Source organism: Mycobacterium sp. OAE908 (assembly GCF_017872775.1).
Lineage (GTDB): Bacteria > Actinomycetota > Actinomycetes > Mycobacteriales > Mycobacteriaceae > Mycobacterium.
Genome location: NZ_JAGGJL010000001.1, coordinates 2,042,263 through 2,099,301, shown reverse-complemented (window position 1 = coordinate 2,099,301; position 57,039 = coordinate 2,042,263). Strand labels below are relative to the sequence as shown.

Here is a 57,039-nt window from a genome sequence, read left to right as displayed (position 1 = left end):
GACATCGGTGACCCACCTGTCCAGCACCGCCCTGTCCTGCAGTAGACCCCGGATGCCCACCACCCACACCGTCAGCAACAGACCCACCAGCCCGCCTGCCACCAGTCCAGCGACCGTCAGCCCGGGCGCCAGCCCCGCGAACAGCCGAGTGACCGCGAGCGCCACCCCGAATCCGAAACCGGCGCCGACGACCATCGTCAGCTGGGTCTCCAACCGCCGTGACTTCAGCAGCGGCGACGTGACCTCAGGCCGAGGCGCAGGTCCGGGCCGCTCCGGGGCCGACAGACCGAGCTCGGTCGCGACGTCGCTCAGGTGTGTGGTGATGCCCTCGTCGACTTCATCGACGACTTCTTCCGCGCGGGTCCGCACATAGGCCTCGAATTCGCCGAGCTTGCGTCGGCTGGTGTTCGAGGCGTCCTCTTGCAGTTCGGCACGCACCGACGTGCACCGGTTGCGCGCGAAATAGGTCAGCTGCACGCGCGCCTGCTGAATGTGGCTGCGCAGCGCGATGCTTCGTTCGGACTTCGACAGCCGCCTGCCCCGCAGGATGTCCTCGCGGTTCTTGCGCAGCGCGGCCACGCGGGCCTGCCGATCCGATCCGGCGGCCTCCGCCTGATAGCGCTCGATCACGTTCTGCAGCCGGACTTCCCACGCCCGCAGCCGGTTTCGCCGCTGCACATCCGGGTCGGCCAGCCGCTGCCTGAGCACACCGACAAGTTCGTCGACCCGCGGCTCTCCGAGATCGGGCGCGGCCGCCGCACCCACCCACTGCACATGCTCATACCGCGGCGCGCGGAGCGCCAACCGAGCCCGGTCGGCGGCCAGCACCTCGCGCCAGTTGCGATGAGCGTCGATCTTGGCCACCACGCCGATGATCAGGTCGGTGTAGTTGGCAGCGAGATCGACCAGCGCGCAATCGGATTCGGTCAGCGGCGTGATCGCAGACACCACGAATACCACCGCCGTGGGCGCGTTGGCGGCAGACAGTTCGTCGGCCTCCACGAAGGTGCGCTCGGGCATCCGTTCCCGCAACACCGCAATGAGGCTGCTGGTGCCTGCCAGCCATGGGCCCGTCACCAAGACCACGTCGCGTCGCTCGACGCCCGGTGAACTCAGACCCGTATCGATGGCCGCCACCAGGGCGTCGGCGGCGACTTCCGGTTCGGTCATCGAGCCTGCCCGAGCAGGCGCAGCGAACCCCTTGCGATGTCACCGGCGCAGTTGCGGTGCAGTGGGCTGAGCGGGCCCCGGCTGTAACGACGCCAACGGACGGCTCGGCGTAGATGCGCCGCAGCGTCGTCGCCCCGGTCCACCTGCACTCCTAGCGCCTCGACCACGTCGACCGCCGCCGACATCACCGCGAGCACGGTCTCGTCGGTCGACAGGAAATCAGCGAGCTGACTGTCACTGGATAGTACTGCGATGCAACGCAATTCGGTGATCGCGGTCTGCAGCCGGCGGTAGCGCACCGGGGCGGCCGCCGCGACGATGTGCTCAACGACCCTGTCGAGCCGGCTCGCGCGACGCAACACGGACGACACCGCTGCGCCCTCACCAAGTGCGAGCAGCGCACTGGCGATGCCAAAGCGATCCAGGGTCGCAAGCAGTCGGCGCCGAAGCTCGGGCGGCACCGTGTGGGTGGCATCGACGAAGGCGTCCGTCGACGTCAGGTCCGCGGGCTCGGTGACCAGCAGTCGCAGCGCCCACATCAGCTCGTCGTCGAGTTCGGCGGTGGCCAGCAGCGCGATCATCGGCACCGCAGGCACCCCTGTCAGGGCCCGAAACTCGGCGGCACGCCGGTGCGCCCTTGCCAGCGGACCGCCGTCGCCGAGGCCCGTCAGGTCGGCCTTGTTCAGCACCGTCACGCTGGGCTTGTCGGCGGCAAGGAGTGCACGGTCCTCCGGCTTGACCGCCTCGGCGATCACGACGACCTGAACATCCGCGGCCGTGGCATCGGTGGTGACAGCCACTCCCGACGCGGCCAACGCCGCAGCGACCGTGCCGCGCCCGACGCCGCCGCGGCCCAGCACAGCAACGCGGATGGGAGCAGCAAGGCGCGCGATGACCGGCTGCAATCGCGGATCCTTGCTGTGTTCAGCGAATCGCCTCAGCGCATCGACGAAAATCTGGCGGCCTTCCCGAGTGTTGCCGTAATCGTGGCACCTTCGCGCGCAGGTCGCGAACGGTTGTCCCCAGTACCAGCCGAAGGCAACTGTTGGGTATCAATCTGTACCACGATGCGGGTACTCAGCTGTCTATGAGCGACCATGGACGAATGCAAACGCCCGGGCCTGATGTCGTCGGCCGTCCCGGGCCCGAAGCCGCGCATTTGCATCGCCGGGTCACCAGCTTTCGGACCAGGCGCTCGACGCTGTCCGGAGGACAACAGGCGACGTGGGAGCGGCTGTGGCCCGAGATGGGCGCACTTGCCCGTGACGCCGACGGCCCCGCATCGTTGCTCGACACCGAGGCGTGGTTCGGCCGGTCGGCGCCCGTGGTGCTCGAGATCGGCAGCGGAACCGGTGTCTCGACGCTGGCGATGGCAAAGGCCGAACCGCACCTGGACGTGGTCGCGGTCGAGGTCTACAAGCGTGGGCTGGCCCAACTGCTGTCCGCGATCGATCGCGAGGGCGTCACCAACATCCGCCTGATCCGCGGCGACGGCGTCGACGTGCTCCAACACATGTTCGCCCCGGACTCACTGACCGGTGTGCGGGTCTTCTTCCCCGATCCATGGCCCAAGGCGCGACATCACAAGCGCCGGCTGCTGCAACCGGACACGGTCGCACTGATCGCCGACCGGCTGCGGACCGGCGGTGTGCTGCATGCCGCCACCGACCACGCCGGCTACGCCGAACAGATCGCCGAAGTCGGCGACGCCGAGCCGCGGCTGCGCAGAATCAGCGCCTCGGACACGCTGCCTATCTCCGTGCAGCGGCCCGTTACGAAGTACGAAGGCAAGGCCCAGCACGCGGGCAGTGCCGTTGCCGAGTTGCTCTGGGAGAAAAGGGCATGAGCGTCACTGAAGACATCCAGCGCGTAGAACCACACATAGAAGAAGTAGCCCCGCCGCCGGTGATGCCTGTCGAAGCGACGGCGCGAGTGCTGCTGGTGTGGGACGCACCCAACCTCGACATGGGTCTCGGCTCGATCCTCGGCGGCAGGCCCACCGCCGCACATCGGCCTCGATTCGACGCCCTCGGCCGGTGGCTGCTGACCCGCACGGCAGAGATCTCCGCCTCCCGCGCGGAGGTGACGCTGGAGCCCGAGGCGACCGTCTTCACGAACATCGCCCCAGGTAGCGCCGATGTGGTTCGACCTTGGGTGGAGGCATTGCGTAACGTTGGCTTCGCGGTCTTCGCGAAACCGAAGATCGACGAGGACAGCGACGTCGACAGCGACATGCTCGCCCACATCGCGCTTCGGCGCAGCGAAGGGCTGGCCGGTGTGCTGGTGGCCTCCGCCGATGGGCAGGCCTTCAAGCAGCCACTGGAGGAGATTGCCCGCGACGGCGTGCCCGTGGCGGTGCTGGGATTTCGCGAACATGCCAGTTGGGCGTTAGCGTCGGATACCTTGGAGTTCGTCGACCTGGAAGACATTCCTGGTGTTTTCCGGGAACCGCTACCGCGAATCGGCCTTGATTCGCTGCCCGAGCAAGGGGCTTGGCTGCAGCCATTCCGGCCGCTGTCCTCGCTACTTACCTCGCGCGTGTAGACAACTGGAAATGCGCGGGTAGCCACAGACTTAGAAGGAGCTTACGTGTTCGCCTGGTGGGGTCGAACGGTGTACCGATATCGATACATAGTGATCGGTGTCATGGTCGCACTGTGCCTTGGTGGCGGCGTGTTCGGCATCAGTCTCGGCAGCCATGTCACCCAGAGCGGTTTCTACGACGAGGGCAGCCAGTCGGTGCACGCGTCGGTCGTCGCCGACAAGGCCTACGGCCGCGACACGTCCGGCCACATCGTCGGTATCTACACGGCGCCTGAGGGCAAGACCGTCGACGATCCGGACTTCAAGAAGAAGATTCTCGACAACCTCGACAAGGTCGAGAAGGACCACCCCGACGAGATCCTGCGGTCGATCGGCTACTTCAAGAGCCCAGACGTGCTCAAGAACATGTCCGATGCCGACAAGCAGCACGCGTTCATGTCGATCCAGCTCAAGGGCGACAACGACGACGCGATCCTGAACAACTACAAGAAGGTCAAGGACGACCTGCTCAGCGTCAAAGACGACGGCGTCGACTTCAAGATGGCAGGTCTGCAGCCGCTGGCCGCCGAACTGACCGGCACCATCGGTGACGACCAGCGACGCGCCGAGGTCGCCGCCATCCCGTTGGTGTGCGTGGTGTTGTTCTTCGTGTTCGGTGGCGTCGTCGCTGCCGCGCTACCCGGCATCATCGGCGGCCTGACCATCGCGGGTGCGCTGGGCATCATGCGCCTGATCGCCGAGTTCATACCCGTGCACTTCTTCGCCCAGCCGGTGGTGACGCTGATGGGCCTCGGCATCGCGGTCGACTACGGCCTGTTCATGGTCAGCCGGTTCCGAGAAGAAATCGCCGAAGGCTACGACACCGAGGCCGCCGTGCGCCGCACAGTGATGACGTCGGGCCGCACCATCATGTTCTCCGCGGTGATTCTGGTCGCCTCGTCGGTGCCGCTGCTGCTGTTCCCGCAGGGCTTCCTCAAGTCGATCACCTACGCGATCATCGCCTCGGTCATGCTCGCGGCGATCCTGTCGATCACCGTGCTGGCCGCAGCGCTGGCCATCCTTGGCCCGAACGTCGACGCGCTCGGCGTGCGCACCTTGTTGCGCGTTCCGTTCTTCCGCAACTGGAAGCCGATGCGCGTCTATCTGGAGTGGCTGTCGGAGAAGACACAGAAGACCAAGACTCGCGAAGAGGTCGAGAAGGGCTTCTGGGGCAAGCTCGTCAACCGCGTGATGAAGCGGCCCGCCGCCTTCGCCGTGCCCATCATCATCGTTTTGATCGCGCTGATCATCCCGCTGGGACAGCTCGCGCTCGGCGGCATCAGCGAGAAATATCTGCCGCCTGACAATTCGGTACGCCAGGCGCAGCAGGAGTTCGACAAGATCTTCCCCGGGTTCCGCACCGAACCGCTGACGATCGTCATGGAGAGCGACAACGGTCAGCCGATCACCGACCAGCAGATCGCCGAAATGCGCAACAAGGCGATGCAGATTCCTGGCTTCATCGACCCGGACAACGATCCGTCCAAGATGTGGAAGGAACGGCCCTACCTCGACGGCGCGTCGAAGGAGCCGTCGGTGCGGGTGATCCAGAACGGTTTGGTGAACCGCAACGACGCGGCCAAGCAGATCAACGAGTTGCGGGCGATCACACCGCCGCGCGGCATCACTGTATCCATCGGCGGCACACCGGCTTTGGAGCAGGACAGTATTCACAGCCTGTTCGACAAGCTGCCGTTGATGGTGGTCCTGCTGATCACCACGACGACGATCCTGATGTTCCTGGCGTTCGGCTCGGTGGTGTTGCCGATCAAGGCCGCGGTGATGAGCGCGCTCACGTTGGGCTCGACGATGGGCGTGCTCACGTGGATGTTCGTCGACGGCCACGGTTCAGGGCTGATGAACTACACACCACAGCCGTTGATGGCGCCGATGATCGGCTTGATCATCGCGGTGATCTGGGGCCTGTCGACCGACTACGAAGTGTTCCTGGTGTCCCGCATGGTGGAAGCGCGTGAGCGCGGCATGTCCACCGCCGAGGCGATCAGGATCGGCACCGCCACGACCGGTCGCCTGATCACCGGCGCCGCACTGGTTTTGGCCGTCGTGGCGGGCGCGTTCGTCTTCTCCGACCTGGTGATGATGAAGTACCTGGCGTTCGGTCTGCTGATCGCGCTGCTGCTGGACGCCACCGTGGTCCGGATGTTCCTGGTGCCCGCCGTGATGAAGCTGCTCGGCGACGACTGCTGGTGGGCGCCGCGCTGGATGAAGCGACTTCAAGAGCGGCTCGGCCTCGGCGAGACCGAGCTGCCCGACGAACGCAAACGCCCCGCGGTGCGTGAGCCGTCGGACAGCCCGGAGGCGCTCGTCGGTGCGGGTGCGCCGGTAGCGCGGCCCAGGCCGCCGCATGACCCGACACACCCCGCGGTCGAGGGTTCGTCGCGGCCGAACGCGGCGTCACGGATCGCGGCCCCACCGCGCAGCAATGGTCCGTCCGGCGCAGGCACGACGCGCATCCCCACCCGTTCGCAGGCCGACGAACCACAGACCACGCGGCTGTCGGTCGCCAAGAATGCGGTCCGCAATGTCGTGAACAACGCGACCGGAGCCACACCCCGCGCGCAACGGCCCGCACCGCCACCTGCCGGACCACGCGAAGAGCGCGAAATCGAGTCATGGCTCGGCGAATTGCGCGGTACCAGCGCGGGCGCTCCGCCTGCGGCGCCGCCCGCTGCGCCACCAGCGCGGCCGTCGACGGACGCCACGCGCGCGATGCCCGAACAACGCCCGCGCCCGGCGAGACCGCAGCCGGGCAACGAGCCGACGACTGCGATTCCCGCGCTGGGGACCCCGCCGGAAGGCAGGGGACGTCCGCGACCGCAGAACACCGATGCACCCGCGACGACGGCCATCCCGACGCCGCGGAAGTCCGACGCCGACGCGGCCACCGAAAAGCTGAACACTCCCAAGGACGAAGAGCCCAAGCGCCGCGGCGGCGGGGTCAGCGCGCAGGATCTGCTGCGGCGCGAGGGCCGGATCTAGTCGGCCGCTCGGCTGGCGCTGGCGAGATCAGAGTTTCGGCACGCTTTCCGGCGAGAAACGTACCGGAACCTTATTTCGCGGGCCTTGGTGTTAGGGCGCGTCGGCCGCTCGGCTTTCTATGTCGTCGGCTTCGCCCTTGACGACCGGCCCGCTTTGGGATTCCTGCGCGGCTTCTTCGGCTGCTGGGTCGCTGGCCACGAGCACGCGAACCGCGCTGTTGAGGAACGCCACGGTCGGCACCGCCAGTAGCGCGCCGACGATGCCCGCCAGCACGCCGCCTCCCGCGATCGCCAACACCACGGCCAGCGGATGGATCGACACCGCACGACCCATCACAAGCGGTTGCAGCACATGGCCTTCCAGCTGTTGGACGGCGATGATCAAGCCGAGCGTGATCAACGCGTAGACGAAGCCCTTCGCGATCAGCGCGACCACGACCGCGACGAATCCGGCGATCACCGCACCGACGAGCGGGATGAATGCGCCGAGGAACACCAGCGACGCCAACGGCAACGCCAGTGGCACGCCCATGATCGCCAGGCCGGTGCCGATGCCGACCGCGTCGACGAGGGCCACCAGGAACGTCGCGCGCACGTAGCCGATCAACGAATGGAAGCCGGCCCGGCCCGCGTCACGCACCCGGTCCCGCACGTCCTGCGGGAAGATCTTGGTGACGAACCCGTAGATGTGACGCCCGCCGTGTAAGACGAAGATCAGAGTGAAGAGCACCAGCAGCGCACCGGTGACGATCTCGGTCAGCGTGCTCGCGGTCGACAGCGCGCCGCTGGTCAACTTCTCCTGATTGTTCTGCAGCGCTTCGATCGCCGATTTGCGGGCACTGTCGATCTGATCCTGGTTGACCTTCAGCGGCCCGTTCGTCAGCCAGTCACCGACGCCCTTGATGCTCGCGCTCACCTGGTCGACGAGTGCCGGTGCGCCCTGGATGAACTGGGTCACGACGAACGCCATGATTCCGCCGACGACGGCTATTCCGCCGAGCAGGACCAGCGCCACCGCGCCACCGCGAGGCGCGCCGTGGCGGTCGAGGAAATCGACGACCGGCAACAGCAGCGCAGCCAGCAGCGTCGCCAGCGCAACGGGCACCACCAGCACTTCCAGCTTTTTGACCACCCACAACAGCGCCACGATCGCACCGCCGATGACCAGCAGGCGCCACGCCCATGCGGCCGTCTTGCGCACGAAGGGAGTCACTGACGCATCGGCGACGGAATCGAAGGAAGGGCCCGCTGGCATGCCGGTAGCGTAACGGCAGGCACACACCTGGCCGGGCATCTCGCGAATCGACCTCGGCGCGCCTGCGATTGCGCCATTATCTGCGCGAACTGCACCGTTACCCTATTGGCGTGTCCCACGACGCGCCTGCGAGCGACTCGCAGACGGGAAACTCCAGCCAGGAGCGCCCTACCAGGGGCAAATACTGGTGGCTGCGCTGGGCGATCATCGGTGTCGCAGCCGTCGTGCTGGCGGCCGAGCTCACGCTGGTGTGGGACCAGTTGGCCAAGGCGTGGAAGAGCGTCTACTCCGCGAACTGGTGGTGGGTGCTGGCCGCGATCGTCGCAGCGATGTCGTCGATGCACAGCTTCGCGCAGATTCAGCGCACCCTGCTGAGGTCGGCGGGCGTCAAGGTCAAGCAATGGCGTTCGGAGGCGGCCTTCTACGGGGGCAACGCGTTGTCCACCACGCTGCCGGGCGGCCCGGTGCTGTCGGCCACCTTCATCTACCGCCAACAGCGCATCTGGGGCGCGTCGCCGGTGGTGGCGTCGTGGCAGCTGGTGATGTCGGGCGCGCTGCAGGTGGTTGGGCTTGCGCTCGTCGGCCTCGGCGGCGCCTTCATGCTCGGTGCGAGCAAAAACCCACTGTCGCTTATCTTTTCGCTAGGTGGCTTCCTCGTGCTGATCGTGCTGGCGCAGGCCGTCGCGACCCGCCCCGAACTCATCGACGGTATTGGGGTGCGGCTGCTGTCGTGGTTCAACTCGGTACGCGGCAAGCCCTCCGACACGGGCTTGACCAAGTGGCGCGAGACGCTGTCCCAGCTGGAGTCGGTCAGCCTGTCGCGCCGCGAGCTCGGCGAGGCGTTCGGCTGGTCGCTGTTCAACTGGATCGCCGATGTCGGGTGTCTGCTTTTCGCCTGTTACGCCACCGGTGCGCACCCGTCCCTGGCGGGTGTGACGGTGGCGTACGCCGCGGCACGTGCGGTCGGATCGATCCCGTTGATGCCGGGCGGCCTGCTCGTCGTCGAGGCGGTGCTGGTGCCGGGCCTGGTGACGTCGGGCATGACGCTGGCCTCCGCGATCTCCGCGATGCTCATCTATCGGCTGGTCAGTTGGATCTTCATCTCCGCGATCGGCTGGGTGGTGTTCTTCTTCATGTTCCGCACCGAGAAGGACATCGACCCTGACGCAACGGTCGACTCCGCACAGCCGCCGCAGTTCAGCCCCGACCCTGAGGCCCCCCATGATCCCGAACCCGAATCTTCTTGAGCCCCAGCCGTTTTAGATATGAGGAACGTTGCCAATCAATGACACGCGCAGGCGGGTGCGACGCGCGCTGATCGCCCTGCTGGCCGACATCGTCTGCGTGATCGTGTTCGCCACGATCGGACGGCGAAGCCACGCCGAGGGATTGACCGTCGCAGGCATCGCGCAGACCGCGTGGCCGTTTCTGGCCGGCACCGCTCTCGGTTGGCTCCTGATCCGGGGATGGCGCAGGCCGTTCACGGTCATCTCGACCGGCATCGCGGTATGGGTCTGCACCGTGGTGGGCGGAATGCTGCTGCGCAAGGCCACCTCCGCGGGTGTGCAGACCAGTTTCGTAGTGGTGGCCTCGATAGCGACCGCAGTCCTGCTGCTGGGATGGCGCGCCGTGGCGGCGATGCTGCGCCGGGGCTAGTCCGAATCGGTAGGCGGCTCAGGCGAAGTCGAGACCGTCAACGTCGCGCGCAAACCACCGAGTGGACCGTCGGACAGCTCGATACGCCCGCCGTGCAGCGCAGCCTGCTGGGCCACCAGCGCCAGGCCCAGCCCCGATCCGCCTGGCGCCGCGTTGCTGCCGCGGGAGAACCGGCCAAGCACGGCCTGATGCTCTTCCTCGGGCAGACCGCGGCCGTTGTCGTCGACGATGATCGTCAGGCTATGAGCAAGCCGCCGTGCCATCAACACAATTCGAGTCGCCTGACCATGTGTCACCGCGTTGCGGACCAGATTGTCGACGGCGAGGCGAAGGCCGCCGGGCCAACCCCAGATCGGTCCGAGATCGTCGGCGGCCTCGACCTCGATCTCGACGCCGGCGGCGGTGCGCATGTTCTCTCGCGCGACCCGGTCGAGCATGTCGGTGATGTCGATGAGCTCGCGGTCTTCGACCTGCGCCAGCTGGCCGGACGCGAGCTGCCCAAGCGCGGTGATGATCGCCTCCACGCGACGCTGCGCGCGCGAAAGATCTTGCACCACTTCGGCTCTCTCGTCATCCGGGAGGTCGTGGATTCGCAGCGTGTCGAGGTCGGCGCGCATCGCCGTCAGCGGTGTGCGCAGTTCGTGTGCGGCGTTGGCGGCGAAGTCCTGCGCTGCCTGCAGCGAGTTGGTGGTGGCTCGCTGGGCGGCGGCCAGCCTGCTCAGCATCGCGGACATCGCCTCGGAAAGATCCTCGGCCTCGCGCACGCCGCGCACCTCGGGCATCTCCTCTGCGTCTTCGCCAAGTGCTTTGGTGTGCTCGGTCAGTCGGCGCAGCGGCCGGATCGCTGGGCCGGCCAGTAGCCAGCCCAGTCCGGCGGCGATCAACACCGTCACCACACCGACGGCGGTGTAGGCCGGAATCCTGGCGCGGTTCAACAAGATACTGTCGGCGCGGATGCCGACCGACATCAGCACACCACCCTGCTGGTCCACGGCGACGGTACGCACCCGATACTCGACATCGTTGACTTCGACGTTGGCACTGCCCAACGGCAACGGCGGCAGTTGCAGGCCGCGCTGAAACATCACCTGCCCGGTCGACTTGGACCGCCCGGTGGTGAGCACACCCCGTCGCGGATCCTGCACTTCGTTGGGATTGATGCTGGCGTCGACGATCGAGTCGAGTCGCCGATCTAGTTGCGCCGCATCGTTATTCGCGAGCACCACGGAGGTGAGGATGGTGAAAACGGCCACCACCGCAGCGGCGGCGGCAGCCGACGCGATCGCCACCCGGGTGCGCAACGAAGCTGACCGCAGGAACCGCGGCAGCCTCACTACGGCTCGTCCCGCAACACGTACCCGATCCCGCGAACCGTGTGAATCACCCTTGGCAGTCCGTCGCGTTCGAGCTTGCGCCGCAGGTAGGAGATGAACACGTCGGCAACGTTGGTGTCGACGTCGAAGTCGTAACCCCACACCAATTCGAGCAGCCGTTGCCGCGACAGCACCACACCTGCGTTCTCGGCGAGCACTGCCAGCAGGTCGAACTCTCGCTTGGTCAACTCGACCCGCTCGCCGTCGACGAACACCAACCGTCGCGCGGTGTCGATGGTCAACGGCCCCACGGTCATCGTGTCGGAGGACTGCTCCGAGTTGCTCGCGCGCCGAAGCAGCGCGTGCAGCCGAGCCACCAACTCACCCAGATCGAACGGCTTCGTCAGGTAATCATCGGCGCCGGCCTCCAGGCCCGCGATCCGGTCGTTGACCGTGTCACGCGCGGACAGCACACAGATCGGGATGTCATTGCCCAACGCCCGCAGCGCGGTGACCACCGCGACGCCGTCGAGCTCGGGCATCTGCACATCAAGAACCAACGCGTCGTGGGATTCGTTGGAGAGCAGCCGCAGCGCCTCTTTACCGGTCGCCGCGACCCGCACGTCGAAACCAGAATGCCGCAGCCCGCGGGCCACGGAGGTCCTGACGTCAGGGTCGTCGTCGACCATCAGCACCGTACGGCTCGCGCTCTCCTGCGCGGGCGATTCACCCACCCGCACGGGCGCTACGAAATCGCAGGTGCAGGTGCTGAACCGCAGCGGTTCTTGAGGTCGACCAGTGGCTGGCGGATCCCCGTGAGATCCGCTTTGGTCTGCGGATTCTGGTCCAGGTAGTTCTTCACCTCGGTACGGACCTGATCACGCGGCAGCCCTTCGAGACTGGTGAAGAACCAGTTCACATCCGGATGCGTGAAGAGGTAAGCCGACGTCGAAGCCGAGACCCCCGAAGCCACCCCGGCCAGGTCGGCAGCGGTGCAGTTCGGCGGGTTGTTGGCCGGATCGTCGGCCATCGCCGAGGGCAGTGCGCCAAACAACATCGCACCGGCAATCGCGCCGGTGCCGACCACGCCAGCTACCGCACGCCGCGCGGTACGGGCCGAGAGCAACATGGACAGGCTCCTTCGGACGAAGTTCAGAAGCGAGAACCATTGGCGGTTCCGACAATTTAAAAGCTAAGCAGAAAGGGTGCAGACTTTCTTGCCTTGCGGATAACCGATCGCGACAAAGTCCGAAACCGCAGGTCAGCTACGGTCGGTGCGTGTCGTGCCGCGCTAACGCGGGGTGAGCGTCGACGGCCCCGGCAGCGGTCCGCTGCCCTGCGTGGCAGCCGATGCGGGCGCCGGTGACGTAGGCGCCACAGCACCGCCTGCGCCCATCGTCTGCGCGGTCTGCAGGGCTCCTGGCAAACCTCCGGGCACGGCGCCGCCCTGCTGCTGCGTGGCCTGCATGAGGCCCATCAGCTGCGGCAAGCTGATCGGCAACTGGCAGCGGGCCGACAGGCTCACCAGCGGCTGCTGCAACTGTTGCATGTCCTTGGCGGCCTGCGGGTTGGCGTCGAAATAGCCCTTGACCGAGCCCAGCGACTGCGGCCCGGCCTGCTGCTGGGAGATCGTCGTCAACGCCTGGTTGGTCTGCGGGTGGCTGTCGAGGTAGTAGCCCATGGACGTGGCCACCGACCCGATGGTCTTGGCCAGTTCACTGGCCGCGCACGGATCGGTCGCGGCCGTTGCCGACGGGGCTGGGTTACCCAACAGGGCAGCGACGCTGGCGCCACCGGCCGCCGACGCAGCGAACGCCGCATAAAGGCCGCGACGCAACGTCTCAGCAGTCGAAATCATGGACAACTCCTTACGATTTGCAAACGTTTTGGCACGTCGCAAGCACTCCGCAATCGGACAGTTGGGTTCGGTGACCCCAAAACGGCCTGTCGCACATAGTGCCATCGACGTCGCTGCCGCTGCCAATCCAGCGAAGAAACGTGCAGGTGAATAGCAGGAAGTCCGCAGGCTGGAGTAACGGTTGGTGAGGCAATTGCGAGAGTGGAGTTAGAGCTGCTTAAGGCGTTGCTCAGGGCCGGTCACCCTACACGACGCTGATATAGGCTCAGCTTCGCAACGCCGGGCAGAAAGTGGGAGTTCGCTATCCAGCAGTTCATGATGCGCTTGAGCAGCAACCTGCGCAGATATCGCTGGGCGGTCTTCGCGGTTTGGCTGCTGTTATTGGCTCCCGCCATTTATCTGGCGGCCAACCAATCCGGCAACCTCACCGGCGGCGGCTTCGAAGTCGAAGGCTCCCAGTCGCTGCATGTGCAGCGTGAGCTCGAGCAGCACTTCCCAGACCAGGGCGCCTCCCCGTTGGCCCTGGTCGCAGCCCCGCGCGCGGATGCCTCGTTCCAGGACATGACTGCGGCGGTGGCCCAACTCGAGCGCATCGCCGCCGAGGTGCCCAGCGTCAAGGTGGCGCCGAACCCGCAGCAGCCGCCGCCTCAGCCCGACCGCCCGTATGTCGTCACCCTGCAGTTGGACTTCAACAACACCGGCGCCGTCGACGTCGCCAAACAGCTGCGGCAGAAGGTCGGCATCACCGGCGATCAGCCGGGCGAGATCGAGAACGGCAAGGTCAAGCTCTACGTCATCGGGCAGGGGGCACTCGGTGCGGCCGCGACACTGGCCACCAAACACGACATCGCCCAGGCCGAGCAGTGGAACCTTCCGATCGTCCTGATTGTTTTGCTCGCGGTCTTCGGCTCGCTGGCGGCCGCGGCGATGCCACTGGTCCTTGGCATCTGCACGGTCGTGGTGACCATGGGGCTGGTCTATCTGCTGTCGATGTACACCACGATGTCGGTGTTCGTCACGTCGACGGTGTCGATGTTCGGCATCGCACTGGCCATCGACTATTCACTGTTCATTCTCATGCGGTTCCGGGAGGAACTGCGTGCGGGCCGCGATTCCCAGCAAGCGGCCGACGCCGCGATGGCGACCTCCGGTCTGGCGGTCGTGCTTTCCGGGCTGACCGTGATCGCGTCCGTCACGGGCATCTACCTGATCAACACCCCGGTGCTGAGGTCGATGGCCACCGGCGCGATCCTCGCCGTCGCCGTTGCGGTGCTGACGTCGACCACGCTGACTCCCGCGGTGCTGGCGACGTTCGGCCGGGCGGCGGCCAAACGGTCGTCGTATCTGCACTGGTCGCGCCGCGTCGAAAGCACGCAGTCGCGGTTTTGGAGCCGCTGGACCGGATGGGTGATGCGACGGCCGTGGGCCTCGGCGCTGCTGGCCGCGGCGTTCCTGTTGACCCTTGCGGCGCCGGCGTTCTCGATGGTCCTCGGCAACAGCATGCAGCGCCAGTTCGAGCCGACGCATGAGATCCGTGGCGGCGTCAACGCGGCGGCGCAGGCACTGGGGCCCGGCGCGCTGGGGCCGGTCCGTGTGCTCGTGACGTTCCCTGACGGCAATGCGGCCTCCGCGGCGGCCAAACAGCCCGCGCTCGACGCGGTGCGCCAGAAGATGGCGCAGGGACCCAACGTGGTGACCGTGTCGCCGCCCGTCTTCGGCGACGACTACCGGCGCGCGATGCTGTCGGCGGTGCTGTCGGTGGACCCCGAGGACATGGGTGCGCGCGAGACGGTCGACTGGATGCGCGCACAGTTGCCGAAGACCGACACAGGAGCACGCATCGACGTCGGCGGGCCGACGGCGCTGATCAAGGACTTCGACGACCGGGTGTCGTCAACCCAGCCGTTGGTGTTCGGGTTCGTCGCGCTGATCGCGTTCGTGATGCTGCTCATCTCGATTCGGTCGGTGTTCCTGGCGTTCAAGGGCGTGCTGATGACGGTGCTGTCGGTGGCCGCCGCCTACGGCAGCCTCGTCGTCGTCTTCCAGTGGGGCTGGCTCGAAGACCTGGGCTTCAAACCGATCTCGTCGCTGGACAGCACGATCCCGCCGCTGGTGCTGGCGATGACGTTCGGCCTGTCGATGGACTACGAGATCTTCTTGCTGACCCGCATCCGCGAGCGGTTCCTGCAGACCAAGAACACCCGCGACGCCGTCGCGTACGGGGTGAGCACCAGCGCCCGCACCATCACGAGCGCCGCGCTGATCATGATCGCGGTGTTCATCGGGTTCGCGTTCGCGGGCATGCCGTTGGTCGCTCAGCTCGGCGTTGCGTGCGCGGTCGCGATCGCGGTTGACGCCACCGTGGTGCGGCTGGTGCTGGTGCCCGCGCTGATGGCGATGTTCGACGAATGGAACTGGTGGCTGCCACGCTGGCTGGCCCGCATTCTGCCGTCGGTGGACTTCGAAAAGCCGATCCCCAAGGTCGACCTGCCGGACCTGGTCATCATCCCTGACAACATTTCGTCGCTGGGGCCGACAGGCTCCGACCTCCGGATGGTGGTCAAGTCCGCGGCCAGGCTGAAAAGCCTTGCCCCCGATACGATTACCGTCGCCGACCCGCTCGCGCTGGGCGTCGCTCCCCCCACCCAGCCGATGCCCGCGATCGTGAACGGGGCCGGACATCGCAACGGCGGCACAACTGCAAACGGCGTGAAGAACGGCAAGTCCAAGCCGCCCAGCCTGCCCGAGGTGCATCCGGTGACCATCTGGCGGGGCAGGCTGTCGGTGGCATTGGATGCGCTGGAGACCGAGGCCGACGCCGAACGCGCACCGGTCGCGCGCAGCAGCCCGGTGGAGACCACCAACGTGCAGCTGCCGACCGGCGACCGGCTGCAGGTTCCGACCGGGGCTGAGACGCTGCGGCTGAAGAGCTACCTGGTCATGTGCCGAAACACGACAAAGGATTTTGCCGAGTTTGCCGAACTGGTCGACTCCATGGAGACTCACACTGCCGCTGTGGTGCTGGCGTCCATGGACCGGTACTACTGTGGAGACCGCTCACGAAAACAATGGGTCGCCACCCAGTTGGTACGCCGCCTGGCCGATCCACAACCGTCAGACGAGCACGACACCAGGATGTCGGGCCCTGAGGCGGAGGCTGATTGGGCCAAGGTGAGGGAGCGCTGCCTGTCGGTGGCGGTAGCGATGCTTGAGGAGGCGAGGTGACGTTGGCACCCGACATTCGGGATGCGCGACGCGATGCAGTCGCCGGCCCGACGCGAGCGCCGGCGCCGAGAAGTGCCCGCAAACCGACGACCGATGACCGGCCCGTCGAGTTCTGGCCGACCTCTGCGATTCGCGCGGCGCTGGAGACCGATGACCTCACCGTCTGGCAGCGCATCGTCGTCGCGATCAAGCGTGATCCGTACGGCAGGACCGCACGCCAAGTCGAGGAAGTGCTGGAAACCGCACGGCCATACGGCGTTTCGAAGGCCCTCTCAGAGGTGCTGATCCGGACCCGCGAGCATCTCGAGGCCAACGAGCGCGCCGAGGTCGGTCGCCATGTGCAGGCGCTGCTGGAGCGCTCGGGTCTCGGCCCTGACGAGTTCGCTTCGCGCATCGGTGTGCCCGGCAAGGAGTTTGCGGCGTATGTCGCCGGGACGACGAGTCCGCCTGCCTCGCTGATGATCCGGATGCGCCGGTTGTCCGACCGGTTCGCAAAGATGCGCGATCAACGCCACTAGGCATGGCCAACGCGCCGGACATCGAACACATTTTGCGGGAGACGCGCACTGTCGCGATTGTCGGCGCGTCGGCCAACCCCATGCGAGCCAGCCATGACGTGTGGAGCTATCTGAAGTCGGCGAGCGACTACGAGCTGTATTTGGTCAACCCGACGATCGACGAGATCGAAGGCACGCGGGTGTACCCGTCGTTGGCGGATCTTCCGGTGGTGCCCGATCTCGTCGACGTGTTCCGGCGCCGCGAGTATCTCCCTGGCGTGCTGACCGACACCGTCAATGTCGGCGCAAAGGTGTTGTGGTTACAACTCGGGCTGTGGCATGACCAGGTCGCCCGGGATGGCGAAGCAGCGGGACTGCAAGTCGTGATGGACCGCTGCCTGAAGGTCGACCACGCGCGTCTGCTGCGTTAGCGCGAGTGGATCGGCGACACGTCGTCGACCATCCAGCGTCCGTCGGACTTCGACAGCTGAACGCGAAGTGCGAGCACCGCGGTGTCCGTCGGCTTGCCCGGTGAGCTCTGCGTCGCACGCATGATCACCGCGACGCTGGCGGCGTCCGGCCCGATCGCCTCGATGCCCGCCGACACCGTGCTGGCCTGGGCTGAGATGTTCCGGCTTGTCAAATCCTTTGCCACATCAGCGAATTCACGTTTGAACGCCTCGGCGCTCTTCGCCGACATCATGGCAGTGACCCGGTCGATCGATGCGTTCGGGCTTTGCGGGGTGAACGTGGCCGAAGCCTCCGAGACGCTGCTGGCGATGCCTGCCACCTCGGTGGTGTCACTGTTGAGCGTGTGGTCGGGCACCGTCCACTTGACGTAGCCGATGATCACGCCGGCCGCCAACGCGGCGGTTGCGACGGCGACGACGGCCAGTCGCAGTCCGGGGCCGTCGTCGTCGGTGCCCATAGTGACCGAATCACGGCGCGCGAGAACGACGTTGACGACGACGCCCTCGACGATGAGTAAGCACAACACCGAGCAGACCGACACCCACCACAGCGGCCAGGCCAGCACGATGCCGATGTACACCAGGGCCAGCACTGCAAAAAGGGGCGCCAGTACGTCAAAGGCCAAGACGCGCAACAGGTTTCTCATCGGATGGGCTCCAGCCGCGAGATCAGCAGCTTGCCGTCGACGTCGGAGACGTCGATGCGCAGATTCCAGCGCACGGTCTGCGGTTTGTCGGCGCCGGCGTTCTGGCTGATCGACGTCGCCACCACCATCACGGTGTCGGTCCGAGATGCGGCCCCCAACAGTTCGGGCTGCTGCGGGGGCGGCGGCGCACCGTTGGGGCCGGGCTGGGCGTGGTGGATCGACTCAACGGCCACCGAGTCGACCTGACCGGTGGTCTTGGCTTGCAGCTTCTGCACAAGCGCGCGATAAGGCTGCACAGTCGAATCGAAGTCGGCGTTGAGCTGACCGACGGTGCCCTCGTGCAGCTTGTTGAGGTCCACTTCGACGCTGTCCTTGTTCATGTTGATCAGCACGCTGGTCCAGTCGGCGGCGGCCTGCATGACACGGGCGCGGTAATGAAGCTCGTCGACGTCGCTGCGATGCTGGGTCCAGATCAGACCTGCCAGGACGACAGCTGCCACCGCGAGGATGCCAAGGACCGCCGAGCCGATGCCGAAGCCGGTGAAGACGGGGCCGTCGTCGGTGCGGTCCTGGCTCTGCTCGTCGGGCACAGGCGAGAGGCTACCTGGCGGCCGAAGTCAGCCCGGGCTGCCCGCGCTGCCGGTTCCCCCGGTGGCGCCCTCATGGCCGTCGGCGCCACTGCTCCCGCTACCCGACTGGCCGCTGCCGGCACCACCGCCGGTGCCCTTGGTGCCGCCCGTGCCGCCCGCACCGCCTGCGCCCCCGGCCCCACCGCCACCGGACTGGCCGCTGGTTCCGATCAAGCCGCCGGTGCCGCCTGTCCCGCCAGTGCCGCCGGTCCCTCCAGTTCCTCCGGTTCCGCCCTTGCCGCCGTCGCCGCCGACGCCGCCGTCCCCACCGACGGTCGACGCGCCGCCGCCGAAACCTCCGTCGCCACCGCCGCCGCCCGGCCCTCCGGTCGCGCCTGTCCCTCCGGTGCCGCCTTGTCCGCCCACGCCGCCGACGCCACCGCTGCCAACGATCACGCCGCCGTGGCCCCCTGACCCACCGGCGCCACCCGTTCCCCCGGTGCCGCCAGTCGCACCGACACCTCCGGTGCCGCCTGCGCCGCCAGTGCCTGCGACCGGGAGCCCGCCATTGGCGCCGCCGCCAGTACCGCCTTGACCACCCGCAGCGCCGGTGCCACCGGTCCCGCCGGCTCCCCCGGTGCCTGCAACGCCGGTTTTGCCTCCCGTCGCACCGCCGACACCGCCGGCGCCTCCAGGCGCTCCGGATCCGCCATCGCCGCCGGCCCCTCCGTCGCCGCCGAAGCTGGTGCCGGCTCCCTGCGCGTCGCCGCCGTGGCCGCCGGCGCCTCCCGGTGCGCCGGGTCCGCCCGCACCTCCAGCACCGCCGATCCCCCCGGTGGAGGTGGCATTTGCAAGCGAGTCCCCGCCTTTGCCGCCGTTTCCTCCTGCCTGTCCGGTCGCCGTTCCCGGTTGGCCGGGTTGGCCGGGGCCGCCGGTGGCGTCTCCGTCGGGACCGCCAGTGGCCTTGGAGCCGTTGTCGCCATTGGCCGCGGGGTCGACCGGCGTCGCGAGTCCGGGATTGACGCCGGGGATGCCCGTCGCACCCTTTCCTCCAGCGCCGCCTGCGCCACCATTGCCGATCCAGCCGGCGTCACCGCCGTTGCCGCCTGCGCCCGCGACGCCGCCGTTCGCGTCGGCCGCAACTCCTGCACCGCCTGCGCCGCCGTTGCCGATGAGGCCACCCGCACCGCCGTTGCCGCCCTTACCGCCGTTGACGCCTGCTACCCCGGCGCCGCCCTGGCCGCCGCTGCCGAACAGCAGTCCGCCGGCCTGACCGTCCTCGCCGGGTGCGCCGTCGGCGCCATTGCAGACCAGCCCGCACCGGTCGCCGATCAGTGCGGTGAACAAACTGTTGGCGCCCCCGGCCTGCGCCGCCAACGCCGGACCCGCGCCGCCGCCGCCGATGACCGCCGTGGATCTCGCCACCACCGACGGCGTTGCGCGGAGATTCTGCTCACCCTGCGGTCGAATCGTCGTCGACGACACGAACACCCCAGGAACGCCGGTGGTCGGCGCGGGGCCAGAGCCGTGTCGGATCAGCACATCGAAGAGCCACGGGGCCACCGCCGGCGAGCCCGCAGGACCGGTCGTGACCCCGGGTCCCGCCTCGGGCACCGCATCTGGCGCAGCTTGTGCGACAAGCGGATTGACCACCCGCTGCACGCTGGACGGCTCCGCAGGGCCCGGCGGATTGGCCAGCAGCACGCCGGCTCCGGCCAACACGACTCCGGCGGTCAGATAGGGGCGAATGGGCATAACTGAAAATCTCCTGAAGAAGGAATTTGCCAAGTCAACGTACAGCCGTCGGTGAAGGGACGTGCTTGCTTTGACAAAGAGTTCGCGCGCAGGAGGTAGCAGTGCACTCGCGAGCTTCTGGAAGGATGTTGGGGTGACGGTAGAAGCCATTCGCTCCGGTATCGACCTCAGCCATGTCGACCCCGATGCGCGCCCCCAAGACGATCTGTTCGGCCACGTCAACGGTCGCTGGTTGGCCGAGTACAAGATCCCGGCCGACCGCGCGACCGACGGTGCATTCCGCTCGCTCTACGACCGCGCCGAAGAGCAGGTCCGCGATCTCATCACCGAGGCGGCCGCGTCGGGCGCGCAGAAGGGCACCGACCAGCAGCGCATCGGCGATCTGTACGCCAGCTTCATGGACGAGCAGACGGTGGCCGAGCGCGGTGTGCAACCGCTGCTCGAGGAACTGGCAGCGATCGACGCCGCCGAAACGCCCGAGGCCCTCGCGGCCGTCGTGGGTGCGCTGCAGCGCAGCGGGGTCGGCGGCGGCACCGGCGTCTACGTCGACACCGACTCCAAGGACTCGACCCGTTATCTGGTGCACCTCACCCAGTCGGGGCTCGGCCTGCCCGACGAGTCGTATTACCGCGACGAGCAGCACGCCGAGATCCTTGCCGCTTATCCGCAGCACATCGCGGCGATGTTCGCGTTGGTGTACGGCGGCGACCACACCGAGACGGCCGCGCGCATCGTCACGCTGGAGACCAAATTGGCCGCCGCGCATTGGGATGTGGTCAAGCGCCGCGACGCGGACCTGACCTACAACCTGCGTACCTTCTCGGACCTGACGGCCGAGGCCCCCGGCTTCGACTGGGCAGGCTGGGTTCAGGCATTGGGCACGACGCCGGATACCGTCGCGGAAGTCGTTGTGCGCCAACCTGATTACCTCACCGCGTTCGCTTCGGCGTGGTCAGGCGAGGACCTGAAGGACTGGAAGAACTGGGCGCGCTGGCGGTTGATTCGTGCCCGCGCCTCGCTGCTCACCGACGATCTGGTCGCCGAGGATTTCTCGTTCTACGGCCGCCGGTTGAGCGGCACCGAGGAGATCCGCGACCGCTGGAAGCGAGCCGTTTCGGTGGTCGAGGGCCTGATGGGCGACGCCGTCGGCAAGCTGTACGTCGAGCGTCACTTCCCGCCGGATGCCAAGGCGCGCATGGACGAACTCGTGGCCAACCTGCGCGAGGCCTACCGCGTCAGCATCAACGACCTCGAGTGGATGACACCGGAGACCCGGCAGAAAGCCCTGGCCAAACTCGACAAGTTCACCCCGAAGATCGGCTACCCCGCCAAATGGCGGGACTACTCGACGCTTGTCATCGAGCGCGACGACCTCTACGGCAACTACCGGCGCGGCCACGAGACCGAGACCGACCGCGAACTGGCCAAGCTCGGCGGACCGGTTGACCGCGACGAGTGGTTCATGACGCCGCAGACCGTCAATGCCTACTACAACCCAGGCATGAACGAGATCGTCTTCCCCGCAGCCATTCTGCAGCCGCCGTTCTTCGATGCCGACGCCGACGACGCCGCCAACTACGGCGGTATCGGCGCGGTGATCGGACACGAGATCGGACACGGTTTCGACGACCAGGGCGCCAAGTACGACGGCGACGGCAACCTCGTCGATTGGTGGACCGACCAGGATCGAACCGAATTCGGCGCGCGGACAAAGGCGTTGATCGAGCAGTACGAGGAGTACACACCTCGTCAGCTGAGCAACGGCCATCACGTCAATGGTGCATTCACCGTCGGTGAGAACATCGGCGATCTCGGCGGTCTGTCGATCGCGCTGTTGGCCTACCGGCTGTCGCTGAAGGGCAAGGAGGCACCGGTGATCGACGGGCTGACCGGCGAGCAGCGGGTCTTCTATGGCTGGGCACAGGTCTGGCGCACCAAATCCCGTGACGCCGAGGCGATTCGGCGACTGGCCATCGACCCGCATTCGCCACCGGAGTTCCGGTGCAACGGCGTCATCCGCAACATCGATGCGTTCTATGACGCGTTCGAGGTCAGCGAATCTGACGAGCTGTACCTGGAACCACAACGGCGCGTTCGCATCTGGAGCTGATCCAGCACACGCAAAAGCCCCTGACACGCGACGTGTTCAGGGGCTTTTGCGTTTATGGCGTTTGGGTCAGAACATCTGCCAGTCGGATGCGCCGTCGGGCTGGTTGTACAGGCCCTTCGAATTCTTGATCACGATCGGATCGCCACTGCCGAAGTTGTCGTAGAACCACTTCGCATTTTCCGGGCTGATGTTGATGCAGCCGTGGCTGACGTTGCGCTTGCCCTGATCGGCCACCGACCACGGCGCGCTGTGCACGAAGTTGCCGCTGTTGTCGATCCGAACGGCGAGATCCACGTCGACCTTGTAGCCGTTGGGGGAATTCACGGGCACGCCATACGTCGAGGAGTCCATCACGATGTGGGGGAACTTCTCGAGCACGTAGTACGTGCCGTTGGGGGTCGTGTGCCCGCCGGCCGACATACCCATCGACACCGGGATCGTCTTCTCCAGCTTCCCGTTTCGCATGACGGTCATCTGATGCGTCGCGTCATCCACGGTCGCCACCAGTTGCTCAGGAACAGTGAAGCTCGACTTGGTGCCGCTGGCGTCGATGTTGACGACTGTCCCCGCGGGCCAGAAGTCCTGCGGCCGCCAGCGCACCTGGGTGTCACTGGTCCAGTAGAACCGGCCGGGCACGGGCGGCACCGACGAGATGTGGATTGCCTGTTCGGCCAGCGCCCGGTCGGCGATCGGTCGGGCGAAGTTGATGTAGATCGGCTTGGCGGCACCGGCCTTGGACCCGTTTGTCGGGTTGAACGTCGGCGGCGCGAACACCGGAGGGCCGGTATACGGCGTCGGGTTTTGTCCCGCGGGCGTGCCCTCGGGGATCACCGCGGGTGCGGCCAGCGGATCGGCAGGCGCGAACGGGTTCGGCAACGCGAACGGCGGCGGAGCAGGCGGTGCGGCCGGATCGGCGGGCGGCGGGACCGCCAGCGGATCAGCGGGCGGCGGCGCGAACGGATCCGGCGGCGGCGCGGGTGCGGCAGCCGGATCGATCGGCGCCGGCGGCGGCGCAACGTCAGGGTCAGCGAGCGCAGATGGGTTACCCAACGCCAGTCCACCGACCAGTCCAGCCGCGAATATCGCGGTGGCCAGTCTGCCCCTCATCCGCGAACGCATACGTCACCTCCAGTCACACACAAACTCCGTCCAGTCTCGCACAGCGAAAGCACCGGCTACTTCGTCGAGGAAGCTGCCCGGGCCTGTGCGACCGCCCAGCTCAGGTCGCTGACCTGCAGTGTCAATCGCAGCCCGGCCGGGAACGTTACTTCCTACTGATTGCCTGAGGAACTACGAACAGGGCCTACGTACGTTGTGAGCTGGTAGTTGACGCACCGCCGAGAGGTTCGAGAAAGGAAAGTGATGGTCGATATCCCAGAGGGGTACGAAACGCTGCTGGAGCGCCCGCTGTACGGACACCTGGCGACGACGAGGCCCGACGGCAATCCGCAGGTCAATCCGATGTGGTTCGACTGGGACGGCGAGTTGCTGCGCTTCACCCACACGACCAAACGGCAGAAGTACCGCAACATCACCGCCAATCCGAATGTGGCGATGTCCATCAGCGACCCGGACAACCCGTATCGGTACCTGGAGGTGCGGGGCGTTGTCGAGGAGATCGTGCCCGACCCGACCGGCGCCTTCTACCTACAGCTCAACGACCGCTACAGCGGCCCGCTGACGGAGCCGCCTCCGGACAAGGCCGACCGCGTCATCCTCGTCGTGCGCCCGACCGGGTACACCAAGCAGTGATCGTCGCCTTCAGCGTCAGCCCAACAGGCGGGGACGAGAGCGTCGGATCGGCGGTGGCAGAGGCGATACGCGTAGTGCGCGCATCGGGATTGCCCAATGAGACGAACGCGATGTTCACCAACATCGAGGGTGAATGGGACGAGGTGATGGCGGTGGTGAAGCAGGCCGTAGAGGCCGTAGCGGCGGCCTCTGGCCGGGTCAGCTTGGTCCTCAAAGCCGACATCCGGCCGGGTTACACCGGTCAGCTCAGCGCGAAGGTGGAACGCATCGAGCGCGAACTCGGCGCCTAGTCGGCGGCTCGCCTCCGCGAGATTGCAGTTATTGCGGGGCCCACGCGCACTTCTGCCCAACAAGTGCGATCTCGCGAACCGACGCTGATTCAGGACCGCACTAAGCGCGCGATGGCAGCCGACGCCTCGGCCAGTTTGGCGTCGGCCTCATCGCCGCCCTCCGCGACGGCTTGTGTGACGCAATGGCCGAGGTGCTCGTCGAGCAACCCCAGCGCCACCGACTGCAGCGCGCTGTTGACCGCGCTGATCTGAGTCAGCACGTCGATGCAGTACTTGTCCTCGTCGATCATCTTCGCGATGCCGCGGACCTGGCCCTCGATTCGGCGCAGCCGTTTGGCGTAGTTCTCTTTCTGCTGCGAATAACCGTGTGCGGCAGTCATTTCAGCCTCCCAGCATCTGCTTCATCTGGCCGATCTCGGCTTCCTGCGCGGTGACGATGCTCTTGGCCAGGGCCTTGGCATCCACATTGTCGCCGTTGGCGATCTCGGCTTTGGCCATTTCGATCGCGCCCTGATGGTGGCTGATCATCGACTCCAGCCACAGTTTGTCGAATTCCGCGCCACTGCTCGACTTCAGTTTCGTCATCGTCGCCTCGTCGACCATGCCCTGCATCGTGTTGCCGTGCCCCGCATGCCCCGAGTTGTTCTCCGGGTTCTCGTTCCACTGCACCAGGAAGACCTTCATCACTTCGATCTCCGGTTGCTGTACCGCCGAGATCTGCTTAGCCAACGCGATCAGATCGGCATTGCTCGAACGGTCGGGAACCAGGGCCGCGAGCTCGATGGCCTGCTGGTGATGCGGAATCATGTTGGTGGCAAAGGCCACATCGTCGGGGTTGAAGCCGGCCGGCTGGCCGGTGATGACCGGTTCGTCGGACTTCGGGTGATCGTTGTGCGCATCCGTCTTGGCGCTACCGCAGGACGCCAAGAACAGCGCGGCGGCGACCCCGGCCAGCACCGCGAGCAGACGAGTCAACGACGTCACGTGTCCAGGGTACCCCGTGGGGGTATTCATAACGGTTTGGCCTGTCGAAACGCCGACGGCATACTGAGACGCATGCCCTCCCCAGACATGAAGCCCCGCAGCCGCGACGTCACCGACGGACTGGAAAAGGCCGCCGCCCGCGGAATGCTGCGGGCCATCGGGATGGGTGACGAGGACTTCGCCAAGCCGCAGATCGGGGTCGGGTCCTCGTGGAACGAGATCACGCCGTGCAATCTATCGCTGGACCGCCTGGCCAAGGCCGTCAAGGACGGTGTGTTCGCCGCGGGCGGCTATCCGATGGAGTTCGGCACGATCTCGGTCTCCGACGGCATCTCGATGGGCCACGAAGGCATGCACTTCTCGCTGGTCTCCCGTGAGGTGATCGCCGACAGTGTCGAGACGGTCATGCAGGCCGAACGCCTCGACGGGTCGGTGCTGCTGGCGGGATGCGACAAGTCGCTGCCGGGCATGCTGATGGCCGCCGCCCGGTTGGACCTGGCTTCGGTGTTTCTGTACGCGGGTTCGATCCTTCCCGGCATCGCCAAGATGTCGGACGGCACCGAGAAGGAAGTGACGATCATCGACGCGTTCGAGGCCGTCGGCGCGTGCTCGCGCGGGCTGATGTCGCGCGAGGACGTCGACGCCATCGAGCGCGCGATCTGCCCCGGCGAGGGCGCTTGCGGCGGCATGTACACCGCCAACACCATGGCGTCGGCGGCCGAAGCGCTCGGCATGTCGCTGCCCGGTTCGGCCGCACCGCCCGCCACCGACCGGCGGCGGGACGGGTTCGCGCGGCGCAGCGGGCAGGCCGTCGTGGAACTGCTGCGCCGCGGCATCACCGCGCGCGACATCCTCACCAAGGAGGCGTTCGAGAACGCGATCGCCGTGGTGATGGCATTCGGTGGCTCGACAAACGCGGTGCTGCATCTGCTGGCCATCGCACACGAGGCGAACGTGAAGCTGACGCTGGAGGACTTCACCCGCGTCGGCAACAAGGTCCCGCACCTGGCGAACGTCAAACCCTTTGGCCAGCACGTGATGACCGACGTCGACCGCATCGGCGGCGTGCCCGTGGTGATGAAGGCACTGCTGGATGCCGGTCTGCTGCACGGTGATTGCCTGACCGTGACCGGCGAGACCATGGCGGCCAACCTCGCCCACATCGCGCCGCCGGACCCCGACGGCAAGGTGTTGCGGGCATTGTCCGACCCGATCCATCCGACCGGCGGCATCACAATCCTGCACGGCTCGTTGGCCCCTGAGGGCGCCGTGGTCAAATCGGCCGGCTTCGACTCTGATGTGTTCGAGGGCACCGCAAGGGTTTTCGAGCGTGAGCGCGCTGCGCTGGATGCCCTCGAGGACGGCACGATCACGGCCGGTGACGTGGTGGTGATCCGATACGAGGGCCCCAAGGGTGGGCCGGGTATGCGCGAAATGCTCGCCATCACAGGCGCGATCAAGGGCGCGGGCCTCGGCAAGGACGTGCTGCTGATGACCGACGGTCGCTTCTCCGGTGGCACAACGGGATTGTGCGTCGGGCACATCGCGCCGGAGGCCGTCGACGGCGGGCCGATCGCGTTCCTGCAAGACGGCGACCGCATTCGCCTCGACGTCGCCAACGGCACGCTGGACGTACTCGTCGATCCGGCCGAATTCGATTCGCGCAAGGCAGGTTTCGAGCCGCTGCCGCCGCGCTACACCACCGGTGTGCTGGCGAAGTACACCAAGCTGGTGGGGTCCGCGGCGGGCGGAGCGGTATGCGGCTAGTGCAGCGCTTTCGCCACTAGCGGCGGCAGCTGCTCGGCGACGTACGGCAGCGACAGCGGTGAGCAAAACGCGATGGCACCTGCCTGCGCCTTGGTGGTGAATACATTGCGGTTCTCGCGGGTGGCACGCAGATTCGCAATACCCGGAATGGCAAGCAGCGCATCGATATCGGCCTGGCTCTCCGTCTTCCAGATCAACACGTCGGCCTCGTCCAGCGGTGCCGGATCGTTGGGATCCAGATACGCCCGGTCGTCGCCTCTGCCGTAAGCGGCGATGCCCTCGGGTATCACGAAACCCATCTGGGTGAGGAACTCGGTCTTCCAACTCGGGATCGCCGCGATCACGCTGTTCTGCCAGTACGTGTCGCCGGAGAGCAGGAACACTTTCTTGCCGGCGAATTGCGGATACTTGGCTGCGACGGCCGCGAACCGCGCGTCGACTCCAGCGATCACCGATCGCATCCTGTCTGCCTGGAACACCGCCTGGCCGATCGTGTCCGCTTGCAGCTTCCACGGTTCGAAGAACGGTTCGTCTCCTGATTGCGGGATGGTCGGGGCGATGGCCGAGAGTTGTTGGTATGTATCGTCGTTCACGCCCGCGTTGGTCGCGACGATCAAGTCCGGCTTCAGTGCGGCGATCTGGTCGACCTGGATCCCGTCATAAATGCTGAGCACCGTCGGGCGGGCCCCGCCGAGTTTGGCTTGCGCCCACGGCCATACCGCGAACGGTTCGTTGCCGAACCACTCGGTCGTGGCGATCGGCACCACACCGGCGGCCAACAGGTCGTCCTGTTCGGTAAAGCCGGCGCTGACGACGCGTTTGGGCGGCGCGGGGACGACTGTCTGCCCGAACGCGTGAGTGATGGTCACCGGTCCGGGGTTGGGCGCCGCCGTCGCCGCGCCAGCGGCACGGCCTGCAGCGATCGCCAATCCCGCCGCCCCGGTCATCCCGAGGAAACTTCTCCTACTCCAGTGCGGATGCATCGCGCCAGCGTAGGTCGCGCGCAGCCGGATTTCAGGCAAATTAACTTATCTGTCAAAAGTGCCCGGCGGCTGCACCGGAGTCAGGGATATCGGCACCATGTGCGTGCCTGGCCCTTCACCGGGGCAGCCGGCCCCGTCGATGACCAGCGTCCGCTCGCCGAAGAAACTGCCGTCGGGGTTCGGGATCCAGTAGTCCGAGCGTTGCGCCGTGACGGCGCTGCCGGGGTCGTTGCGGTCGCAGAAGTAGGGATACTCACCGCTGGTTTCCCAGCGGTCGTTGTTCCATCGGTATTCGTACTCCACGGGAGCGCCGGGGTTGCGGGCATGGTCGTCCCTGTTGTCCATGCGCGCGACGCAACCGTTGGCGTCGCATTGAGTGGTGAACGGGACCGGCACGGTTATCGGATTCATCGGCGTCGGCATGCCGTTGAACGTCTGCTGCGAGAAGTCGATGAACAAGTCGTAGTGCCCGTACAGCGGCGGTGGCTCAGCTCGATCCGCGTGAGCGACCGGCGACCCGAGCAGCGCGGCACATGCAGCAAGGACGCCTATCGGCAGAGTGCTTGGCATGTCACTGGATTAACACACCCAGGTGCTCACTCGTCGCCGAATCGGTCATACGCCCGCGCTGGCCGCTACTGCGGCTGCTTGACGATCGCCAGCGCGAAGCCGTCCCAGCCCTTCGTGCCGACCGTCTGAATCGCCGCCGCATCCAGCCGAGGGTTGGCCCCCATCATGTCGAGCATGTCGCGAACGGCAAGGGCCTGTAGGTCGTCGGGCGCGGGGTCAAGAACGCGGCCGAAGCGAGCGATGTTGTCCACCACGATGATTGAGCCCGGCACCCCGAGTTTGATCGCCCACTCGACATAGGCGAGGTTGTTCTCCTTGTCGGCGTCGATGAAGATCAGATCGAATGTTTCGCCTCGACCCTCCAGCGTCGGCAGGGTGTCCAGCGCCGCGCCGACGATGACCTCCACCCGGTCGTCGACGCCTGCCCGCGCGAGATTCTGCCGCGCGACCTCGGCGTGCTTGCGTTCGAATTCCAGTGTGACGACGCGGCCGCCGGGCCCGACGGCGCGCGCCAACTGGATGGTGCTGTAACCGGCGAGAGTGCCGATCTCGAGCACCCGCGTAGCGCGCATCGCAGTCGCCAACAGGAACAGCAACTTGCCGTGTTGGGCGGACACCTCGATGGCAGGCATGCCTGCGGCGCTGCCCGCTTCGCGCGCCGCTCGCAGTGCGTCGTCTTCGGTCTTCAGCACGCGGTTGAACAGCTCATCGAGCGCCTTGGGATCCGACTCAGTCACTCGACAAACGCTACCGCACACCTTCTTTGGCGTATACGACACGCAACACGTGGGCGACCTCCGGACCCATCACCGTCTCGGCGAGTTCACAGAACGTCGCGACGAACTCCGGCCCGTGCGGCGGCTCGGCGTCGCTGAGGTGATGGGCGATCTCGTGCAACACCACCAACTCGCGCAGCGCCCAGGTCGAGCGGCGGTCGGGCACCGCGATGGTGGCGTCGTCGCCGACACGCTCGTAGTGCGCGGCGGTGGTCCCGCGGCGCGCCCGCACAGTCAGCGGGCGATCCGCGCCGACATGGGCCAACACGTCGTCGACATACCGTTGCACCGCGGCGGCCGACCCGAAGCGTCCCTCAGGTGGAAGCGTCAGCTGCGCGCCGAAGAACTCGACGACACGGTTGCCGCGTTCGGCTGCACGGTCGAACAGCGTGCGCACGAATTCCTCAGCGGCATAGACCTTTGCGCGCTGTGTGTCGCGTGGCGTCACGTCTCCAATGCCGAGCGGGCGCCTGCCAGCTCCGGGCTGTGGCCGAGCCGGGCCCGCTTGCCCGCGCGATCACCGGCGCGCCGGGCAGCCGACGAGTAGCCCGCCGTCGCGCTGGTGGCCCGCCACGTGCCACGCGCCTGCGACGTCTCGCGGTAGAAGTCCTTCAGCTCGATATCCTTGTCCCGCAACGCAATAGCCGTACCCGGCTGGCTGTCACGGCCCTTGGTGGCCTCGCGCTGCGCCTGCTCACGCGCCTCCACCAGTCGCTTTCCGATGCGGGCGCCGAAGGCCAGTTGGAAGTTGAGTCGCGCAGTGATCGTCGGCGTCGGCCGGTGCGCTCCCGAGGAGATGTAGGCCTCCGACGCCCTGACCATCTGCATCACCAGGCTGGCGTACAGCGCGTGAGTGGCATCGATGTCCTCGGCGAAGCCGTACGCATAGACGAACGTCGAGTTCGACGCGACGTCACACTTCACGTCGTTGGCGTGGGCGATCACGGTGAACAACTGCACATACGTGCGTAATCCGCGGGTGCCCGGATTGCCGATCGTGATCGTGCGCTGCACGGGCGTCTGCGCCTTGGTGCGCTTGTCGGAATGGGCGCGGGCGACCGCCAGGTCGATCGACGTCGCTGTGGCCAACCGCTGTGCGGCGGCCATGAATGCGTCGGCCTCGTGCTGGTTATCGGTCCCCTCGGCCTGGCGGAGCAGCGCGGCGATCCGCGCCAGCATCTTGTCGTCAGTCACGCTTCGAGACTAAAGCTACTTTCCGACAAACACGTCGAGCGCCGTGACCACCTGTGGAGAAAGCGGACCCGCCTTGGTGAGGTTCGCGATGCTGTCGCTGGGGTCGTCGCGTAGCACGTGGTTGACGCCCTGCAATTGCACGACGGTGAGCGCCGTGTGCTTGAGCGCGTCGATCAGCGGTTGCTCGGTGTCGCACTTGGCCTGGCTGTCGGTGTCCGAGCACGTCAACAGGACGGGAGTGCCTGCGGGCACCTTCGCCGCCTCCGCGATCGGATCGATCTTGTCGGTCTCGACGACGGCCCGCACATTGCCGGGGTTGACGATGGCGCCCAGCCCTTCTGGCAGTTTGTCGGACACCGTGCCCTTGGTCCGCACTTCGTTGACCGCGGCCAGCCACGTCGCCAGCGTCTGGGCGCTGGCATCGCCGCGCACCCGGTTGGTGATGATGTCCAGGTATCGGCCGGGCAGCGGCTGAAACAGGCCAAGCGAGTGGATCTTTGGCGCCCCTGGAGTGGTGTCGGTGGCCAGCGCCATCGCATGGATGGTGCCCTCACCGAGGCCATACACCGAGATGCGGGCCTTGTCGGTACCCGACTGGTCGGCGAGGTAGCGCACCGCCGCCTGGGCGCCTGCGGTGTAGACGGCGCTGACGACGTCGTTGGGGCGGCCCTTGTAGGGGCCCAGACCGGTCTTGCCGGTGCCGACCTTGTCGTAGCGCAGGCTGGCGACGCCGAGCGACGACAGTTGTTCGGCCAGTTGGCGCATGTTGCCGATCGGGCCGACGACGGCGTTGTCCCCGTTGCGGTCCGTCGGTCCGCTTTCGGAGATCAGCAACGCCGCAGGCGCCGGCCCGCCGCCTTGCTGGTGACGGTAGGTGCCGTGCACGGTGAGGCCGTCGGCCACCTGGAAGGTGACGTCGTCATCGACCCAGGGATGGTCGTCCGACGAGCAGCCGGCGAGAGCGAGCACCAGCGAAACAGCAAGAGCAACAATGCCTTTCAAAGGCGGACCTCGATCCATGACGAGACGTCGTCGAGCACCACGGCGCGTTCGGGCTCATTGAACACCTCGTGGTACAGCTCGGGGTAGACCTTCAGGTGCACATCAGCCGAACCTACGCATTCGACCAGGTGCCTGCTGCCGTCGACCGGGATCAGCTTGTCCTGCTCGCCGTGCACGACAAGCAGTGGCGCAGTGATCGCACCCGCGCGCTGGGGCATGGTCTCGCCGACGCCGATCAGCGCCCTGGCAATGCCTGCGGGCAGCTTGCCGTGGTGGACCATCGGGTCGGCGTTGTAGGCGGCCACCACCTGGGGGTCACGGGACACCGCGTCGGTGGGCAGTTGTTCGACGGGCAGGCCCGGCAGGATCTTGCCGAGCAGCTTGGCCACGACGACCATCACCGGCGAGACGCCCTCCTGCGCGTCCACCGCGGGTCCCGACAGCACCATCGCCGAGTAGTCCTCGGGATGCTCGACGCCGTACGCGAACACGATGCCGCCGCCCATGCTGTGGCCCAACACGATGCGCTTCAGGCCGGGGTGATCGGCGGCCGCGATGCCGACCAGGGTGTGGAAGTCGTCGGTGTATTCGGAGATGTCGCGCAGGAACACGCGCTTGCCACCGGAGCGGCCGTGACCTCGATGGTCCAGCGCATAGGTGACGAGGCCGGATTCGCCGAACCGTTGCGCGACATGGTCGTAGCGGCGGGCGTGCTCGGCGTAGCCGTGGGCGAGGACGACGACGCCGCGCGGCTCGGTGTCCGGGGCCCACACGTCGTAGACGATGCGCACGCCGCCGACCCCGTCGAAGCTGCGTTCCTTGCGCGTAGTGGCCATCAGGGGAGAGTAGCGAGTACATGTCGGTGGGTCTGCGTAAGCTTCCCAAGGTGACCGTCCTCGCCCACGAAACCGATGACGAGTTCCTACTCAAGGCCGAGCCTCACCGGCGCGAACTGCTGGCGCACTGCTACCGGATGACCGGTTCGCTGCACGACGCGGAAGACCTCGTTCAGGAGACGTACCTGCGGGCATGGAAGGCCTACGGCGGGTTCAAGGGCCAGTCGTCGTTGCGGACATGGCTCTACCGGATCGCTACCAACACCTGCCTGACCGCACTCGACTCACGGCAGCGCCGCGCGTTGCCCAGCGGGTTGGGCCAGCCGAGTTCGGATGCACACGGCGAGCTCAACGAACGCGCCGAGGTGCCGTGGCTGGAACCGTTGCCCGACGAGTCCGCTGATCCCTCGAACCTCGTCGGCTCACGCGAGTCGGTGCGGTTGGCGTTCGTGGCGGCGCTGCAGCATCTGTCGCCGCGCCAGCGGGCCGTCCTGGTGCTGCGCGACGTGCTGCAGTGGAAGGCCGCCGAGGTGGCTGAGGCCATCGGGACGTCGACGGCCGCGATCAACAGCCTTTTGCAGCGGGCGCGGGCGCAGCTCGAGGCGGTCGGCCCCAGCGAGGACGACAAGCTGGCGGAACCCGATTCGCCGGAGACCAAGGATCTGCTCGACCGCTACATCGCCGCGTTCGAGAACTATGACGTCAACGAGCTGGTGAAGATGTTCACCGACGACGCGATATGGGAGATGCCTCCGTTCGACGGCTGGTATCAGGGGCCCGAGCAGATCGTCACGCTCACCCGGGACCATTGCCCAGCCGAGGGCCCGGGCGACATGCGGTTCCTGCGGACCACGGCCAACGGCCAACCGGCTGCGGCGCTGTACATGCTCAATCGGGAGACGAGCAAGCACGAGGCGTTCCAATTGCACGTGCTCGACGTCAAACCCGGTGGCGTCTCGCACGTGGTGGCGTTCATGGACGTCGCGCTGTTCGAGAAGTTCGGCTTACCGGCGCACCTGTAGGCGCGAGTGGCCACTTATGCCACGCCATCGCTCAAAATCCGTGCAATAACTGGCCACTGGGCGCCCGCTGCCTCGAGCGCTGCGCACACCCTCGCGACAATCACGTGGGACCGCCATCGCAACAACTCGTCGTTGGCGCGCACCATCCGCCACCCGCGACAGTCGAGGTCGGCGTACTTCTCGATGTCGCGGGTGCGACGCCGCGGGTCTGTCCAGTGCTGAGGCCCGTCGTACTCGACACCGACTTTGAACTCAGCCCATCCCATATCGATGCGCCATCGGCCCACGACAATCTGGGTCGTCGGTCGCGGAAGTCCCGCATCGATGAGCACGAGCCGTGTTCGAGTTTCCTGCGGCGATTCGGCGCCGCAGTCCATCAGGTCGACCACTTCACGTAACTGCACCAACCCGCGCACCCCGCGGTGTCGCTCGATCAGCGGGTTGACATCAAATGACTGCAAACGGACCGCGTTGGCCAACGCATCCACCGCGATAAGCGCTTGCAGGCGACGGTCGCGACGGCCGAGATCGAAGGCCGTCCTGGCGGGTGTTGTCGCTTGAATACCCCTAACCACGCAAATGTCGTCAACTGCCAATTCGTCTCGATGGATGACGATTCCGCCGGCCGGCTTGCCGTTGCGGCGATACAACTCAGCCGGCCGCTGCGGATCGATCCACTTCGCCCCATGAAGGGCAGCGGCAGAGAAACCTGCGGCGGTGGCTTGCCGACCAGACCAAAGCCATGCCGCGACGGCTCGCGTGTCCGGTGTCAGCGGCACACCCTTTGCGATGTACACGTCCCTGTGCACTGAGTCGTACCGGCTGCGCAGCGTTCGCCTTGTCACTGTGCTGAGCGCCAGCGCTTCGGTGCCGAGAAACGGCGTCGCCTCTGCCATGCGAGTTAGGACGAAGGCCGCGCCTGAACGGCTCCACGTAGTTCGAGTGGCCAGTTATGACACGCAAAACCATCCAAGACGTGCGATAAGTGGCCACTCGCGGGACGACTCCATCTAGCGTGGTATCACCGCAGCTTAGGGGGCAAGTTGACACGTGTTTTGTAACGTGTTCTATGATCGCGATTCATGAAGACCAAAGGGGCTCTGCTTTGGGAGCTCAACTCCCCGTTCCGCGTCGACGAGATCGAGATCGGCGACCCCGTCGCCGATGAGGTGCAGATCCGCATGCACGCCGCAGGCATGTGCCACTCGGACTATCACCTCACCACCGGCGCCACCCCGATCGGCCTTCCCGCCCTCGGCGGCCACGAGGGCGCAGGAGTTGTGACCAAGGTCGGCAGCAACGTAAAGGGCATCGAAGAGGGCGACCACGTCATCCTCGCCTTCATCCCGGCATGCGGGGAGTGTCCGCCGTGCCTGAAGGGTTATCGCTCGCTGTGCGACCGCGGCGCCGTGCTGCTCGGCGGCAAGGCCATCGCCGACGGCACCAGCCGCGTACACGCAGGCACCACCGAGGTGTCGCCGATGAACCTGCTCGGCACGTTCGCCCCGTACATGACCGTGCACAAGGACTCCGTCGTCAAGATCGACAAGGACATCCCGTTCGAGACCGCCGCCATCATGGGTTGCGCGGTGCCGACGGGCTTCGGTTCGGCCACCAACGTCGCCCAGGTGCAACCCGGTGAGACCGTCGCGATCGTCGGCGTCGGCGGCATCGGCATGAGCGCGCTGCAGGGCGCCGTCATCTCCGGCGCAAAGACCGTCATCGCCATCGACCCGAACGAATGGAAGCGCGACCAGGCCATCAAGTTCGGCGCCACCCACGTCTACCCGTCGATGGCCGAGGCGATCGGACCGATGATCGACGTCACCCACGGCCTGATGGCCGACAAGACGATTCTCGCCGTCGGCGAGATGAAGGGCGAGTACCTCGAAGAGGCGATGATCCTCACGGCCAAGACCGGCACCTGCGTGGTGACCGGCATGGGCTCGATGATGGACGTCGACGTGAAGCTCAACCTCTTCCTGTTCACCATGCTGCAGAAGACGTTGAAGGGCAACATCTTCGGTGGCGGGAGCTCGCACATCGAGACGCCGAAGCTCGTCGGCCTCTACAAGTCGGGTCAGCTGAAGATCGACGAGATGGTCACCACGACTTATTCGTTGGAGAACATCAACGACGGTTATCAGGACATGCTGGACGGCAAGAACATTCGCGGCGTCATCAAGTTCAGCGAAGCCGACTGGTAACCAGTTCGATCACCGCGCCGAACGAACGCAGCTGCGCGGGGCTCAAACCGTCGAACACGACGGAGCGCACCAGTTCGACGTGTCCGGGAGCGGCGGCATCCAATGCTGCCCGGCCGGCAGAGGTGAGTTCTACGGTCGCACCGCGCCGGTCGTCGCCGCTGCCATGGCGATCCACCAGGTCGCGGCCGCGCATCCGTCGCAGCTGATGTGACAGCCTGCTCTGCTCCCAGCCGAGCACCTCGCCGAGCTCGTTGATGCGCTGCGGCCCCCGCTCGGACAGCGCCACCAGCACGTCGTAGTCAGCCAGCGACAGCTCACAGTCCTGTTGCAGCTGGCGGTGCATGGCAGTCTGCAGTCGGCTCGCCATCTCCAGGTACCCTCGCCACACGTTCTGCTGCTCGTCGGTCAGCCACATGGAATACATGACACATCATCTATGTTGTCGGAGTCAACGCCGCCCACCTAGGCTGGCCAAGACACCAGGAGTGATGCCATGACCGCACCCACTGTCGACATCAGGCGCGCCGACGATCGCCTGACGACCAAGATCGACTGGCTGGACTCCAAGCATTCCTTCTCGTTCGGCAGTCATTACGCTCCCGACAACACCCACCACGGACTGCTGCTCGTCAACAACGACGACATCGTCAAGCCCGGCACAGGTTTTGATACCCATCCCCACCGCGACATGGAGATCGTGACGTGGGTGCTGCGCGGCTCGCTGGTGCACCAGGACTCGACCGGACACTCCGGCGTGATCTATCCCGGCCTGGCCCAGCGCATGTCGGCAGGCCGCGGCATCCTGCACTCGGAGAAGAACGACTCGTGGCGGCTGACCGGCTCCGAAACACATGACGAGCCAGTGCATTTCGTGCAGATGTGGGTGGTGCCCGACGAGTCCGGTATCACGCCGGGCTACCAACAGCTCGAGATCGACGACGAATTGCTGCGCGGCGGCCTGGTGACCATCGCGTCGGGTATGCCCGAGCACAGCGACGACGCCGCGATCACCATCCGCAACCGCTACGCCGCGCTACACGGCGCGCGTCTGCAGGCGGGCCAATCGGTCGAGTTGCCCGAGGCGCCATACCTGCACCTGTTCGTCCCCCGCGGTGAGGTGACGCTGGAGGGCGCCGGGCCGCTGCACGAGGGCGACGCGGTTCGGTTCACCGGATCGGGCGGCCAGCGCGTCACCGCTTCAGCACCCGCAGAGATTCTGGTCTGGGAGATGCATGCGGGTTTGGCTGCGGCGTAAGCGAATTGGGGCCACGCTGGTCGGCGTGGCGCTGATCGCGGCATGTGCATCTGAGCCTGCGCCGCAAGGCGGCCCAACAGTGTCGGCGACGCCCACCGCGGCGGGCCTGGTTCCGGTGACCGTGCAGGTCGCGCCGGACTTGGCCCAAGCCCCGTTCGACCAACCGCGCCAGGCACTGGTGCCCGCCGGCTGGACCCTGTCGGTATGGGCGCGCGTCCCCAACGCCCGGATGGCCGCGTTCGCGCCGGACGGCAGCCTGCTGGTGTCGGTGCCGAGCCGCGGCCAGATAGTCAGGCTTCAATCCGGCCGCGACTCCGTGCTGCTCGACGGGCTCGACCAACCTCACGGCCTCGCATTCGCGGGAAACACGCTGTACGTCGCCGAGAGCGATCAGATCGACACCTACGACTACGTCGGCGGCACAACGAGAAACCGTCGCACCATCGCCGACGACCTACCCGATGCCAAGAGCCCCGACCTGCGTGGCGCATACGCGCATGCGCTGAAGAGCGTCGCGATCGGACAGGACGGCGCGGTGTATTTCTCCATCGGCTCGACCGGCAACGTCACCGCCGACGACCGTACCGCCAACCCGCCGCGCGCCACCATCATGCGGATCCCGCCCGGGGGCGGCCCCGCACAAGCGTTTTCGACCGGCGTTCGCAACGGGACCGGTCTGGCGATCGGGCCGGACGGTTCGGTGTGGACAGCGGTCAACAACCGCGACAACGTCGCCGACCCGCAAACCGGCGAGGCCACCGCCGATTACGTCAGCGCCCATCCACCCGAAGCCGTGGCACGGCTGACACAAGGGCGCGAATTGGGTTGGCCCTACTGCAATCCCGACGGCGGGCCAGCCAACCTGTCGTTCATTCGCGACGTGCAGACCAACGCCGACGGCAGCAGGCTGGACTGTGCGGCACTGCCGCCTGTCGAGCAAAGCCTCGGCGCGCACGCCGCGCCGCTAGGGATGAGCTTTACCGGGAACACGCTGCCTGCCCCCTACACCTCCGGCGCGCTGGTCGGCGTGCACGGATCATGGAACCGGCAGCCGCCGTACCCGCCCGAGGTGGTGTTCTTCCCTTGGGCCAACGGCACTCTCGGTAATGCGCAGACGCTTGTCGGCGGTTTTCAGTCCGACGACGGCACGCGATGGGGCCGCCCCGTCGCAGCCGTAACCGGCTCGGACGGAGCGGCCTACATCACCGATGACTATGCGAACGCCGTGTATCGGTTGGCACCGCCTGGTCGCTAGCGCGCTGGGGTGCCCGTGCCTCGCCGCCCGGTGACAGCCAGGTAGACCGCGATCAAGACGATCGCCACGACAACGCCGACGAGGAACGGAATGACCGCCCATCCGCCATTGGAGTTGGAATAGCCAACCTGATAGGTCACCCACGAGCCGATCAGGGACCCGAGGACGCCGAGCACGATGGTCATCAGAACGCCGATGTTCTGCTTGCCCGGCATGATGAGGCGCGCCAACGCGCCGACAATCAATCCGACGACGACCGCGCTGATAATTGTGCCGATCATTTTGTGCTCCTCAAGTTGAAAGTCCGACCACCGCCCGGTTACCCGTTCCAGCGAATTTCACTCCGGACAGCTAAGGGTGCGATCCACCCGAGCCCCAACCGATACCGAGCTGTTATCAAAGTTGACTGTGTGTCGGCTGTGATTAATGTGGTTTTGTTTCCGGTGATTCAGCAAAGGGGCGACCGTGCCGATTTCACGCGCAATGCTGCGGCGATTCGCGGCGTGCGCCGCGACGCTGTCGGTGTGCGCCGCCCTGGCGACGACGGCCACCCCGCTCGCCCACGCCGCTGACGGCCGCGAGTTGCTTGCGGGTGCGATCGCCAACACCCGAGGCTCCTACCTGGTCTACAACTTCGGCGGCGGTGCACCCGCCCCGATGCTCAATGCCGCAGGCAACTGGTACGAGATGAGCAACGGCGGCCACCTGATGATCATCAAGTCCGCCGCGCAACGGCTGGCGCCGCGCCTGCTCGTCGACTCGCATTCCGGCTATCAAGCCCGCTGCGAACGCGATCCGCGGGCGCGCACGGGCGAAGGTCTCTGGCAGGCCTCCGAGGTGTACACGCCGCTGCAGGCCTGGCAAGCGCTCGGTCAGCCGACGATCGCGATCAACGCGAACTTTTTCGACGTGCGCGGCCAGAAGGGCGGTTCGTGGAAGTCCACCGGATGCAGTTCTCCGTTGGGCGCCTACGTCGACAACACTCACGGGCAGGGCCGCGCCAACACGGCGGTGACGGGCACCATCGCCTACGCCGGTAAACAAGGACTGTCGGGCGGTGGGGAAAGCTGGAGCGCGCTGTCGACGATGATCCTGCCCGTCAGCGGCGCACCCTATGTCGTATCACCCAGTGGCCCACAGGATTACGACGCAGCCACGCCGACCATCCAAGGTCTGGTCGACAAGGGCACACGGTTCGTCGCGGTGAGCGGCATCGGGCTGCTGACACCCGGTGACACCGGACAGCTCAACGACGGCGGTCCAAGCGCGGCCCGCACCGCACTGGCGTACTCGAAGAGCAAGGACGAGATGTACGTCTTCCAGGGCGGCAGCTACACACCGGACCAGATCCAGGATCTGTTTCGCGGGCTCGGCAGCGACTCCGCGATCCTGCTCGACGGCGGCGGCTCCTCGGCGATCGTGCTGCGCCGCGACACCGGCGGCATGTGGGCCGGAGCCGGTGTGCCCGACGGCAACTGCGACACCCGCCAGGTGTTGTGTGATTCTCGCGAACGCGCACTGCCCAGCTGGTTGGCGTTCAACTAGCCGCCGGTCACCTTCTTCGTCAGCCCGCCGAGGGCGCCGGTCAAGCCACCCGTGACGCCGCCGACGGTTCCTGCGACACCGCCGGTGACGCCACCGACCGTGCCTGCCACCCCGCCGGTGACACCGCCGACGGTGTTCGTCACGCCGCCGACGACGCTGCCGACCGGGTTGCTCGGCTTTGGCGACGCGGACGGGCCTGCCGGCTTCACCGTCCCGGTCGACGTCGTTGAACCGGCGGACGGAGTCTTTGTTGTGGTCGTCGACTTCGTTGTCGTTTCTTCTTCTGGTTCTTCGGCGGCAGTCTCGTCTGAGGCCTCGGTCGCGGGTGGCGCGGCCGCTGGCGCCTGCGGCGCCGTTGTCGAGAGCGTGACCGTGTTGGCGGCAGCCGAGGGCAGTGCATTGGCGGCGACCGGCGCAACCTGTTGCGATATCAGGCCGGGCAGGCCATTGAGGAGGTCACCGAGGCCGCCGAGTGGGCCCAGCATTCCGGTCAGCAGCTTGAGCAGTCCGGTGATCGCGTTCGGTGTTCCCGGCGTCGGATGTCCGCTGAAGAACTCCTTCTGAAATCCGTTGACCAATGAGTGGATGACGTCACCGGGTACCAGTCCCCAGTTGATGTCGGGGAACGACATGAATGGCGTTGGCACGCCTGCTTCGTCGAGCGTCCTGGTGTAGGTGCCGTCCGGGTTTCGGACGACGTCGGTGTAGCCGAGATTGACCAGGCTGGTCATCGCCGGGGCCAGCGCGTTGGCGAACATGCCGAACGGGTTCATGTTGCCGAACGCGCCAAGCGTCATCAGGTTGGTCAAATCCGCTCCGAGATAAAGCGGTTCGAGTAGCGGCAGGCTGTTCGTCGGAAGCGTGAGGTAGAGGTTGAGTGCCAGCGGGTCGTTGAGGTCGAGGGTGCGTCCCAGGGCTGCCTGAATCTGAGCCAACAGCTGGGGCGACACGTTCGACGTGTCGATGCCGCGCAGCAGGTAGGTGGGCAGCATCGCGCCCATCACCGAGTTCGCCATCGAGAAGGGGTTGGGCCACGCCGCGAAGTCGGACATTATGTCGTACTCGACCGTCGCGTCCACCTTGACCGGGATCAGGTTCGCACCGCCAAGCGACAGCCCGGTGTTCAGAATCGGGATGCCACCGCTGCTTTGCACCTCGGTGTCCGGTGTGACGGTGTCGATCCCGAACAATCCCGCGATCGGGAAGAAGCGGGCGAACAGACCGCCGTTGGCGCGACCGGGGTTGCGCAACAGGATCATTGGCAACACCGTGAAGCTGCCGAGCAGCGGGTCGGTGGCCTTCGTCGGCGATTTCGCGCCGCCCGGTTGGTAGGGCAGCTGATCGACCACCTGCTGATAGGCGGAGCCCGCCGCGAACGCGCCGAGCCCGAACCCGACCACGATCGGCACGCGCACCTTGGCCGCGTCGATGTCGACGGGCAGGTTGTTGACGATGTGCTTCAGCGCCGAAAGCAGGTCCCCCACTGGGACATTCACGGGCAGGTCGACAGGAAGCCCGATCGGCAACCCCAGCGGGTTGGCGATGATGTTGCCGAGCGGTAGGTCGACGTTGCCTTCAAGACGGTCGATCAGTGTGCTGACCAAACCCTTGAGCCCGATGTCCAGATAGGTCGTGCTGTTGATCGCGTTGGCAACCGAATTCGGAAATCCTGGAACCCAGCCCAGGTCCAGTCCCAGCATCTTCAACAACGTGAAGGGGGGACCGGTGGTGATCAACTTGACGCCGGGAAGGTTCAGATTCGACAGGTTGAGCGGGTCGCTGAGATCAAGGCCGAGCAGTCCGAGCAGATTGATCAGCGTCGTGTTGCCGCTGGCGTCGGTGATACCGAGCGTCGAAAGAGCCGACAGCAGAACAGGAGTCAGGATCGGGCCCGCACTGTCCAACAGCACGCCACCGAGGTTGATCGGAATCGCGCCGAGCACACCCTCCAATAGCGATGGCGGGATCTTCATCAGCAGGCTCGGAAGATCAAGGCCAGCAGACTTGGCCAACGCGGCAAGGTTGAGGTGTCCCACGAGCGCGCGCAGCAGCATGTCGCCGACCTGCTGCGCGAAGTCGTAGCCCGCGGTGCCCAGGCCGCCGGTCAGATCCGGAATCTGATTGGGATCCGTGAACGGCCGGAACGCCGCTGCCAGGTCGACGTCGGAGTTGACGACCACCGGCGCGGGCGCCGGCTTGGGCGGGGGCGGGGCGGCACCGATGGTCAGCGCACTGGCCGTAGCGGTGGCCACGGTGACGACCGCGACCTTTGTCAGCTGACTCCCGGACCTGCGGTGCTTGCGTGACATCGTCGACCCCCTTGTTCCATTACGGGTCAGGCGGCGGGTTTGGAGGCAGTGCTCGACGCTCCGCCGGCGCCGCCGCCCGTGGAGTCCTTTTCGGTATCCGACTTGGTGTTCGTCGAAGTGGTCGAAGTGGTGGTCTTCTTCGGCGCCAGGCTCTTCAGGACACCCGCGACACCGGTTGCGACTTCGTGCGTCACGCCACCAACGGCACCGGCGACCACGTGACCGGCTCCGCCAACAACGTCGCCGACCGGGTTCCTGGGTGACGTCGGCTTAGGCGTCGTCGTGCTCGGCGGCTTCGGCGACGTCGTCGACTCGTCCGGATCGGTTGTTGTCGGAGTCGTCTCGTCGGTTGCGGTTTCGGTTTCGTCGGCGGCGTGCTTCGGCGTCGTCCCCGTGTCCTCTGGAGCGGCGGCATCGGCCGCCGCGGCATGCTTGCCGGTCGACAGGTCGGCATCCGGGTTGGCCGACAGGGTGACCATCTTCGCATCCGCCGAGGGCACCGCGTCGGCCGCGACCGGCGAAACCTGTTGGCTCACAAGCTGAGTCAGGTTCAGGCCGCCCAGTATGTCGCCGAGGCCGCCGAGCGGGTCGAGGACGCCGGTGAGCAGCTTGAGTAGCCCGGTGATCGCGTTGGGCGTACCCGGCGTCGGGTTGCCGCTGAGGAACTCCTTCTGGAAGCCGTTGACCAACGAAGTGATGATGTCGCCGGGCACCAAGCCCCAGTTGACATCCGGGAATGACAGGAACGGCGTTGGCACGCCGGCCTCGTCGAGCGTCCTGGTGTAGGTGCCGTCCGGATTGCGCACCACGTCGGTGTAGCCGAGATTGGTCAGGCTGGTCAGCGCGGGGGCAAGTGCGTTCGCCAGCCGTTCGAACGGATTCGGCAGTGCGCCGAAAGTCGCCAGGTTCATCACATCGGCCGCGAGATACAGCGGCTCGAGCAGGGGCAGGCTGTTCGTCGCCAACGTCAGGTACAGGTTCAACGAAAGGGGTTCGTTGAGATCCGTCGTCCGCTGCAGTGCGGCCTGAATCTGTTCCAGCAGTTGGGGAGTCAGGTTTGACGTGTCGATCCCCCGCAGCAGATAGGTCGGCAGCACCGCCCCCATCAGAGAGTTCGCGATCGAGAACGGGTTAGGCCATGCCGCGAAGTCGGAGAGGATGTCGTACTGGACCGTGCCATCGATCTTGATGGGCACCAGGTTGGCGCCGCCGAGCGCGAGCCCGGTGTTGAGGATCGGGATACCGCCGCTGTGCGTCACCTCGGTTTCGGGTGTCACGGTATCGATGCCGAACAGGCCGGCCAGCGGGAACATCCGGGCGAACAACCCACCGTTTGCGCGGCCGGGGTTGCGCAGCAACACCATTGGCAGCACGGTGAAGCTACCCAGCAGCGGATCTGTGCCGGTGTAATTCACTCCGCCGGGCTGGTTCGGCAAGTCGGCGAGCACCTTGTCGTACGCGGCGCCCGCTGCGAACGCCCCGAGGCCGAATCCGACCACGACCGGAATGCGGACCTGGGCGACGTCGACGTCGACCGGCAGGGTGTTGACGAGCACCTTCAACCCGGTCAGTACCGGATCGAGGACGGGGACATTGGGCTCGAGCTTGCCGATCACGGTGTTGAGCAGACCCTTGAGGCCGACGTCGAGGTAGGTCGTGTTGTTGATGGCGCTCGCCACCGAATTCGGCAGTCCCGGAACCCATCCCAAGTCGAGGCCCAGCAGCTTGAGCAGCGTGAACGGTGGCCCGGCCGTGATGAGCTTGACACCGGGCAGATCGAGGTTGGCCAGGTTGAGGGGGTCGCTGAGGTCGAGACCGAGCAGATCAAGCAGTTTGATCAGGGTGGTGTTGCCGTTGTCGGTGACGCCGATCAGATCGAGCGCCTGGATCAACAGCGACCCGGTCACCGGACCGAGCGCGTCGCCCAGCACACCGGTGAGGTTGATTGGGATCGCACCGAGCACACCGGACAACAACGACGTCGGTATCTCCTGAAGCAGGCTGGGCAGATCCAGGCCGGCCGCCTTCGCCAGGGCGCTCAGGTTGACATGGTCGACGATGGCCCTCAGCAGTAGATCGGCAGCGGTCTGGGAAAAGTCGTACGCCGCGGTTCCCAGGCCGAACGTCAGGTCCGGAATCTGACCCGGATCGGTGAACGGCCGGAACGCCGCGGCCAGGTCGACATCTTTGTGGACGATGACGGGTTCGGGCGCCGGCTTCGGCGGAGGCGGTGCCGCGCCGACTGTGAGGGCGGTTGCGGTGGCGGTCGCGACCGAAACGACCGCGATTTTCTTGGTGCGACTCTCGGACTTGCGATGCTTGCCCGACATCCTCGAACCGCCCTTCATCCGCCACTCTCAGGTTTTTCTAAGGGCACCGTAACATCGCAGATCGCTCGTGGACCTAAATTGCTGCAGAATCTTCACGAGCGTCACGCGGAACCGCGCTGCAAATTTGTACTGACGTCTCAGTCAATAACTGTCGCGATCATATTCGCTGGCCAGCGGGCAACTTTGTTACTGGCCGGTTCGATTACCGCAACTGCGAATGTTAACAACGGAAAAAGTTGCTAGATCGACGTGATGGTTGCTGGGATGCAATTGCTCCCGCCGCCCGGCCTGGTCCGGGACTGCGGAATCCGTAGCGGGCTCCACCTGCGGCGATGGGCCAATAGTCCCAGTTTCGGGACAGAGTTCTCAGTTGCGCGAGGCAGTTGGCCTACGCATATCGTTGTTTGCCAGCGCGCAGTGCACTCGCTGCGGCCTTCGCCGTCTGTCTCGCGTAGCCGCCGCCGAACAGCACCACGTGAGCAAGCAACGGGTAGAGCTGATGCAGCCCCACTCGGTCGCGCCAGCCCTCGCGCAGCGGTCGCTGGGCCTGGTAGCCCTCGATCACCGCGTCGAGGTGGGGGCAACCAAACAGCGCCAGCATCGCGAGGTCAGTCTCGCGATGCCCACCGTGGGCCGCCGGGTCGATCAGCACCGCACCGCTGGGGGGCCACATCACGTTGCCGCTCCACAGATCGCCGTGCAGCCGGGCGGGCGGATCGTCGTCGTCGAATTCGCCGTCATCGCAGCACGCCATCACGGCGTCGATGGCGCTGCGTGTCGGCGCATCGAGCTGCCCCGCCGCTCGCTCGGTCATCGGCGCCAGGCGCTCGTTGGCATAGAACCTGCCCCACCGATCGGCCGCCGAGTACGACATCGGCAGCGGCTGCTGCAGCGGTCCGAAGTACCCCGGACCGGCCCAGCCGCCCGGTGGGGCGCCGAACGCGTCGGCCCCGGCATCGTGAGTGCGGGCGAGCCTGCGGCCGAACTCGTGCGCCGCGGAGCGAGTCGGCGCCGCAGCTTCCAGCCGCTCCAACGTCAAACTTGTCTCGTCGTGCGCGAGCACTTTTGCGCATGGCACACCGTCATCGGCCTTCGAAAGCCATTGCAGCCCAGCGGCTTCACAGGCAAAGAAGCCTGCAGGTGCGTCGCTGCTGCGCTTGACGAACACTACGGCTGGCCTGCTACGCGTCGCAGTACGACGTCACGCGCGGCTGCAGGCAGTTTCGTCATGAGAGCGACCTGCAGCTTGTTGCCCGTGCCAACGACGTAACGGGCGCGCGGTCTGCGCGCCGTCAATGCCTGTTCGACGACGGCAGACACCTTGTCGGCGGGCACAGCGAGTTTCTGGGATATCGGAATCGTTTTCTTGAAGCCCGCGATGTGCTTTGCATACAACGCCCGGTGCTCCGGTTTCAACGCGGCTTCGGTCTGTTGCACCATGTCATCGGCGGTGCGCCACATGTCGGTGTCGGTCTGCGCGGGCTCGACGAGCGCAACGCCGATTCCCCACGGCCGCAATTCCATTCGCAGGGCATCGGCGGCCGCCTCCAGTGCGAACTTGCTTGCGCAATACGCCCCGACCAGGGGCATCGACAGGCGGCCGTTGACACTGGAGATGAACACCACCCGCCCACGCGATGCGCGCAGCCGCGGAAGTACCGCCTGAGTGACGGCCAGCTGCCCGATCACGTTGATCTCCAACTGCTTTCGCCAGTCGTCTGGCGTGACGGCCTCCATCGGGCCGCTCACCACGATGCCCGCGTTGTTGACCACCGCGTCCAGCCGCTCTGGTAGCGACGTGTCCAGGCCCGCGATGTGGCCGGCGTCGGTGACATCGAGGAGAACCGATGAGATGCGCTGTGGGTCGAGCGCGGTGACCGCGGCGCCGTCGGCGTCGTTCCGCACCCCGGCGATGACGTCCCAGCCGCGCGACGCCAAATGCTGGACTATCGACTTGCCGATTCCGCGGCTGGCACCGGTGACGAGTACTGAGGGCATGAGCCGAGACTAGCCCGCGGGCTCCTCGGCTCTTTGCGGGCCGAATCGGAACACCGCCGCCGCAACAGCCACCACGATCGCGGACAGCCCGATCACCGGCGCGACGAACCAGCGCGTCAGCGTCGCACCCACCAACGCTCCTGCGCACATCGTCACCACCACGCCGTAGCGCAGCTTCTCGCGGTGACCGGTACCGCCTGCGACACGGCTGTCGAACCCGATGCCCACGATCGTCGTCGTCAGCACCGTTGTCGACAGCTCCTGAATGCCGAACTGTCGGGCGGTCGCGGCTTGGCTGCCGAACGTCAGCGCCAACCCTGCGATCAGGATCAGCTTGGTGTTGTCGTGGTAGTCGAGCACGCCAAGGCCAGAGAGGATCGCCAGCGTGGCGAGCATGAGAACTTCGAGGCCCAGCGCCGCGGTTAGCCAGCGGCGGACGTTGCCGCCGAGGTGTCGCGACAGCCGACCGCCGAGTACCGCGCCTGCCACAAAGCTGACGAACGCGACCAGCGCTGCGGTCATGTCGACAACGGTGTGTGGTGCGAACCAGAAGCCGAGGAAGATCACGTTGCCGGTCATGTTCGCGACGAAGACATGGCCGAGCACGAGCACGCTGATCGCATCGACAATGCCCGTCGAGAACGTCAGCAGAAGCAGACACGCGAGCGTCGTCCGCTCAGAGACGGGGGAGACGACCGGCATGGCCGGCTAGAGCTGTGGCGTCAGATCGAACGATGTCACCGTCGACATCCGCGTGATCAACCACTTCGCATCATGGTGTTGCAGCGTCAACCGGTAGGACAGGTAACGCAGCGACGGGATGTTCTTCGAACCGGGGCTGGTGGCAACCGAATTCGTGTACACCAGCGCGGTGGCCTCCCGGGCGTTCACGCTCTCGACGGCCGTACCCATCACCTCTGTGGTGTTGGTGACCTGCGCCTGCTTGTTGGTGGCGACGATCGCGTCGATGTATTTGCGGTACTCGGTTGCGAAGTCACCGCCCAGATAACCGGCAGCCCGGTTCGGCAAGGTGTCCATGTTGTCAGGGGTGTAGGTCCACAGCGTGGTGATCGCGTTCGCGGCCGTCCTTGCGATGTCCAGCTTGGTGTTCACCAGTGCCCGGTCAGCCAGATACGGCTGCACCATCGCGCCGGCGAAACCGGCGGCTGCGACGAAGAGAACGCTCGCGGCTACTGCCGCGGCGGTCAGCCGCTTGCCCGCGGGCCGGTGGGCCACCAGGATCACGTCTCCCTGCGGCGCCTCGTCACCGGAATCCGTCTGCGATTCGTCGGCCTCGTCGGTCAGCGCCGCTGAAACAGGCTGCGCTTCAACAGCTTTCGGCTTGCGCCGGAACCGACCCTTCCGCCTTGGTATGGCCGCAGGTTCCTCGACGACTTCAGGTGCGGGCTGCGGTTCGTCGACGGTCGTCTGATCGCCGTCCTCGCGGCTCGCGGCCAGTTGCTGCCGCCGCGGCATCCGATGACGGTGGCGGGCAGCCTTGCCGGTCGGTGTCTTCACTGGGTCCGCGGACTGATCCGAGGATTCAGCACTGGTCAGATCACCTGGATCAGGTTGCTGATCTTCCACTGCTGTCCTTCCTTGACGGCCGTTGCGACCCAACGGCTTCCGCTTTCGACGGTCTGCTTCCCGTCGGGTGACTTCGTCGTGATCTTCGTCGCCACCAACACGTCGGCGCTGCCGTCGTCGCGCCAGCGCTGCAGGCCGGCTTCGACGACGCTTCCGGTGGTCGGCTCGGCGCGAGCGACCTGAAGCAGGATCTCGTTCTGCTTGTCCTTGAACATCTTCGCGAAATCGCCGGTGCCCTGCGCCAAGACCCGGTCGGCATAGGCGTTGGCGTGAAACGGATCCAGTGTCGTGTATTCGGTCATGAATTGGCGCACGTAGCCCAAGGCGTCAGCCTCTTTGGTCGCCGCCCGGTCGTCTTTCACATGCTGAATCAACATCAGCGTGCCGGCGCCGATCGCCGCGGCCATCACCAAAGCCGCCACGATCGTGATAACCGGCAGCCCCCAGCGCCGGGGCGGCTTGGGCACCAGTTCGAAGAAGTTCTGCTCGCCCGCGTCGAGCCTGCGACGCGGGCTCATTGGCCTGCCTGACTCAGCTGCGGCTTCTTCAGCACGATGAGATTCGCTACGCGCCACTGCCCGTCGCGCGACTTGTCGAAATCAGCGCGAACCGTGGCGGTGATGAACTTGAAGTCGCTCGCGTTGGCGCCGCGCTGTCCCTGCATGGCCAACAGCATCGACATGTGGTCCGCGGTTTCCTGCGGTGTCCGTAGCACCGCGCTGCTCACCGCGAAGTACTGGTTCTTGGTGGCACCCGCCTTCAGTACCGCCTGCTGCTGCGCGATCAGCTGCGGCCGGTAGGCATCCGTCGTCAGCGACTGCGCGTGGGAGAAGTCTTGCTGCAACGTGTCGACGTTGTAACTCAGCAGTTGTTCGACGATCCGTGGCCCCTGATCGGCGATCTGCTGGCGGGCCGAATCCACTGCGCGCTCAGGCCCGTACACCGTCAGATAGCTCAGGCCGACCCCCGCCGTACACACGGCGGCCGCGGCGATGAGCACTGCGGCCACCGGGCGGCGCATGTCGCGGTGCGGCGGCTCGACCTTGTGCACCTCGGTGCGCAGCAACAGGTCGGCGAATGTTCGCCGACGACGATCCCACAGCGGCCACACCCAGCCGATGCACAACGCAGCGGTATCGAGCAGGTGAGCCACGTCGCGCCCGACCAGCCTCGCGACACCGACGGCCGAGCCGTCGCGCTTGCGCACCGCGATGCCGACCAACGCACGGCCCAGCGACCATCCTGTGATCGTCGGCAGCAGCAGCCGGTTGACGGCCATCAACACGATCGTCAAGCCGATGACGACCGCGAACACCCACCACGTCCAGTCCTGCGGCTGCGCCGTTTTCCAGAGCAGCGCCGCGGTGGCGATCACGGCCAACCCGACGAACACGTCCACCAGGAAGGCACCGGCACGCGCCGCCCACGACGCAGGACCTGCCGCAGCCGGCTCAACGGGTGCCTGTGGCGCCGCGTCGAGGGTTGCGGTCACGAGGCGACCTGCTTTATGTCGGCGATCTTGTACGTGCCGTCGGCGGGCGCCATCTGCACCCGCAGCCGATATCCTTGCTCCTGGTCCGCGGACTGTGAGTTGGTGATCTTCGTTCGCAAAGCCACCAGCACATCGATGGAGCCGTCGTCGTTGTGCCGTTCTACCGCGGCACGCAGATCCGACACCCTCACTTGCACATTCGCGGCTTGATATGCCTCGGCCAGCACACTGCTGTACAGCGGGGCCTGCAAGCCGAACGCACCCGTAGAGCATTCGATGATCTTGGACTGGCTGGCCAGCATCGCCGCGGTGTCCGGCGCCTGCGTGGCCGTCACACAGTCCCTGGCCGCGGCCAGGGCGGCAGCCTCGGTGCGGGCAATGGCCTCACTTTCGTGGTGAGACCGTAGAGCCAGATATCCGCCTGCGGCCGCGCCGCCTGCCAGCAGGACAAGAAGCGCACAGATGGCGACCACCGAGCCGATGCCGAGCCGTGAGGGCCGGCGATCGGCTGGGCCATCGTCGACGCCGTCGAGTCCCTCGACCGATTCCTCGGCGTCAGGGGAGTCTGTCGATTCTGCTGTGGATACTGCTAACGACTCATCGGGCGTTTCATCAGCATCGGTGGGGTTCAGCTGGCGGGTGCCAGCATCTCCTTCCATCCGTCGTCTCCTGGGTTCTTCGAATTGCTGACGTTGTACTTGACGCCGTCAGGCCCGACCACCTCACCGCTCGACGGGCTGTAGATAGCCGTCGAACCCGGTGGCCCCTGTGCGGGAGTGTACGTACACGGGTTGGGCTGCTGCCCGCTGCACTGGACGCTACCCTGCCCCGGCGGCGACAACGGGTCGCTGGTCGGTGCGGACGCCCGCGCCGGGGGCGGCAATTGGTCGGCCGGCAGCGGGTTGAGCCCGTTGTTGACCGATGGCGCAGGTATGACTCCGCGCCCCGGATTCACGCCCTGATCACAGCGGGCCGCGGGGGCGGGGCAGGACAGAATCTGGTTCGGGTCGCCGTACCAGGGGTTGGTACCCAACGGCACGTACGGCTCGTTACTGTGACACTCCCTCGGCGTCGCGGCGCGCTTGCCGGGCACATCCGCACACGGATAGTTGCGGGCGCCGCGAACGACGTTGCCCTGGTAGTCTTTCGGAATTTTGCAGTAGGTGCCCGACGGCAGCGGCGCCATGCTGGTGTCGGCAGGTGACCGCCACTGCGAGGCGGGCAGGAACCCGGTCAAGCACGGCGGAGGCTGGTTGATGCCAAGGGCCAAGGGCAGCTGACCGACGTTGTCGAACAGCGTTCCTGCCTGCGCGACCGCGGCACCCTGCGGCAGGATCACCAACGTCTGCTCGAGACCCTTGTGATAGCGCTTGAGCATGTCGAAGACGACGGACAGATTTGCCAGTGTCTGCGGCAGCGCGTCGCGAACATCGCTGAACACGGTCGCCACCTGGTCCAACGTCGGTGCGGCCTGCTGAAGACCGCTACGCAGGGCAGCGTCCTGCTCGGCTGATTGGGCCGCGATGATGTTGAGGTTACGCGCCCATTGCTCGATGTTGTCGCCGGAGTCGGCTTGGCTCTGCAGGATCGGCGTTGAGTGCTCGATGATGTCGTTCAACTCGGGCAGGTTGTCCTTGAAACCTTGCGCGATGTTGGTGGTGGAATCGACCAGCCGCTGCAAAGCCGGGCCCAATCCGCCGACCGCTTTCGCGGTTTCGGTGAGCAGCGAGTCGATCTTCTCCTTGGGCAGGACGGCCAGCCCGCGGTTGGCGGCGTCCAGCGCGGGACCGACCTCGCTGGGCACCGTGTTGTCGTTGAGCGAGCCGACGGTCTGACCGTCGGACAGGAAACGACCCGGGTTGCCTGTGGAGACGATGTCCAGGTACTGCTCGCCGATCGCCGATACCGAGTGCACGTTGGCGGTCGCGTCCGCAGGGATCTTGAACCGGCTGTCGATGCTCATCTCGGCTCTCGCACCGTGCTCGGTGGGATCCACCGCGGTGACTTTGCCGATCTGGGTGCCCCGATACGTCACGTTGGCGGTCCCGTAGAGGCCGCCGGACCGGGGCAGGTCGGCATAGAGCTTGTACTGCCCGATCCCGGCCAGGCTGGGCACCCGCAGGTAGTACCAGCCCAATACGACGATCGCGACGATCGTCAGGATCGTGAACAGCACCAGCTGGATCTTGATGAAACGGGTTAGCACTGCTCACTCACCCCTTTCGACCAGCGGACCGTTCGGCGCGTCATGCGGATTCGGGGTGAACCGCACATCGGGGATCATCGTCTCCGGGTCGCGGCCCCAGCTCTGCTCGAGTGCGCGCAGCATGCCCGAGATACCGGTACCCGACAAGAACCCGTTGTCCAGTCCCGACAGAGTCAGGTCGACCATCAACGACACGTTGAGGAAGTCGCCACGGACCACCTTCGGCACGTTCTCGATGGAGAACGGCGCGGTGAGCATCAGCTTCAGCGCACCAATCAGATAAGGCGACGCCCGGCCGAGCTGCTTGAGTGGCCGCTGGAGGTTCTGCAGGTTGGTGTGCAGGTTGTCGCTGGACGGAGCCAGAGCATTGTCGGCGGCCCTGCTGATCCTGCCGAGCGCCTCCACCGCATCCGCGAACAGATCGCGGGTGTCGGCGAAATGCTTGATCAGCGGCGGGAATTCGGTGAGCACCCGATCGAGCGTCTCATTGCGTTGACCCACGATCGTCAACAGCCGATTGGTCGAATCGATGGCCCTCGTGATGTCCTGGCGCTGCTGATTCAGTTGGTCGGTGAAGGTGTCCAACTTGTTGAGGAATTCCCGGATCTGATCGGCCCGGCCCGTGAGCAGGTTGTTGACCTCGGTCTGGATCGTTTCGAGGTTCTGGACGCCGCCACCACGCAGGATGGTCGCGATGCTGGCCAGCACCCGCTCGGTCGTGGGGAAAGCCGAGCTGTTCTGCAGCGGGATGGTGTCGCCGTTCTTCAGCTCACCCTGAGGGTCCGGCGGCGGATCGAGCTGCACGTGCTGACTGCCCAGCAGGCTGGTCTGGCCGATCTTGGCCAGCGTGTTCTTCGGGAGCTTCACGTCGGGTTGCAGGTCCAGGGTCAGCGTCGCAACCCAGTTCTTCAGCTCGATCTTCCGCACCCGGCCGACATACACGTCGGCCACGCGTACCCGGCTGTTGACGTTGAGCGCCAACGTATCCGGCATCTGCACGTAGATCGTCGTCTTCTTGTCGCCGGTGCCCGGTCCGCCGGGCAGCGGCACGTTGGCGATGCCCTTCCACGACCCGCACGCGCTCAGTACCAATGCGACCGCAGCCAGCGCGACGCTGCGCTGGGCGATCCTGCTCCATCTACGTGCAGTCATCTATTGACCTGCCTCAGCGGGTAGTGGCGGGCCGGCAGGCGGCGGCCCGGCCGGAGCGGCGGGACCTGGGCCTGGGCCTGGCCCAACAGCGGGCGCGGACAGCGGCGACCCACCGGGGTCACCGGGTATCACCCCTGGTGCCGGGGCAGGCGGTGGCCCAGGCTGCGGATACCACGGGGGCGGCAGCGGGCTGTTCTCGTTGTAGGCGTCCGGCGGGCCGGGCAGGTTGCCCCCTGGTGGCGCCCCGAAGGCCGGTGGAGCACCGGGGATCACGCAGTCGGGTCCACCCATCAGTTCTGCGAGGCACTCCGGCGTCAGCATGTTGGAGGTGAACGGTTGCACGTCGACACCCTGCATGCCGGGGGCGGCGACCCAGCCCGGCTCGTGGTTTCCGTGCGAGAACAAGGTATCGCGGGAAAAGACGCCGGGCACCGTGGTGTCCTTGTAGCCCCCCGGCGGGTGCAGACGCGGCTCTGAGTACGCGACCTCCTTGGGCAGCGTCATCGCGGTGTTGAACTGATTGATACCGATCGGGGGGAAGTTGAACTTGATCGCGTCGAGGATGGGCGCCAGGTACTGGGCACACAGTTCGGCGGATTCCTGGTAACCCAACCGGCTGCCTGCCTGAATTGCGCTGCACACAAACTGCATTGGGTTGGCGAAGTTGGCGATCGCCGGCAAGCCCATGACGCCGCCGGTCACCGGGGACACGATGTTCATCAGGTTCGCGCCGAGCGTCGGGAACACGTGCAGGGCTGTTTCCAGACCGTTGAGCGGGTCCGGTTGCAGGATCGCATTGGTCACGTCGGCCAAGTTGTTGACGTCGTGGGTCAGCACCTCGCCGTTCTTGTTGATGAACTGACGGGTCGTCGTCAACAACTGGTTGAGGTCCTGCAGCGCGTTGGCCACTTCGCGATCGGTGTTGGTGAACGCGTTGGTGAACTGAGCGAGATCGTCGTTCAATGCGACGAACTGCTGATCGCTCTTGTACAACGCGTTGACGAACAGGGCCAGGCTCTTGATCACGCTGAAGAAGTCGCCGCGGCCCTCGTTGAGGGTGTAGAGCGCCTCCGACAGTCCTTTCAGCGTCTTGTTGAGCTGCTCACCCTTGCCCGCGAAGCCATTCGCGGCCGATTCGATGATGTCGCCGAAGGGCCCCTTCGGCTGGTCCTTCGTCGGACCGAGTTCGGTCAGGATCCGGTTGATCGAGTCGCGAAGCTCGTCGTATTCGACTGGCACCTGCGTCCGGTCGATCGGAATGACCGCGTTGTCTTCCATCACGGGGCCACCGGTGTACGGCGGCGACAGCTGGATATTGCGCGACGCCACGAGGCTGGGGTTCAGGATCGACGCGGTGGCGTTGGCCGGGACCTTGTACTTGTTCTCGTAAGAGAAGGTCACCTTCATCTTGTCGCCTGCCGGTTCGATCTTGTCGATCGCGCCGACCTTGATGCCCATGATGTTCACTTTGTCGCCCGGATACAGCGCCAAAGTCTCCGGGAAATAGGCGACGACGGTGTTGGTGGTCAGCCGCTTGTACACGTTGTAGCCGACGATGGCAGCTACCACAGCGAGAACCACGATCAGCGCACCGATGATCAGCGCACCCCGAGAGATGTTGCCGGTCTTGATGTTTCGGATGTTGAAGACTGTCGACATCTATCTCAGCCCTCCTGCGATCCGGGCGGGAGGTACGGCGGATTGCCGGGCAGCGGCGGCGTGCCCGCCGGCCCGGCGTCGGGGCCGGGCCCCGGCGGCGGTGGCGGTCCGTTCAACGCCGGCGGGAGTGGGGCGATGCCGGGCGTGAAGTCCGGTCCCTCCGGAGGCAGCGGACCCACCGGCACGGTACGTGCGCCTGGCGGCGCAGGCGGCAGCGGAACGGGAGCGCCGGGCATGTCGGGGGGCAACTGACCCGGTATGGCGGCCGCAGGCACGCCGGGCGTGAATCCCGGACCGTTGGGGTTCGGATTGGAGGTCGCGACGTCGGGCGGTCCGTATTCGGGGCCGCCGAACGGACCAGTCGTCAGGCCGGCGCACGGCAGCGGATCGCCTGGCCGCGGCAGGCCCTCGGGTACGCCAGGCGTGTACGAGCACGGCGAGCCCTTCAGGACGCCGGGGCCGGGGTGTTCCGGCGTGCCTTCCAGCACCGTCGGCGCGGGCGCAGGCGCGCCGTTCGGGAAGCGCTGGCCGTTCGGATCGGGGAACCGGAAAGCCGGCAGGCCAGCATCGCCCCAGAACTTCTCGGGGTCGATACCGCGCTTCTTGAACGCGGCGTCGACGAACGGCTGCAGGATTTGGTAAGGCAGCAGATTCGCCAAGAAGACTTTGAAGAACGGACCGGACGCGACCGCTTCACCAAGGGACGCAACGAATTTCGCTACGGTGGTCAGCGTCTGCATCAGATCGAACTTGCGGTCCTTCAGCGTGTCGCTGATGGTGCGCAACTGCTCGAGCACGTGGTTGAGGTTCGGGTTGTCGTCGATGAAGCCCTTCACCTGTTCGGAGAACTCTCCGACCCTTTCGAGCAGCATGCTGACTTGGTAGTTACGTTCATTGATCGCCGCCAACAGCGACTGGGCGTTGACGAACAGTTGGTTGATCTGCGCGCTGCGGTTGCCGAGGACGCCCGCGATCTTGTTGGCGTTGGCGAGCAGTTGCTTGACCTCGTCGTCGCGCTTGCCGATGGTGTCGGAGAACCGCGCCACCCCGTCGAGCGCCGCAGACAGATGCGGATACGTCTGATCGATGGTCTCGGACAACACATTCAGCGACCGCTTCACCGTCTGGGTGTCCCAGCCGGAGGCCGCCTTGGTCACGTCGAAGAATGCGTCGTAGATCTGGTAGGGAGTGGTGGTCTGACCCAACGGCAGAACCCCGTTGGCGCGCAACGGATCTTTGCCGCGCGGTTCGATCTCCATGTTGCGCCGACCCAGGATCGTGTCGGTGCGGATCGATGCGCGACTCGCGGTGCCGATCTGAGTGCCCTGCAGCGAGTAGCCGATCACCACTTTGTCCCCGTCGATTCGCATCGACCGGACTTGACCGACGTCGACGCCGGCAATGCGCACCTTGTCACCGGTGCCGATGCCACCGGTGTCGGAGAACTGTGCGTAATAGGTGGGTGTCGCGAAGAGCATCGGAACGCTCGCGAAGCTCTGGCCGACGCCGAGCACCAGAATCAGGATGAGAATGCCCATCATCCCGTTTCTGATGCGGTCCGACCCCTCGAGTGTCCTCATTGCGGCGTGCACCTACCCGACGGCTGACTGGTGAGTTTGACAGTGCGAACCGGACCGCCGGGCTGCAGCCCGAACGTCTTCAGCGTGATATCGCAGGCATAGAAGTTGAAGAAGTCGCCGTAGATACCACCGGCGCGCCCGATGATGTTGAACGCCGTCGGCAGCCTGACCAGGATGTCGTTGAGCTGGTCCTTCTGATCCACCAGCGGCTGCTGGACTCCCTCGAGATAGGTGATCGTGCTTTGCAGCAGCGGCCGGTTGTCGGCGAGCAGGTCCCCGATCGTGCCGGCAGCGTCGCTGATATCCGCCACCGAACTGGCTATCGGGTCCTTGCGATTCTTCAGACCGGTGATGAGCTTCTCGAAATTCTGGACAGTCTCGTCGAACTGCTGCTGGTGCTTGACGGTCGTGTCGAGCACGGTGTTCAGATTGCGGATCACCTCGCCGATGGCTTGGTCCCGATCGGCCAGCGCAGATGTCAGCGATGCGGTCTGGTCCAGGATGTCGTTGATGGTGCCCCCCTGGCCCTGGAACACCGTGATGATCGACTGGGCGATGTTGTTCACCTTGGCGGGGTCCAGTGCCCGGAACACCGGACGGAAGCCGCCGATCAACGCGTCCAGATCAAGCGCGGGCTGGGTTCGCTCGATCGGGATGGTGCCGCCGGCCGGCAGGCGCTTGTTGCTGTCGCCGCGCTTGAGCTCCATATACCGGTCGCCGATCAGGTTCAGGTACCGGACGGACGCCGTGGTCCCGTCGAACAGTTGCAGTGAGCGATCGACGGTGAAGTGCACCTTCGCCTGCGCGCCACCGTCCATCAGTTCGATTTTGGAGACCTTGCCGACCTCGACGCCGGAAGCTCGGACGAACTGCCCGGCCCGAAGGCCGCTGACGTTGGAGAAGACAGCCGTGTATCCGGTGGTGCGGTCGAACCGCATCTGACCGAACACCACGATGATCATCGCGGTGAAAAGCAGCAGCACCAGCGAGAAGATGCCGAGCTTTACAGCAGTACCGGTGATTTTCATGGGTTGATCGTGTTCTCCCCGAACTGACGCCCCCAGACGTATTCGATCCCAGGAGCGATGATCGGAATCGGCGCAGGAAGCAGCGGAATGATGCACGGCGGCAGGCCGGCGCAGCCGAACGGCGAGGCCAGTTCCAGGTGGTTGTACGGCGCA

Annotated in this window: 54 protein-coding genes and 1 pseudogene (2 of these 55 cut by a window edge); 17 read left to right on the top strand and 38 right to left on the bottom strand. The window is 66.1% G+C overall.

Translation table 11 applies throughout. From position 1 onward, the window contains the following. Both J3E61_RS10340 and J3E61_RS10335 read right to left on the bottom strand, forming a co-directional pair. Window positions 1-1,170: the 5' portion of a hypothetical protein gene (locus J3E61_RS10340; protein ID WP_210083483.1), read on the bottom strand. 309 nt of this gene lie to the left of the window's left edge; 1,170 of the gene's 1,479 nt are visible here — the first part of the coding sequence; the start codon lies at window positions 1,168-1,170; its stop codon lies off the left edge, out of view. Then, window positions 1,167-2,111, bottom strand: a complete 945-nt coding sequence (locus tag J3E61_RS10335; RefSeq protein WP_210085498.1) for a hypothetical protein — start codon at window positions 2,109-2,111, stop codon at window positions 1,167-1,169. The genes J3E61_RS10340 and J3E61_RS10335 overlap by 4 nt, the downstream gene beginning before the upstream one ends. Before the next feature lie 104 nt (window positions 2,112-2,215). Between J3E61_RS10335 and trmB the strand changes: the two genes are divergently transcribed. The 3 genes from trmB to J3E61_RS10320 are packed head-to-tail and all read left to right on the top strand — an operon-like array spanning window position 2,216 to window position 6,753. Next, complete coding sequence (gene trmB / locus J3E61_RS10330) at window positions 2,216-3,016, top strand: tRNA (guanosine(46)-N7)-methyltransferase TrmB (RefSeq protein WP_192725114.1); 801 nt, start codon at window positions 2,216-2,218, stop codon at window positions 3,014-3,016. Further along, window positions 3,013-3,714 carry an NYN domain-containing protein gene (locus J3E61_RS10325; protein WP_210083482.1) on the top strand — a complete coding sequence of 234 codons (702 nt, stop codon included), beginning with the start codon at window positions 3,013-3,015 and terminating at the stop codon, window positions 3,712-3,714. The genes trmB and J3E61_RS10325 overlap by 4 nt, the downstream gene beginning before the upstream one ends. Before the next feature lie 45 nt (window positions 3,715-3,759). Further along, the gene (locus J3E61_RS10320) at window positions 3,760-6,753 is read left to right on the top strand and encodes an MMPL family transporter (RefSeq protein ID WP_210083481.1); all 2,994 of its coding nucleotides are present in this window, start codon (window positions 3,760-3,762) and stop codon (window positions 6,751-6,753) included. 90 nt (window positions 6,754-6,843) lie between these two features. On the opposite strand, the gene J3E61_RS10315 is transcribed toward J3E61_RS10320, so the two are convergent. Continuing rightward, window positions 6,844-8,007 (bottom strand): AI-2E family transporter, encoded by a 1,164-nt coding sequence (locus J3E61_RS10315; protein ID WP_192725111.1) that lies wholly within the window; start codon window positions 8,005-8,007, stop codon window positions 6,844-6,846. A gap of 110 nt (window positions 8,008-8,117) precedes the next feature. Between J3E61_RS10315 and J3E61_RS10310 the strand changes: the two genes are divergently transcribed. Both J3E61_RS10310 and J3E61_RS10305 read left to right on the top strand, forming a co-directional pair. After that, window positions 8,118-9,254 (top strand): flippase-like domain-containing protein, encoded by a 1,137-nt coding sequence (locus J3E61_RS10310; RefSeq protein WP_192725110.1) that lies wholly within the window; start codon window positions 8,118-8,120, stop codon window positions 9,252-9,254. Window positions 9,255-9,282: 28 nt separating this feature from the next. Beyond that, entirely contained in the window at window positions 9,283-9,663 is a 381-nt protein-coding gene (locus J3E61_RS10305) for a DUF3054 domain-containing protein (RefSeq protein WP_210083480.1), read from the top strand. Here J3E61_RS10305 and J3E61_RS10300 read toward each other — a convergent pair. From J3E61_RS10300 to J3E61_RS10285, 4 genes are all read right to left on the bottom strand, one after another. After that, window positions 9,660-10,997, bottom strand: coding sequence for a HAMP domain-containing histidine kinase (locus tag J3E61_RS10300; protein WP_192725108.1), 1,338 nt, complete (start codon window positions 10,995-10,997; stop codon window positions 9,660-9,662). The genes J3E61_RS10305 and J3E61_RS10300 overlap by 4 nt on opposite strands. Continuing rightward, window positions 10,997-11,665 carry a response regulator gene (locus J3E61_RS10295; RefSeq protein ID WP_192725276.1) on the bottom strand — a complete coding sequence of 223 codons (669 nt, stop codon included), beginning with the start codon at window positions 11,663-11,665 and terminating at the stop codon, window positions 10,997-10,999. The genes J3E61_RS10300 and J3E61_RS10295 overlap by 1 nt, the downstream gene beginning before the upstream one ends. 56 nt (window positions 11,666-11,721) lie before the next feature. Next, a complete protein-coding gene (locus tag J3E61_RS10290; RefSeq protein ID WP_192725107.1) occupies window positions 11,722-12,105 on the bottom strand; it encodes a hemophore-related protein in 384 nt (127 codons plus the stop codon). Between the two features lie 162 nt (window positions 12,106-12,267). Further along, window positions 12,268-12,834, bottom strand: a complete 567-nt coding sequence (locus J3E61_RS10285; protein WP_210083479.1) for a hemophore — start codon at window positions 12,832-12,834, stop codon at window positions 12,268-12,270. A 315-nt stretch (window positions 12,835-13,149) separates the two neighbouring features. On the opposite strand from J3E61_RS10285, the gene J3E61_RS10280 reads away from it, so the two are divergent. The 3 genes from J3E61_RS10280 to J3E61_RS10270 are packed head-to-tail and all read left to right on the top strand — an operon-like array spanning window position 13,150 to window position 16,987. Then, window positions 13,150-16,059, top strand: a complete 2,910-nt coding sequence (locus J3E61_RS10280) for an MMPL family transporter (RefSeq protein ID WP_192725105.1) — start codon at window positions 13,150-13,152, stop codon at window positions 16,057-16,059. Then, window positions 16,056-16,577 carry an XRE family transcriptional regulator gene (locus J3E61_RS10275; RefSeq protein ID WP_210083478.1) on the top strand — a complete coding sequence of 174 codons (522 nt, stop codon included), beginning with the start codon at window positions 16,056-16,058 and terminating at the stop codon, window positions 16,575-16,577. Before J3E61_RS10280 ends, J3E61_RS10275 begins: the two co-directional genes overlap by 4 nt. Window positions 16,578-16,579: 2 nt before the next feature. Further along, a complete protein-coding gene (locus J3E61_RS10270) occupies window positions 16,580-16,987 on the top strand; it encodes a CoA-binding protein (RefSeq protein ID WP_210083477.1) in 408 nt (135 codons plus the stop codon). Here J3E61_RS10270 and J3E61_RS10265 read toward each other — a convergent pair. The 3 genes and pseudogenes from J3E61_RS10265 to J3E61_RS10255 form a co-directional block, all read right to left on the bottom strand. After that, window positions 16,984-17,673, bottom strand: coding sequence for a hypothetical protein (locus J3E61_RS10265; RefSeq protein ID WP_210083476.1), 690 nt, complete (start codon window positions 17,671-17,673; stop codon window positions 16,984-16,986). The two genes, J3E61_RS10270 and J3E61_RS10265, sit on opposite strands and share 4 nt — an antisense overlap. Further along, on the bottom strand, window positions 17,670-18,263 hold the full coding sequence (locus tag J3E61_RS10260; RefSeq protein WP_210083475.1) for a hypothetical protein: 594 nt from the start codon (window positions 18,261-18,263) through the stop codon (window positions 17,670-17,672). The genes J3E61_RS10265 and J3E61_RS10260 overlap by 4 nt, the downstream gene beginning before the upstream one ends. A gap of 1,020 nt (window positions 18,264-19,283) precedes the next feature. Beyond that, window positions 19,284-19,520: pseudogene (locus tag J3E61_RS10255) on the bottom strand (hypothetical protein); the annotation flags it as partial. Window positions 19,521-20,130: 610 nt separating this feature from the next. Between J3E61_RS10255 and J3E61_RS10250 the strand changes: the two are divergent. Then, window positions 20,131-22,107, top strand: a complete 1,977-nt coding sequence (locus J3E61_RS10250; protein WP_210083474.1) for a M13 family metallopeptidase — start codon at window positions 20,131-20,133, stop codon at window positions 22,105-22,107. Window positions 22,108-22,173: 66 nt separating this feature from the next. Here the strand turns inward: J3E61_RS10250 and J3E61_RS10245 are convergent, their stop codons facing one another. Beyond that, the gene (locus J3E61_RS10245; protein WP_192725098.1) at window positions 22,174-23,226 is read right to left on the bottom strand and encodes a L,D-transpeptidase family protein; all 1,053 of its coding nucleotides are present in this window, start codon (window positions 23,224-23,226) and stop codon (window positions 22,174-22,176) included. A 243-nt stretch (window positions 23,227-23,469) separates the two neighbouring features. Here J3E61_RS10245 and J3E61_RS10240 point away from each other — a divergent pair, with 243 nt between their 5' ends. Then, window positions 23,470-23,859: a TIGR03618 family F420-dependent PPOX class oxidoreductase gene (locus J3E61_RS10240; protein WP_192725097.1), complete on the top strand. Its 390-nt coding sequence runs from the start codon at window positions 23,470-23,472 to the stop codon at window positions 23,857-23,859. After that, window positions 23,856-24,149 carry an MTH1187 family thiamine-binding protein gene (locus tag J3E61_RS10235; RefSeq protein WP_210083473.1) on the top strand — a complete coding sequence of 98 codons (294 nt, stop codon included), beginning with the start codon at window positions 23,856-23,858 and terminating at the stop codon, window positions 24,147-24,149. Before J3E61_RS10240 ends, J3E61_RS10235 begins: the two co-directional genes overlap by 4 nt. Before the next feature lie 89 nt (window positions 24,150-24,238). Here the strand turns inward: J3E61_RS10235 and J3E61_RS10230 are convergent, their stop codons facing one another. Then, window positions 24,239-24,529, bottom strand: a complete 291-nt coding sequence (locus J3E61_RS10230) for a metal-sensitive transcriptional regulator (RefSeq protein WP_015304169.1) — start codon at window positions 24,527-24,529, stop codon at window positions 24,239-24,241. A 1-nt stretch (window position 24,530) separates the two neighbouring features. Next, window positions 24,531-25,163 carry a DUF305 domain-containing protein gene (locus J3E61_RS10225; protein WP_210083472.1) on the bottom strand — a complete coding sequence of 211 codons (633 nt, stop codon included), beginning with the start codon at window positions 25,161-25,163 and terminating at the stop codon, window positions 24,531-24,533. A gap of 42 nt (window positions 25,164-25,205) precedes the next feature. Here J3E61_RS10225 and ilvD point away from each other — a divergent pair, with 42 nt between their 5' ends. After that, window positions 25,206-26,900 carry a dihydroxy-acid dehydratase gene (gene ilvD / locus J3E61_RS10220; protein WP_210083471.1) on the top strand — a complete coding sequence of 565 codons (1,695 nt, stop codon included), beginning with the start codon at window positions 25,206-25,208 and terminating at the stop codon, window positions 26,898-26,900. Here ilvD and J3E61_RS10215 read toward each other — a convergent pair. The 7 genes from J3E61_RS10215 to J3E61_RS10185 all read right to left on the bottom strand — a co-directional run bounded on the left by J3E61_RS10215 (window position 26,897) and on the right by J3E61_RS10185 (window position 32,261). Continuing rightward, on the bottom strand, window positions 26,897-27,883 hold the full coding sequence (locus J3E61_RS10215) for an ABC transporter substrate-binding protein (RefSeq protein ID WP_210083470.1): 987 nt from the start codon (window positions 27,881-27,883) through the stop codon (window positions 26,897-26,899). The genes ilvD and J3E61_RS10215 overlap by 4 nt on opposite strands. A 45-nt stretch (window positions 27,884-27,928) precedes the next feature. Then, complete coding sequence (locus J3E61_RS10210; RefSeq protein WP_210083469.1) at window positions 27,929-28,453, bottom strand: hypothetical protein; 525 nt, start codon at window positions 28,451-28,453, stop codon at window positions 27,929-27,931. Between the two features lie 65 nt (window positions 28,454-28,518). Beyond that, on the bottom strand, window positions 28,519-29,190 hold the full coding sequence (locus tag J3E61_RS10205; protein WP_210083468.1) for an O-methyltransferase: 672 nt from the start codon (window positions 29,188-29,190) through the stop codon (window positions 28,519-28,521). 10 nt (window positions 29,191-29,200) lie between these two features. Beyond that, entirely contained in the window at window positions 29,201-29,677 is a 477-nt protein-coding gene (locus J3E61_RS10200; RefSeq protein ID WP_210083467.1) for a TIGR04338 family metallohydrolase, read from the bottom strand. Next, complete coding sequence (locus J3E61_RS10195) at window positions 29,674-30,423, bottom strand: DUF2786 domain-containing protein (protein WP_192725089.1); 750 nt, start codon at window positions 30,421-30,423, stop codon at window positions 29,674-29,676. The genes J3E61_RS10200 and J3E61_RS10195 overlap by 4 nt, the downstream gene beginning before the upstream one ends. 15 nt (window positions 30,424-30,438) lie before the next feature. Next, window positions 30,439-31,443, bottom strand: coding sequence for a hypothetical protein (locus tag J3E61_RS10190; protein WP_210083466.1), 1,005 nt, complete (start codon window positions 31,441-31,443; stop codon window positions 30,439-30,441). Beyond that, window positions 31,422-32,261: a lysophospholipase gene (locus J3E61_RS10185; protein WP_210083465.1), complete on the bottom strand. Its 840-nt coding sequence runs from the start codon at window positions 32,259-32,261 to the stop codon at window positions 31,422-31,424. Before J3E61_RS10185 ends, J3E61_RS10190 begins: the two co-directional genes overlap by 22 nt. A gap of 20 nt (window positions 32,262-32,281) precedes the next feature. Here J3E61_RS10185 and J3E61_RS10180 point away from each other — a divergent pair, with 20 nt between their 5' ends. Continuing rightward, complete coding sequence (locus J3E61_RS10180; RefSeq protein ID WP_192725086.1) at window positions 32,282-33,283, top strand: RNA polymerase subunit sigma-70; 1,002 nt, start codon at window positions 32,282-32,284, stop codon at window positions 33,281-33,283. A 14-nt stretch (window positions 33,284-33,297) separates the two neighbouring features. Here J3E61_RS10180 and J3E61_RS10175 read toward each other — a convergent pair whose 3' ends face one another. After that, the gene (locus tag J3E61_RS10175) at window positions 33,298-34,179 is read right to left on the bottom strand and encodes a DUF559 domain-containing protein (protein ID WP_210083464.1); all 882 of its coding nucleotides are present in this window, start codon (window positions 34,177-34,179) and stop codon (window positions 33,298-33,300) included. Between the two features lie 186 nt (window positions 34,180-34,365). Here J3E61_RS10175 and J3E61_RS10170 point away from each other — a divergent pair, with 186 nt between their 5' ends. Next, complete coding sequence (locus tag J3E61_RS10170; RefSeq protein WP_210083463.1) at window positions 34,366-35,490, top strand: NDMA-dependent alcohol dehydrogenase; 1,125 nt, start codon at window positions 34,366-34,368, stop codon at window positions 35,488-35,490. On the opposite strand, the gene J3E61_RS10165 is transcribed toward J3E61_RS10170, so the two are convergent. Next, window positions 35,471-35,914: a winged helix-turn-helix transcriptional regulator gene (locus tag J3E61_RS10165; protein WP_210083462.1), complete on the bottom strand. Its 444-nt coding sequence runs from the start codon at window positions 35,912-35,914 to the stop codon at window positions 35,471-35,473. The genes J3E61_RS10170 and J3E61_RS10165 overlap by 20 nt on opposite strands. Window positions 35,915-35,983: 69 nt before the next feature. On the opposite strand from J3E61_RS10165, the gene J3E61_RS10160 reads away from it, so the two are divergent. Both J3E61_RS10160 and J3E61_RS10155 read left to right on the top strand, forming a co-directional pair. Further along, on the top strand, window positions 35,984-36,745 hold the full coding sequence (locus J3E61_RS10160; RefSeq protein ID WP_210083461.1) for a pirin family protein: 762 nt from the start codon (window positions 35,984-35,986) through the stop codon (window positions 36,743-36,745). After that, the gene (locus J3E61_RS10155; RefSeq protein WP_210083460.1) at window positions 36,723-38,000 is read left to right on the top strand and encodes a gluconolaconase; all 1,278 of its coding nucleotides are present in this window, start codon (window positions 36,723-36,725) and stop codon (window positions 37,998-38,000) included. Before J3E61_RS10160 ends, J3E61_RS10155 begins: the two co-directional genes overlap by 23 nt. Here J3E61_RS10155 and J3E61_RS10150 read toward each other — a convergent pair. Then, window positions 37,997-38,281 (bottom strand): GlsB/YeaQ/YmgE family stress response membrane protein, encoded by a 285-nt coding sequence (locus tag J3E61_RS10150; RefSeq protein ID WP_210083459.1) that lies wholly within the window; start codon window positions 38,279-38,281, stop codon window positions 37,997-37,999. The two genes, J3E61_RS10155 and J3E61_RS10150, sit on opposite strands and share 4 nt — an antisense overlap. A gap of 202 nt (window positions 38,282-38,483) precedes the next feature. Here J3E61_RS10150 and J3E61_RS10145 point away from each other — a divergent pair, with 202 nt between their 5' ends. Next, window positions 38,484-39,545, top strand: a complete 1,062-nt coding sequence (locus tag J3E61_RS10145; protein ID WP_210085497.1) for a phosphodiester glycosidase family protein — start codon at window positions 38,484-38,486, stop codon at window positions 39,543-39,545. Here the strand turns inward: J3E61_RS10145 and J3E61_RS10140 are convergent. The 15 genes from J3E61_RS10140 to J3E61_RS10070 form a co-directional block, all read right to left on the bottom strand. Beyond that, entirely contained in the window at window positions 39,542-41,854 is a 2,313-nt protein-coding gene (locus J3E61_RS10140; protein WP_210083458.1) for a PE-PPE domain-containing protein, read from the bottom strand. The genes J3E61_RS10145 and J3E61_RS10140 overlap by 4 nt on opposite strands. Window positions 41,855-41,880: 26 nt before the next feature. Beyond that, a complete protein-coding gene (locus J3E61_RS10135; RefSeq protein WP_210083457.1) occupies window positions 41,881-44,184 on the bottom strand; it encodes an ATPase in 2,304 nt (767 codons plus the stop codon). 388 nt (window positions 44,185-44,572) lie between these two features. Next, window positions 44,573-45,352, bottom strand: coding sequence for a fructosamine kinase family protein (locus J3E61_RS10130; RefSeq protein WP_210083456.1), 780 nt, complete (start codon window positions 45,350-45,352; stop codon window positions 44,573-44,575). Continuing rightward, entirely contained in the window at window positions 45,352-46,182 is an 831-nt protein-coding gene (locus J3E61_RS10125) for an SDR family NAD(P)-dependent oxidoreductase (RefSeq protein ID WP_210083455.1), read from the bottom strand. The genes J3E61_RS10130 and J3E61_RS10125 overlap by 1 nt, the downstream gene beginning before the upstream one ends. Before the next feature lie 9 nt (window positions 46,183-46,191). Beyond that, window positions 46,192-46,884, bottom strand: a complete 693-nt coding sequence (locus J3E61_RS10120; protein WP_210083454.1) for a DUF1275 domain-containing protein — start codon at window positions 46,882-46,884, stop codon at window positions 46,192-46,194. A gap of 6 nt (window positions 46,885-46,890) precedes the next feature. Next, window positions 46,891-47,658: a mammalian cell entry protein gene (locus J3E61_RS10115; protein ID WP_210083453.1), complete on the bottom strand. Its 768-nt coding sequence runs from the start codon at window positions 47,656-47,658 to the stop codon at window positions 46,891-46,893. 77 nt (window positions 47,659-47,735) lie between these two features. Continuing rightward, window positions 47,736-48,287, bottom strand: coding sequence for a mammalian cell entry protein (locus J3E61_RS10110; protein WP_210083452.1), 552 nt, complete (start codon window positions 48,285-48,287; stop codon window positions 47,736-47,738). Next, window positions 48,284-49,261 (bottom strand): RDD family protein, encoded by a 978-nt coding sequence (locus J3E61_RS10105; RefSeq protein ID WP_210083451.1) that lies wholly within the window; start codon window positions 49,259-49,261, stop codon window positions 48,284-48,286. The genes J3E61_RS10110 and J3E61_RS10105 overlap by 4 nt, the downstream gene beginning before the upstream one ends. Beyond that, entirely contained in the window at window positions 49,258-49,920 is a 663-nt protein-coding gene (locus J3E61_RS10100) for a hypothetical protein (RefSeq protein WP_192725072.1), read from the bottom strand. The genes J3E61_RS10105 and J3E61_RS10100 overlap by 4 nt, the downstream gene beginning before the upstream one ends. Next, window positions 49,890-51,467: an MCE family protein gene (locus J3E61_RS10095; RefSeq protein WP_210083450.1), complete on the bottom strand. Its 1,578-nt coding sequence runs from the start codon at window positions 51,465-51,467 to the stop codon at window positions 49,890-49,892. Before J3E61_RS10095 ends, J3E61_RS10100 begins: the two co-directional genes overlap by 31 nt. Before the next feature lie 3 nt (window positions 51,468-51,470). Then, the gene (locus tag J3E61_RS10090; protein ID WP_210083449.1) at window positions 51,471-52,619 is read right to left on the bottom strand and encodes a virulence factor Mce family protein; all 1,149 of its coding nucleotides are present in this window, start codon (window positions 52,617-52,619) and stop codon (window positions 51,471-51,473) included. Continuing rightward, a complete protein-coding gene (locus J3E61_RS10085) occupies window positions 52,620-54,278 on the bottom strand; it encodes an MCE family protein (protein ID WP_192725069.1) in 1,659 nt (552 codons plus the stop codon). A 5-nt stretch (window positions 54,279-54,283) separates the two neighbouring features. Continuing rightward, window positions 54,284-55,858 (bottom strand): MCE family protein, encoded by a 1,575-nt coding sequence (locus tag J3E61_RS10080; RefSeq protein WP_192725068.1) that lies wholly within the window; start codon window positions 55,856-55,858, stop codon window positions 54,284-54,286. Next, entirely contained in the window at window positions 55,855-56,886 is a 1,032-nt protein-coding gene (locus tag J3E61_RS10075) for an MCE family protein (RefSeq protein WP_192725067.1), read from the bottom strand. Before J3E61_RS10075 ends, J3E61_RS10080 begins: the two co-directional genes overlap by 4 nt. Beyond that, window positions 56,883-57,039 carry the end of an MCE family protein gene (locus J3E61_RS10070; RefSeq protein WP_192725066.1) on the bottom strand. It continues 1,121 nt past the right edge of the window, so 157 of the gene's 1,278 nt are visible here — the last part of the coding sequence; the start codon falls outside the window, past its right edge — the gene reads right to left on this strand; the stop codon is at window positions 56,883-56,885. Before J3E61_RS10070 ends, J3E61_RS10075 begins: the two co-directional genes overlap by 4 nt.

Bases quoted from the DNA above. Each gene is read 5' to 3' on its own strand.
- J3E61_RS10115 (WP_210083453.1), bottom strand. From the start codon at position 47,658: ATGCCGCGGCGGCAGCAACTGGCCGCGAGCCGCGAGGACGGCGATCAG.
- J3E61_RS10315 (WP_192725111.1), bottom strand. From the start codon at position 8,007: ATGCCAGCGGGCCCTTCCTTCGATTCCGTCGCCGATGCGTCAGTGACT.
- J3E61_RS10085 (WP_192725069.1), bottom strand. From the start codon at position 54,278: ATGTCGACAGTCTTCAACATCCGAAACATCAAGACCGGCAACATCTCT.
- J3E61_RS10075 (WP_192725067.1), bottom strand. From the start codon at position 56,886: ATGAAAATCACCGGTACTGCTGTAAAGCTCGGCATCTTCTCGCTGGTG.
- J3E61_RS10160 (WP_210083461.1), top strand. From the start codon at position 35,984: ATGACCGCACCCACTGTCGACATCAGGCGCGCCGACGATCGCCTGACG.
- J3E61_RS10150 (WP_210083459.1), bottom strand. From the start codon at position 38,281: ATGATCGGCACAATTATCAGCGCGGTCGTCGTCGGATTGATTGTCGGC.
- J3E61_RS10225 (WP_210083472.1), bottom strand. From the start codon at position 25,163: ATGAATACCCCCACGGGGTACCCTGGACACGTGACGTCGTTGACTCGT.
- J3E61_RS10140 (WP_210083458.1), bottom strand. From the start codon at position 41,854: ATGTCACGCAAGCACCGCAGGTCCGGGAGTCAGCTGACAAAGGTCGCG.
- J3E61_RS10155 (WP_210083460.1), top strand. From the start codon at position 36,723: ATGCGGGTTTGGCTGCGGCGTAAGCGAATTGGGGCCACGCTGGTCGGC.
- J3E61_RS10325 (WP_210083482.1), top strand. From the start codon at position 3,013: ATGAGCGTCACTGAAGACATCCAGCGCGTAGAACCACACATAGAAGAA.
- J3E61_RS10145 (WP_210085497.1), top strand. From the start codon at position 38,484: ATGCTGCGGCGATTCGCGGCGTGCGCCGCGACGCTGTCGGTGTGCGCC.
- J3E61_RS10245 (WP_192725098.1), bottom strand. From the start codon at position 23,226: ATGCGTTCGCGGATGAGGGGCAGACTGGCCACCGCGATATTCGCGGCT.
- J3E61_RS10230 (WP_015304169.1), bottom strand. From the start codon at position 24,529: ATGACTGCCGCACACGGTTATTCGCAGCAGAAAGAGAACTACGCCAAA.
- J3E61_RS10190 (WP_210083466.1), bottom strand. From the start codon at position 31,443: ATGGATCGAGGTCCGCCTTTGAAAGGCATTGTTGCTCTTGCTGTTTCG.
- J3E61_RS10120 (WP_210083454.1), bottom strand. From the start codon at position 46,884: ATGCCGGTCGTCTCCCCCGTCTCTGAGCGGACGACGCTCGCGTGTCTG.
- J3E61_RS10135 (WP_210083457.1), bottom strand. From the start codon at position 44,184: ATGTCGGGCAAGCATCGCAAGTCCGAGAGTCGCACCAAGAAAATCGCG.
- J3E61_RS10090 (WP_210083449.1), bottom strand. From the start codon at position 52,619: ATGACTGCACGTAGATGGAGCAGGATCGCCCAGCGCAGCGTCGCGCTG.
- J3E61_RS10170 (WP_210083463.1), top strand. From the start codon at position 34,366: ATGAAGACCAAAGGGGCTCTGCTTTGGGAGCTCAACTCCCCGTTCCGC.
- J3E61_RS10080 (WP_192725068.1), bottom strand. From the start codon at position 55,858: ATGAGGACACTCGAGGGGTCGGACCGCATCAGAAACGGGATGATGGGC.
- J3E61_RS10280 (WP_192725105.1), top strand. From the start codon at position 13,150: ATGATGCGCTTGAGCAGCAACCTGCGCAGATATCGCTGGGCGGTCTTC.
- J3E61_RS10125 (WP_210083455.1), bottom strand. From the start codon at position 46,182: ATGCCCTCAGTACTCGTCACCGGTGCCAGCCGCGGAATCGGCAAGTCG.
- J3E61_RS10175 (WP_210083464.1), bottom strand. From the start codon at position 34,179: ATGGCAGAGGCGACGCCGTTTCTCGGCACCGAAGCGCTGGCGCTCAGC.
- J3E61_RS10285 (WP_210083479.1), bottom strand. From the start codon at position 12,834: ATGATTTCGACTGCTGAGACGTTGCGTCGCGGCCTTTATGCGGCGTTC.
- J3E61_RS10215 (WP_210083470.1), bottom strand. From the start codon at position 27,883: ATGCATCCGCACTGGAGTAGGAGAAGTTTCCTCGGGATGACCGGGGCG.
- J3E61_RS10210 (WP_210083469.1), bottom strand. From the start codon at position 28,453: ATGCCAAGCACTCTGCCGATAGGCGTCCTTGCTGCATGTGCCGCGCTG.
- J3E61_RS10290 (WP_192725107.1), bottom strand. From the start codon at position 12,105: ATGTTGCTCTCGGCCCGTACCGCGCGGCGTGCGGTAGCTGGCGTGGTC.
- J3E61_RS10100 (WP_192725072.1), bottom strand. From the start codon at position 49,920: ATGGAAGGAGATGCTGGCACCCGCCAGCTGAACCCCACCGATGCTGAT.
- J3E61_RS10295 (WP_192725276.1), bottom strand. From the start codon at position 11,665: ATGGTCGACGACGACCCTGACGTCAGGACCTCCGTGGCCCGCGGGCTG.
- J3E61_RS10110 (WP_210083452.1), bottom strand. From the start codon at position 48,287: ATGAGCCCGCGTCGCAGGCTCGACGCGGGCGAGCAGAACTTCTTCGAA.
- ilvD (WP_210083471.1), top strand. From the start codon at position 25,206: ATGCCCTCCCCAGACATGAAGCCCCGCAGCCGCGACGTCACCGACGGA.
- J3E61_RS10180 (WP_192725086.1), top strand. From the start codon at position 32,282: ATGTCGGTGGGTCTGCGTAAGCTTCCCAAGGTGACCGTCCTCGCCCAC.
- J3E61_RS10270 (WP_210083477.1), top strand. From the start codon at position 16,580: ATGGCCAACGCGCCGGACATCGAACACATTTTGCGGGAGACGCGCACT.
- J3E61_RS10165 (WP_210083462.1), bottom strand. From the start codon at position 35,914: ATGTATTCCATGTGGCTGACCGACGAGCAGCAGAACGTGTGGCGAGGG.
- J3E61_RS10185 (WP_210083465.1), bottom strand. From the start codon at position 32,261: ATGGCCACTACGCGCAAGGAACGCAGCTTCGACGGGGTCGGCGGCGTG.
- J3E61_RS10265 (WP_210083476.1), bottom strand. From the start codon at position 17,673: ATGAGAAACCTGTTGCGCGTCTTGGCCTTTGACGTACTGGCGCCCCTT.
- J3E61_RS10240 (WP_192725097.1), top strand. From the start codon at position 23,470: ATGGTCGATATCCCAGAGGGGTACGAAACGCTGCTGGAGCGCCCGCTG.